The organism is Streptomyces cyaneofuscatus (assembly GCF_000718135.1).
GTDB lineage: Bacteria > Actinomycetota > Actinomycetes > Streptomycetales > Streptomycetaceae > Streptomyces > Streptomyces cyaneofuscatus.
On the sequence record NZ_JOEM01000005.1, the window covers coordinates 55375 to 113045 of the forward strand.

General features: G+C 71.5%; 50 protein-coding genes (2 of these 50 only partly in view). 13 read left to right on the forward strand and 37 right to left on the reverse strand.

Going from position 1 to position 57671, the window contains the following annotated elements; translation table 11 throughout:
- From IF17_RS0109305 to hisD, 10 genes are all read right to left on the reverse strand, one after another.
- Nucleotides 1–2337: the 5' portion of a LuxR family transcriptional regulator gene (locus tag IF17_RS0109305; protein ID WP_209437752.1), read on the reverse strand. Its footprint begins 570 nt before the window's first position; only the first 2337 of its 2907 coding nucleotides appear in the window; its start codon is at nt 2335–2337; its stop codon lies off the left edge, out of view.
- A 167-nt stretch (nt 2338–2504) separates the two neighbouring features.
- Entirely contained in the window at nt 2505–3428 is a 924-nt protein-coding gene (gene bdeA / locus IF17_RS0109310; protein WP_030564072.1) for a bis(hydroxyethyl) terephthalate hydrolase, read from the reverse strand.
- Nucleotides 3429–3632: 204 nt separating this feature from the next.
- Complete coding sequence (gene hisF, locus IF17_RS0109315) at nt 3633–4388, reverse strand: imidazole glycerol phosphate synthase subunit HisF (protein WP_030564074.1); 756 nt, start codon at nt 4386–4388, stop codon at nt 3633–3635.
- Nucleotides 4385–4798 carry a RidA family protein gene (locus tag IF17_RS0109320; RefSeq protein ID WP_018512034.1) on the reverse strand — a complete coding sequence of 138 codons (414 nt, stop codon included), beginning with the start codon at nt 4796–4798 and terminating at the stop codon, nt 4385–4387. Before IF17_RS0109320 ends, hisF begins: the two co-directional genes overlap by 4 nt.
- Nucleotides 4795–5520 (reverse strand): bifunctional 1-(5-phosphoribosyl)-5-((5-phosphoribosylamino)methylideneamino)imidazole-4-carboxamide isomerase/phosphoribosylanthranilate isomerase PriA, encoded by a 726-nt coding sequence (priA, locus tag IF17_RS0109325; RefSeq protein ID WP_030564077.1) that lies wholly within the window; start codon nt 5518–5520, stop codon nt 4795–4797. The genes IF17_RS0109320 and priA overlap by 4 nt, the downstream gene beginning before the upstream one ends.
- Nucleotides 5520–6164, reverse strand: coding sequence for an imidazole glycerol phosphate synthase subunit HisH (gene hisH / locus IF17_RS0109330; protein WP_030564079.1), 645 nt, complete (start codon nt 6162–6164; stop codon nt 5520–5522). The genes priA and hisH overlap by 1 nt, the downstream gene beginning before the upstream one ends.
- A gap of 13 nt (nt 6165–6177) precedes the next feature.
- Nucleotides 6178–6345: a hypothetical protein gene (locus IF17_RS1000000139230; protein ID WP_003969742.1), complete on the reverse strand. Its 168-nt coding sequence runs from the start codon at nt 6343–6345 to the stop codon at nt 6178–6180.
- Complete coding sequence (hisB, locus tag IF17_RS0109340) at nt 6342–6938, reverse strand: imidazoleglycerol-phosphate dehydratase HisB (RefSeq protein ID WP_015607963.1); 597 nt, start codon at nt 6936–6938, stop codon at nt 6342–6344. Before hisB ends, IF17_RS1000000139230 begins: the two co-directional genes overlap by 4 nt.
- Nucleotides 6935–8065, reverse strand: a complete 1131-nt coding sequence (locus IF17_RS0109345) for a histidinol-phosphate transaminase (protein WP_030564082.1) — start codon at nt 8063–8065, stop codon at nt 6935–6937. Before IF17_RS0109345 ends, hisB begins: the two co-directional genes overlap by 4 nt.
- A complete protein-coding gene (hisD, locus tag IF17_RS0109350) occupies nt 8062–9384 on the reverse strand; it encodes a histidinol dehydrogenase (RefSeq protein ID WP_030564084.1) in 1323 nt (440 codons plus the stop codon). The genes IF17_RS0109345 and hisD overlap by 4 nt, the downstream gene beginning before the upstream one ends.
- A gap of 168 nt (nt 9385–9552) precedes the next feature.
- Here hisD and IF17_RS0109355 point away from each other — a divergent pair, with 168 nt between their 5' ends.
- The 4 genes from IF17_RS0109355 (at nt 9553) to ybaK (ending at nt 13701) form a co-directional block, all read left to right on the forward strand.
- Nucleotides 9553–11154 (forward strand): hypothetical protein, encoded by a 1602-nt coding sequence (locus IF17_RS0109355; RefSeq protein WP_030564086.1) that lies wholly within the window; start codon nt 9553–9555, stop codon nt 11152–11154.
- A 221-nt stretch (nt 11155–11375) separates the two neighbouring features.
- Nucleotides 11376–12416, forward strand: coding sequence for a hypothetical protein (locus IF17_RS0109360; protein WP_030564088.1), 1041 nt, complete (start codon nt 11376–11378; stop codon nt 12414–12416).
- A gap of 5 nt (nt 12417–12421) precedes the next feature.
- Nucleotides 12422–13186 (forward strand): LON peptidase substrate-binding domain-containing protein, encoded by a 765-nt coding sequence (locus IF17_RS0109365; protein WP_030564090.1) that lies wholly within the window; start codon nt 12422–12424, stop codon nt 13184–13186.
- 17 nt (nt 13187–13203) lie between these two features.
- Nucleotides 13204–13701, forward strand: coding sequence for a Cys-tRNA(Pro) deacylase (ybaK, locus tag IF17_RS0109370; RefSeq protein WP_030564092.1), 498 nt, complete (start codon nt 13204–13206; stop codon nt 13699–13701).
- 415 nt (nt 13702–14116) lie between these two features.
- Here the strand turns inward: ybaK and IF17_RS0109375 are convergent, their stop codons facing one another.
- The 4 genes from IF17_RS0109375 to IF17_RS0109390 all read right to left on the reverse strand — a co-directional run bounded on the left by IF17_RS0109375 (nt 14117) and on the right by IF17_RS0109390 (nt 18164).
- The gene (locus tag IF17_RS0109375; RefSeq protein WP_030564094.1) at nt 14117–14875 is read right to left on the reverse strand and encodes a hypothetical protein; all 759 of its coding nucleotides are present in this window, start codon (nt 14873–14875) and stop codon (nt 14117–14119) included.
- 84 nt (nt 14876–14959) lie between these two features.
- Complete coding sequence (locus IF17_RS0109380; RefSeq protein ID WP_030564096.1) at nt 14960–15793, reverse strand: ABC transporter permease; 834 nt, start codon at nt 15791–15793, stop codon at nt 14960–14962.
- 97 nt (nt 15794–15890) lie between these two features.
- Nucleotides 15891–16874: an ABC transporter ATP-binding protein gene (locus IF17_RS0109385; RefSeq protein WP_030564098.1), complete on the reverse strand. Its 984-nt coding sequence runs from the start codon at nt 16872–16874 to the stop codon at nt 15891–15893.
- 129 nt (nt 16875–17003) lie between these two features.
- On the reverse strand, nt 17004–18164 hold the full coding sequence (locus tag IF17_RS0109390) for an NYN domain-containing protein (RefSeq protein WP_030564100.1): 1161 nt from the start codon (nt 18162–18164) through the stop codon (nt 17004–17006).
- A gap of 291 nt (nt 18165–18455) precedes the next feature.
- Here IF17_RS0109390 and IF17_RS0109395 point away from each other — a divergent pair, with 291 nt between their 5' ends.
- The gene (locus IF17_RS0109395; RefSeq protein ID WP_030564102.1) at nt 18456–18635 is read left to right on the forward strand and encodes a hypothetical protein; all 180 of its coding nucleotides are present in this window, start codon (nt 18456–18458) and stop codon (nt 18633–18635) included.
- An 88-nt stretch (nt 18636–18723) separates the two neighbouring features.
- On the opposite strand, the gene dnaE is transcribed toward IF17_RS0109395, so the two are convergent.
- Nucleotides 18724–22263: a DNA polymerase III subunit alpha gene (dnaE, locus tag IF17_RS0109400; protein WP_030564105.1), complete on the reverse strand. Its 3540-nt coding sequence runs from the start codon at nt 22261–22263 to the stop codon at nt 18724–18726.
- 203 nt (nt 22264–22466) lie between these two features.
- Here dnaE and IF17_RS0109405 point away from each other — a divergent pair, with 203 nt between their 5' ends.
- The 4 genes from IF17_RS0109405 (at nt 22467) to IF17_RS0109420 (ending at nt 27291) form a co-directional block, all read left to right on the forward strand.
- Nucleotides 22467–23792 (forward strand): DUF2252 domain-containing protein, encoded by a 1326-nt coding sequence (locus IF17_RS0109405; protein ID WP_030564107.1) that lies wholly within the window; start codon nt 22467–22469, stop codon nt 23790–23792.
- A 79-nt stretch (nt 23793–23871) separates the two neighbouring features.
- On the forward strand, nt 23872–24603 hold the full coding sequence (locus IF17_RS0109410; protein WP_030564109.1) for a hypothetical protein: 732 nt from the start codon (nt 23872–23874) through the stop codon (nt 24601–24603).
- A gap of 64 nt (nt 24604–24667) precedes the next feature.
- A complete protein-coding gene (locus IF17_RS0109415; protein WP_030564110.1) occupies nt 24668–25483 on the forward strand; it encodes a DsbA family protein in 816 nt (271 codons plus the stop codon).
- A gap of 131 nt (nt 25484–25614) precedes the next feature.
- Complete coding sequence (locus tag IF17_RS0109420; protein WP_030564112.1) at nt 25615–27291, forward strand: alkaline phosphatase D family protein; 1677 nt, start codon at nt 25615–25617, stop codon at nt 27289–27291.
- A 7-nt stretch (nt 27292–27298) separates the two neighbouring features.
- On the opposite strand, the gene IF17_RS0109425 is transcribed toward IF17_RS0109420, so the two are convergent.
- Complete coding sequence (locus IF17_RS0109425) at nt 27299–27877, reverse strand: dienelactone hydrolase family protein (RefSeq protein ID WP_030564114.1); 579 nt, start codon at nt 27875–27877, stop codon at nt 27299–27301.
- A 37-nt stretch (nt 27878–27914) separates the two neighbouring features.
- Between IF17_RS0109425 and IF17_RS0109430 the strand changes: the two genes are divergently transcribed.
- The gene (locus IF17_RS0109430; protein ID WP_030564116.1) at nt 27915–29066 is read left to right on the forward strand and encodes a mechanosensitive ion channel family protein; all 1152 of its coding nucleotides are present in this window, start codon (nt 27915–27917) and stop codon (nt 29064–29066) included.
- 15 nt (nt 29067–29081) lie between these two features.
- On the opposite strand, the gene IF17_RS0109435 is transcribed toward IF17_RS0109430, so the two are convergent.
- The 5 genes from IF17_RS0109435 to IF17_RS0109455 all read right to left on the reverse strand — a co-directional run bounded on the left by IF17_RS0109435 (nt 29082) and on the right by IF17_RS0109455 (nt 33852).
- On the reverse strand, nt 29082–30668 hold the full coding sequence (locus IF17_RS0109435; RefSeq protein WP_030564118.1) for a Na+/H+ antiporter: 1587 nt from the start codon (nt 30666–30668) through the stop codon (nt 29082–29084).
- Between the two features lie 222 nt (nt 30669–30890).
- Nucleotides 30891–31376, reverse strand: coding sequence for a GNAT family N-acetyltransferase (locus IF17_RS0109440; protein WP_030564120.1), 486 nt, complete (start codon nt 31374–31376; stop codon nt 30891–30893).
- Nucleotides 31373–32314: an RluA family pseudouridine synthase gene (locus IF17_RS0109445; protein ID WP_018512010.1), complete on the reverse strand. Its 942-nt coding sequence runs from the start codon at nt 32312–32314 to the stop codon at nt 31373–31375. Before IF17_RS0109445 ends, IF17_RS0109440 begins: the two co-directional genes overlap by 4 nt.
- A gap of 61 nt (nt 32315–32375) precedes the next feature.
- Entirely contained in the window at nt 32376–32966 is a 591-nt protein-coding gene (lspA, locus tag IF17_RS0109450; RefSeq protein WP_030564121.1) for a signal peptidase II, read from the reverse strand.
- 58 nt (nt 32967–33024) lie between these two features.
- Nucleotides 33025–33852 (reverse strand): TraR/DksA family transcriptional regulator, encoded by an 828-nt coding sequence (locus IF17_RS0109455; protein WP_030564122.1) that lies wholly within the window; start codon nt 33850–33852, stop codon nt 33025–33027.
- 577 nt (nt 33853–34429) lie between these two features.
- On the opposite strand from IF17_RS0109455, the gene ileS reads away from it, so the two are divergent.
- On the forward strand, nt 34430–37573 hold the full coding sequence (gene ileS, locus IF17_RS0109460) for an isoleucine--tRNA ligase (RefSeq protein ID WP_030564123.1): 3144 nt from the start codon (nt 34430–34432) through the stop codon (nt 37571–37573).
- A gap of 383 nt (nt 37574–37956) precedes the next feature.
- Here ileS and IF17_RS0109465 read toward each other — a convergent pair whose 3' ends face one another.
- The 16 genes from IF17_RS0109465 to rsmH form a co-directional block, all read right to left on the reverse strand.
- Nucleotides 37957–39114: a DivIVA domain-containing protein gene (locus tag IF17_RS0109465; RefSeq protein WP_030564124.1), complete on the reverse strand. Its 1158-nt coding sequence runs from the start codon at nt 39112–39114 to the stop codon at nt 37957–37959.
- 49 nt (nt 39115–39163) lie between these two features.
- On the reverse strand, nt 39164–39448 hold the full coding sequence (locus IF17_RS0109470; protein WP_030564125.1) for a YggT family protein: 285 nt from the start codon (nt 39446–39448) through the stop codon (nt 39164–39166).
- A gap of 90 nt (nt 39449–39538) precedes the next feature.
- Nucleotides 39539–40162 carry a cell division protein SepF gene (locus IF17_RS0109475; protein ID WP_030564126.1) on the reverse strand — a complete coding sequence of 208 codons (624 nt, stop codon included), beginning with the start codon at nt 40160–40162 and terminating at the stop codon, nt 39539–39541.
- 126 nt (nt 40163–40288) lie between these two features.
- Entirely contained in the window at nt 40289–41008 is a 720-nt protein-coding gene (locus tag IF17_RS0109480; protein ID WP_030564127.1) for a YggS family pyridoxal phosphate-dependent enzyme, read from the reverse strand.
- Nucleotides 41009–41014: 6 nt separating this feature from the next.
- Nucleotides 41015–41755, reverse strand: coding sequence for a peptidoglycan editing factor PgeF (gene pgeF, locus IF17_RS0109485; protein ID WP_030564128.1), 741 nt, complete (start codon nt 41753–41755; stop codon nt 41015–41017).
- Nucleotides 41752–42975: a cell division protein FtsZ gene (gene ftsZ / locus IF17_RS0109490; protein ID WP_030564130.1), complete on the reverse strand. Its 1224-nt coding sequence runs from the start codon at nt 42973–42975 to the stop codon at nt 41752–41754. Before ftsZ ends, pgeF begins: the two co-directional genes overlap by 4 nt.
- Nucleotides 42976–43251: 276 nt before the next feature.
- A complete protein-coding gene (locus IF17_RS0109495; protein ID WP_030564132.1) occupies nt 43252–44046 on the reverse strand; it encodes a cell division protein FtsQ/DivIB in 795 nt (264 codons plus the stop codon).
- Nucleotides 44047–44095: 49 nt separating this feature from the next.
- Complete coding sequence (gene murG, locus IF17_RS0109500) at nt 44096–45190, reverse strand: undecaprenyldiphospho-muramoylpentapeptide beta-N-acetylglucosaminyltransferase (protein ID WP_030564134.1); 1095 nt, start codon at nt 45188–45190, stop codon at nt 44096–44098.
- 6 nt (nt 45191–45196) lie between these two features.
- Nucleotides 45197–46525 (reverse strand): putative lipid II flippase FtsW, encoded by a 1329-nt coding sequence (gene ftsW / locus IF17_RS0109505; protein ID WP_030564136.1) that lies wholly within the window; start codon nt 46523–46525, stop codon nt 45197–45199.
- A 62-nt stretch (nt 46526–46587) separates the two neighbouring features.
- Nucleotides 46588–48030, reverse strand: a complete 1443-nt coding sequence (murD, locus tag IF17_RS0109510; protein ID WP_209437753.1) for a UDP-N-acetylmuramoyl-L-alanine--D-glutamate ligase — start codon at nt 48028–48030, stop codon at nt 46588–46590.
- Entirely contained in the window at nt 48012–49082 is a 1071-nt protein-coding gene (mraY, locus tag IF17_RS0109515) for a phospho-N-acetylmuramoyl-pentapeptide-transferase (protein ID WP_018511997.1), read from the reverse strand. The genes murD and mraY overlap by 19 nt, the downstream gene beginning before the upstream one ends.
- Nucleotides 49079–50500 (reverse strand): UDP-N-acetylmuramoyl-tripeptide--D-alanyl-D-alanine ligase, encoded by a 1422-nt coding sequence (locus IF17_RS0109520; protein ID WP_030564140.1) that lies wholly within the window; start codon nt 50498–50500, stop codon nt 49079–49081. Before IF17_RS0109520 ends, mraY begins: the two co-directional genes overlap by 4 nt.
- A 4-nt stretch (nt 50501–50504) precedes the next feature.
- Nucleotides 50505–52223 (reverse strand): UDP-N-acetylmuramoyl-L-alanyl-D-glutamate--2,6-diaminopimelate ligase, encoded by a 1719-nt coding sequence (locus tag IF17_RS0109525; protein ID WP_076967487.1) that lies wholly within the window; start codon nt 52221–52223, stop codon nt 50505–50507.
- A gap of 40 nt (nt 52224–52263) precedes the next feature.
- Nucleotides 52264–54246 carry a peptidoglycan D,D-transpeptidase FtsI family protein gene (locus IF17_RS0109530; protein WP_030564145.1) on the reverse strand — a complete coding sequence of 661 codons (1983 nt, stop codon included), beginning with the start codon at nt 54244–54246 and terminating at the stop codon, nt 52264–52266.
- A gap of 4 nt (nt 54247–54250) precedes the next feature.
- Nucleotides 54251–54847: a cell division protein FtsL gene (gene ftsL, locus IF17_RS0109535; RefSeq protein WP_030564147.1), complete on the reverse strand. Its 597-nt coding sequence runs from the start codon at nt 54845–54847 to the stop codon at nt 54251–54253.
- 19 nt (nt 54848–54866) lie between these two features.
- Nucleotides 54867–55832 carry a 16S rRNA (cytosine(1402)-N(4))-methyltransferase RsmH gene (gene rsmH, locus IF17_RS0109540; protein WP_030564149.1) on the reverse strand — a complete coding sequence of 322 codons (966 nt, stop codon included), beginning with the start codon at nt 55830–55832 and terminating at the stop codon, nt 54867–54869.
- 426 nt (nt 55833–56258) lie between these two features.
- On the opposite strand from rsmH, the gene IF17_RS0109545 reads away from it, so the two are divergent.
- Nucleotides 56259–56822, forward strand: coding sequence for a beta-class carbonic anhydrase (locus tag IF17_RS0109545; protein WP_030564151.1), 564 nt, complete (start codon nt 56259–56261; stop codon nt 56820–56822).
- A gap of 210 nt (nt 56823–57032) precedes the next feature.
- On the forward strand, nt 57033–57671 hold the 5' portion of the coding sequence (locus tag IF17_RS0109550; RefSeq protein WP_026241481.1) for an AAA family ATPase. It continues 417 nt past the right edge of the window; only the first 639 of its 1056 coding nucleotides appear in the window; the start codon lies at nt 57033–57035; the stop codon falls past the right edge of the window.

The following is a 57671-nucleotide window of genomic DNA, read 5'->3' on the forward strand; positions in this document are numbered from 1 at the left end:
GGCTCCCCGGCCCGCGAGGACGGCAGCCTCGACATAGCAGGGCACGGCGAGCATCCGAGCGGCGAAGTGGCCCTGCCGGGGCCCGGGGCGCACCAGTGGGCCGAGCCGGGCGGCCGCCTCATCCGAGCGCCCGGCGGCGAGGTCGGCGCGGGCCCGGGCCCAGGTGGCGAGGGTCGCGGGCTGGGCGAGCCCGTGCGGTCCCGCCCCGGCGAGCGCGGCGTCGCAGTGGGCGGCGCAGGCCTCGGCGGGCCCCTCCACGGAGGCGGCGAGGGCCAGGACGGCGTGGAGGTGGACGGAGCTGTTGGCCTGTCCGGTGCGGCGTGCGGCGTGCAGCCCCTCCAGCGCGTGGGCGCGGGCCCCGGCGTGCAGCCCGGCCCGCAGCTCGGCGTAGGCCAGGTGCTCCAGGGCCTGCGGCAGCAGGGCGTCAGGCCCCTCGGTCCGTACGGCGGCGAGCGCCCGGGCCCCGGTCCGGCAGGCGGCGGCGACCTCCCCGAGGACGAGGGCGGCGACCCCGGCGCGGAGGAGGGCGGCGGGGGCGGCGGCATCCACAGGGTCGAGGCACTGTCGGAGCAGCGCGTGCCCCGTCTCCGTACGTCCGGCGAGCACCGCGCACATCCCGGCCCGGTAGGAGGCGAACGCACGGTCGTACGGGGCGGGGTCGATGCGGCCCATGGCCTCCAGGTAGCCGGGCGCGTCCCCCGCCACCCAGGCCGCCTCGGCCGCGCCGAGGAGGGCGTCGAGTCCCCGCCGGGGGTCGTACGGGCCGAGCAGGGCGGCCGCGGCGATGAGGGCCGCGTGGGCGTCGGCGGCGGGGCCGGTGCGCAGGGCGAGCAGGCCGTGGACGTACGGGGCCAGACCGGGCGAGGCGCTCTGCTCCCCCGCCGCCCCGGTACGGGCCAGCAGGGCGCGGGCCCGGTCCGGATCACCCGCGAGGGCCGCCTGCTCGGCCGCCGCCGCGAACCGGGCCGAGCGCAGGGGCGGGCCGGTGGTGAGCGCGGCGGCGCGGCAGAGGGCGGAGGAGCGTTCGCCGTGCGGGTACGGGGCGGTCGCGGCCGCCTCCAGCCGGGCGGCGAGCACGGTGTCCGGGCCGGGAGCGGCGCAGGAGAGCTGGACGAGGGCGGCGAGCGGAAGGGCGTCGCGGTCACCGGAGGGCTCGGCGGGAGTGCCCGGCAGGGCGGGGCGGTCGCCGGAGTGCGCCGGGCGGACGGGCCCTTCGCCGGAGCGCACCGGCGCGCCCGGCGAGGCTGGGTGGCCGCGTGCAGGCGCCGACGCGGCTGCCCGGTCACCGGTCTCCGCCAGCAGGGCGGCCAGCAGCTCATGGGTGGCGCGGCGACGGGCGGGCGGGGCGTCGTGCAGGACCGCGCGGGCGAACAGCGGGTGGCTGAAGTGGACCCGGCTGCCCGCCCGTTGGAGGAACCCCTCGGTGGCGGCCGAGCCGAACAGGGCGCCGTCCAGGAAGTCCCGGGGCAGCCCGGTCCGGGTGCCGGCGCGCAGCAGGAGCAGGGCATCGGCCCCGGCGCCGGCGGGCTCGTGCTCCTGGGCGGCGGCGGCCAGCAGGAGCAACGCCCGGGTGTGCGCGGGAAGCCCGTCGAGGCGGTCCGCGTGCGCGGCCAGCACCCCCTCGGCGCCGGGCAGCGGACAGGGCAGCGGGGTGCGCCCGGCCAGCTGGTCCGGGGTGAGGCGGCGGGTGAGCCCGGTGAGGAGGCGCGGGTTCCCGGCCGCCTCCCGGAGCAGCTCGGCGCGGACGACCGGGTCGAGTCCCCCCGTGACGCCGGGAAGCCGTGGCGGGCGACGGCCGGGGCCGTCCGCCCCACCGGGCACCCCCTCCCCGCCCCCCGCAAGCCGGTCCAGCAGCGCGGCGGCCGCGTCCCCGTCCAGCGGGCCCAGCCGCAGTGCGGGCAGTCCGGCGAAGGCGGGGACGTCGTCGGCCGCGATCAGGACGGCGACCCGGCTGCCGGCGCCCAGCCTGCGGGCCGCGAGGGCGAGGGCGGTGCGGGAGGCCGGGTCCCAGGCGTGGGCGTCGTCGGCGCAGACCAGCAGCGGGCGGGCGGCGCCCCGTTCCCGTAGGCGGGCGAGCAGCGCCTCGGGGGTGCGGGGCAAGGCGTGCGGGCCGCGTTCGTCGGGGGAGGCGGTGGCGTACAGCACCGGGCCCCGGGGCCGGTGGGCGGCGGCCGCCTCGCGCAGCAGCGCACTGCGGCCCAGGCCGGGCGGTGCCGTCACGACGAGGGCGCCGCCGTCGCCCTGCCACAGCCGGGCCAGCAGGCCTTCCAGGATGGCGAGTTCACCGCTGCGGCCGTACAGCCGGAGCGGACTGTGCACGGTCGTCGATGAGGTCACATCGGCACGTTAGGACCGTGCGAGCGAGGGCGGAAGGTGCGCGTCCGGCGGCCCGGCCGGGGCGGTGCGGGCTCCCAGCCGGACGGCTCCGGCACTGTGCGCGGGCACAGGGCCGGAGCCGCCGGAGGACCGGTTCCGCGCCGGTCCGCGCCGGCTGCGCGACGTTCCTACGAAGAGTGCGGGCAGGTGCCCCGGTACTCCGCGATGGTGAGGCTCGGCCGTGGGATCGGGCAGAGGAACTGCTCGTAGCGGGTGTCGTTGTCGATGAAGCGCTTCAGCCACGAAAGGCTGTACTTGGCGATCGTGGTGTCGGACGAGTTGGGCGTGAAGTGCGAGGCACCCCGCAGCTCCAGATAGGCCTTGTCCAGCGAGCCGGGCAGCGACTCGTAGAACGGCTCGGAGTGGGTGCCGACCGGCGCGACCGTGTCGCCGTCCGCCCCCACCACCAGCGTGGGCGTGCGCAGTTCGGGCCAGGTCTTGTCGGTGTTCCAGCCGGTCAGCGGGATCGCCGCCTTCAACGACGTACGGCTCTTGGCCGCTTCCAGCGAGCCTCCGCCGCCCATCGAGTGGCCCATCACGCCGAGCCGGGAGGCGTCGACCCGGGTCCGTACCGAGCTGCGCTGGGTCAGGTAGTCCAGCGCGGACAGGAGCTGGCGGCCCCGGCTGTCGGGCTGGTCGAGGGTGGTGTTGGTGTCGATGGTGAAGACCACGAAGCCCTGCGAGGCCAGGCGCGGGCCGAGCCAGGCGATGGAGGACTGGTAGGCGGTGAAGCCGGGCGAGATGACGACCGCGCCGAACGTGCCGTCGGCGGTGGAGGTCGGGTAGTAGATGGTGCCGCCGCCGAATCCGCTCACGGCGAGCGAGGAGACGGAGGTCTGGGAGGTGGCGTACGAGCCGCGGCTCGCCTCGATGGAGGCGTTGGTGGGGGCCGGGCCGCGCTCGTAGGGGTTGGCGGCGACGGCCTGGGCGCCGGGTGCCAGGGCGGTCAGCAGGAGACCGGCGGTGGCCGCGGCGGAGGCCAGCAGGCCGGTGAGCGTACGGGAGCGGCTCGGGCGTGGGGCCTGTCGGCGTGCGAGGAGGTGCTGCTGCACGGGGGATCCTCTCGGTGGTGGCGGGGGGAACCACACCACGCGGAGGCCCATGAGCCCGTCGTCCGGGGGCTGTCGGGGTGCGCCGCGTGGCTGCCGTCGTCGTTCGGCGGCGGTCGCCACTCTCACGGTGCGTCCCGTGCACACGCATCGGCGGTATCACCGGTCTTCGCGGACCGGCGATACCGCCGAAAGGGATCGAAGGCGTCAGCGGACCGGCTGTCCCGCTTCCCGCAGCGCGTCCTTCACCTGGGAGATCCGCAGGTCGCCGAAGTGGAACACCGACGCGGCGAGCACCGCGTCCGCGCCCGCCTCGATGGCCGGGGCGAAGTCCGCGAGGCGGCCCGCGCCGCCGGAGGCGATGACGGGGACGGTGACGTGCTTGCGCACCGCCTCGATCATCTCGGTGTCGTACCCGTCCTTCGTGCCGTCCGCGTCCATCGAGTTGAGCAGGATCTCGCCCGCGCCCAGCTCGGCGGCGCGGTGCGCCCACTCGACGGCGTCGATGCCGGTGCCCTTGCGGCCGCCGTGGGTGGTGACCTCGAAGGTCCCGGACGGGGTGCGGCGGGCGTCGACGGAGAGCACCAGGACCTGGCGGCCGAAGCGTTCGGCGATCTCGCGGATGAGGTCGGGGCGGGCGATGGCGGCGGTGTTGACGCCGACCTTGTCCGCCCCGGCGCGCAGCAGCTTGTCCACGTCGTCGGGGGTGCGGACGCCGCCGCCGACGGTGAGCGGGATGAAGACCTGCTCGGCGGTGCGGCGGACCACGTCGTACGTGGTCTCGCGGTCGCCGCTGGAGGCGGTGATGTCGAGGAAGGTCAGCTCGTCGGCGCCCTCGGCGTCGTACAGCTTGGCCATCTCGACGGGGTCACCGGCATCCCGCAGGTTCTGGAAGTTGACGCCCTTGACGACGCGGCCGTTGTCGACGTCGAGGCAGGGGATGACCCGTACGGCGAGCGTCACTTGGCGCCTCCTCGGTAGGCCTCGATCTCGACCTCGACGACCAGGCTCGGGTCGACGAACCCGGACACGATGATCATGGAGGCGGCGGGGCGTACGGCGTCGAACAGCTCCTTGTGGGCGCGGCCGATGTCGTCCACGTCCCGGGCGTGGGTGATGTACATCCGGGTGCGGACGACGTCCTCGCGGGTGAGGCCGACCTGCTCCAGCGCCGCGAAGGCGACGTCGAAGGCGGTGATCGTCTGCTCGTACGGGGAGCCGGCGGCGATCTGGCCGTTCACCACGGAGGTGCAGCCGGCCACCAGGACCAGGCCGTTGGGGAGCTCGACCGCGCGGGAGTAGCCGAACTTCTCCTCCCAGGGGGCGCCGGTGGAGATCCGGCGTACGGAGGCCGAAGCCGTGGGCTCCGTCATGCGGCGACCGCCTTGAGCGCCTCTTCCAGCGTGAACTCCTTCGCGTACAGCGCCTTGCCGACGATCGCGCCCTCGACGCCTTCGGGGACGAGGAGGGAGATCGCGCGGAGGTCGGCGAGGGAGGAGACACCGCCGGAGGCGACGACCGGGCGGTCGGTGACGGCGCAGACGTCCCGGAGCAGGCCCAGGTTGGGGCCCTGGAGGGTGCCGTCCTTGGCGATGTCGGTGACGACGTAGCGGGCGCAGCCCTCGGCGTCGAGGCGGGCGAGGGTCTCGTAGAGGTCGCCGCCGTCGCGGGTCCAGCCGCGGCCGCGCAGGGTGGTGCCCCGGACGTCGAGGCCGACGGCGATCTTGTCGCCGTGCTCGGCGATGACCTTGGCGACCCACTCCGGGGTCTCCAGGGCGGCCGTGCCGAGGTTGACGCGGCGGCAGCCGGTGGCGAGGGCGGCCTCCAGCGAGGCGTCGTCGCGGATGCCGCCGGAGAGCTCGACCTTGATGTCCATGGCCCCGGCGACCTCGGCGATCAGGTCCCGGTTGTCACCGGTCCCGAAGGCGGCGTCCAGGTCGACGAGGTGCAGCCACTCGGCGCCGGCGCTCTGCCAGGCGAGGGCGGCCTCCAGCGGGGAGCCGTAGGAGGTCTCGGAGCCGGACTCGCCGTGCACGAGGCGGACGGCCTGGCCGTCGCGGACATCGACGGCGGGGAGCAGTTCAAGCTTCGGCATTACAGCGTCTCGATCCAGTTGGTCAGCAGCTGGGCGCCGGCATCGCCGGACTTCTCGGGGTGGAACTGGGTGGCCCACAGCGCGCCGTTCTCCACGGCGGCCACGAACCGTTCGCCGTGCGTGGCCCAGGTGACCTTGGGGGCACGGATCTTGGCGTTGGTGACTTCGAGGGACCAGTCGTGCGCCGCGTAGGAGTGCACGAAGTAGAAGCGGGCCTCGGGGTCCAGTCCGGCGAAGAGCCGGGAGTCCTCGGGGGCTTCGACGGTGTTCCAGCCCATGTGCGGGACGATGTCGGCCTTCAGGGGCCCGACCGTACCGGGCCATTCGTCCAGGCCCTCGGTCTCCACGCCGTGCTCGATGCCCCGCTCGAAGAGGATCTGCATCCCGACGCAGATGCCCATCACGGGGCGGCCGCCGGCCAGCCTGCGGCCCACGATCCAGTCGCCGCGGGCCCGCTTCAGCCCGTCCATGCAGGCGGAGAACGCGCCGACGCCGGGGACGAGGAGCCCGTCGGCGTTCATCGCGCGGTCGTAGTCGCGGGTGATCTCGACGTCCGCGCCGACGCGGGCGAGGGCCCGCTCGGCGGAGCGGACGTTGCCGAAGCCGTAGTCGAAGACGACGACCTTCTTCTGGTTCTCACTCATGACGTACCTGTCCTCAGTCCCACAGGCCCTGGATCCGCAGGATGCCCGCCACCAGGCACATCACGGAGCCGATCGACAGCAGCACGATGACGCCCTTGGGCATCCCCTGCTTGGCGAAGGAGTAGACGCCGCCGGCCAGGAAGAGGCCGACGACGATCAGGATGGTGTTGAGGCCGGTCACAGGGCGCCCTTCGTGGAGGGCAGGATGCCGGCGGCGCGCGGGTCGTGCTCGCTGGCGTACCGCAGGGCGCGGGCGAGCGCCTTGAACTGGCACTCCACGATGTGGTGGGCGTTGCGCCCGTACGGCACGTGGACGTGCAGGGCGATCTGCGCCTGGGCGACGAAGGACTCCAGGATGTGGCGGGTCATCGTCGTGTCGTACTCGCCGATCATCGGCGCCATCTTCTCGGGCTCGGTGTGCACGAGGTAGGGGCGGCCGGAGAGGTCGACGGTGACCTGGGCGAGGGACTCGTCCAGTGGGACGGTGCAGTTGCCGAAGCGGTAGATGCCGACCTTGTCGCCGAGGGCCTGCTTGAAGGCGGCGCCGAGCGCGAGCGCGGTGTCCTCGATGGTGTGGTGGCTGTCGATGTGCAGGTCGCCCTCGGTCTTGACCGTGAGGTCGAAGAGGCCGTGGCGGCCGAGCTGGTCGAGCATGTGGTCGTAGAAGCCGACCCCGGTGGCGACATCGACCTTTCCGGTGCCGTCGAGGTTGATCTCGACGAGCACGGACGTTTCCTTCGTGGTGCGTTCCACGCGGCCTACGCGGGGGCTCATGCGTCGTGCTCCTTCTTGAGTTCGCGTACCGCATCGAGGAACGCGTCGTTCTCTGCCGGGGTTCCCGCGGTGACCCGCAGCCATCCCGGTACGCCGTTGTCCCGGACCAGGACGCCCCGGTCGAGGATCTGCTGCCAGACGGCGTGGCTGTCGTCGAAGCGGCCGAACTGGACGAAGTTGGCGTCCGACTCGGTGACCTCGTAGCCGGTGGCGCGCAGCTCGGCCACCAGCCGGTCGCGCTCGCTCTTGAGCTGCGCGACGTACCCCAGCAGCGTATCGGTGTGCTCCAGGGCGGCGAGCGCGGTGGCCTGGGTGACGGAGGAGAGGTGGTACGGCAGCCGCACCAGCTGGACCGCGTCGACCACGGCCGGGTCGGAGGCGAGGTAGCCCAGGCGCAGCCCGGCGGCGCCGAACGCCTTGGACATGGTCCGGGAGACGATCAGGTTGCGGCGGCCCTCGATCAGCGGGAGCAGCGAGGGGTGGTGGCTGAACTCGCCGTACGCCTCGTCGACGACGACGATCGAGGGCCCGGCGGCCTGGGCGGCGTCGTAGAGGGCGAGGACGGTGTCGGCGTCGACGGCGGTGCCGGTGGGGTTGTTGGGCGAGGTGATGAAGACGACCTCGGGGCGGTGCTCGGCGATGGCGGCGCGGGCGGCCTCGACGTCGATGGTGAAGTCGTCGTTGCGCGGTCCGGAGATCCAGCCGGTGCCGGTGCCCCGGGAGATCAGGGCGTGCATCGAGTACGACGGTTCGAAGCCGATCGCGGTGCGGCCGGGCCCGCCGAAGGTCTGGAGGAGCTGCTGGAGGACCTCGTTGGAGCCGTTGGCGGCCCAGACGTTGGCCGCCGTGACCGGGTGGCCCGCTGTGCGGCTCAGGTAGCGGGCCAGCTCGGTGCGGAGCTCGACGGCGTCCCGGTCGGGGTAGCGGTTGAGGCCGCGGGCGGCCTCGCGGACCCGCTCGGCGATGCGGTCGACCAGGGCCTCGGGGAGCGGGTAGGGGTTCTCGTTGGTGTTGAGGCGTACGGGGACGTCGAGCTGGGGCGCGCCGTACGGGGACTGGCCGCGCAGCTCGTCGCGGATGGGGAGCTCGTCCCAGGGGTTGAGGGGGGCGGTGCTGTCGTACGTCACTGCTGCGGAACCTTCCAGCCGAACCTTGCCTTGAGCGCTGCGCCGTGGGCGGGGAGGTCCTCCGCCTCGGCGAGGGTCACCACATGGTGGGTGACCTCGGCGAGCGCGTCGCGGGTGTAGTCGACGATGTGGATGCCGCGCAGGAAGGACTGCACGGAGAGGCCCGAGGAGTGGCAGGCGCAGCCGCCGGTGGGCAGGACGTGGTTGGAGCCGGCGCAGTAGTCGCCGAGCGAGACGGGGGCCCAGGGGCCGACGAAGATCGCTCCGGCGTTGCGGACCCGGTCGGCGACGGCGGCGGCGTCGGCGGTCTGGATCTCCAGGTGCTCGGCACCGTACGCGTCGACGACCTTGAGGCCGTCCTCGATCGACGAGACGAGCACGATCGCGGACTGGCGGCCGGCCAGCGCGGGCTCGATGCGGTCCTTGATGTGCTTGGAGGCGGCAACCTGCGGGGCCAGCTCCGCCTCGGTGGCGGCGGCCAGCTCCGCGGAGTCGGTGACCAGGACGGCGGCGGCCATCGGGTCGTGCTCGGCCTGGCTGATCAGGTCGGCGGCCACGTGCACCGGGTCGGCGGTGGCGTCGGCGAGGATCGCGATCTCGGTGGGCCCTGCCTCGGCGTCGATGCCGATGCGGCCCTTGAGGAGGCGCTTGGCGGCGGCGACGTAGATGTTGCCGGGGCCGGTGACCAGGTTGACCGGGAGGCAGTCCTCGGTGCCGTACGCGAACATCGCGACGGCCTGGGCGCCGCCCGCCGCGTACACCTCGTCGACGCCGAGCAGGGCGCAGGCGGCGAGGATCGTGGGGTGCGGGAGGCCGCCGAAGTCCTTCTGCGGCGGAGAGGCCACGGCGATGCCCTCGACGCCCGCCTCCTGGGCCGGGACGACGTTCATCACGACGGAGGAGGGGTAGACCGAGCGGCCGCCGGGGACGTAGAGCCCGACGCGCTCGACGGGGACCCACTTCTCGGTGACGGTGCCGCCGGGGACGACCTGGGTGGTGTGCGTGGTGCGGCGCTGCTCGCGGTGGACGAGGCGGGCGCGGCGGATCGACTCCTCCAGCGCGGCGCGGACGGCCGGGTCCAGCTCGTCCAGGGCCTTCGTCAGCGCCTCGGCGGGCACCCGGACCGATGCGATCCGGACACCGTCGAACTTCTCCCCCCACTCGATCACTGCCGCGGAGCCGCGATGGCGTACGTCCTCGCAGATGGGCCGCACCGTCTCCAGGGCGGCTTCCACGTCGAACTCGGCACGGGGCAGCAGGTCGCGCAGGGCAGCACCCTCGGGGAGGGTGTCGCCGCGCAGATCGATTCGAGAGATCACACCGCAATTCTCGCAGACCGCTCGGGACGCCCGGTCGCCCGTATCACTGGCTGATACATGTCTCGGCCAACTCGGGCCGTGCCCGCTGTCACTGCTGACCGATAGCTTTCACACCGTCACACAGAGGGAAGAACAGCACTACAGGATGTGTGCACGGAGGGAGCGGCCGTGACCGAGCCGCACGAAGGCGATATCCCGGACGGGCTCAGCGCAGCGGAGCTGGGCATGTGGCAGTCCTTCCGGAACGGGACGACCTACGACTTACGTACGTACGACTCCGCCCGCAACGATCCGTTCGGCCCGCACTCCTGGGGGCCCGAGCGGAGTGTCGGCGCGCGGACGGTGGCGCGGCTGCTGCTGAGCGGGCCACCGGCGCGGCCGGGCCGGGTGGCGGCGCTGAAGCTCCGGGGGGTGCGGATCACCGGGAAGCTGGATCTGGCGGGTGGGCGGGTCTCGCCGTACGTGGAGCTGACCGGCTGCCGTTTCGAGCAGGAGGTGGTGCTCCCGGAGTGCCATTTCACGACGTTGCGGATGGTGGGCTGTCTGCTGCCCCGGCTGGAGGCGGCCCGGCTGCACACGGAGGGCGATCTGCATCTGCCGCGCTGCCGGATCGACCGGGGCATCCGGCTCACGGACGCCCAGATCGGCACGGACCTGCTGATCAACCAGCTGAGCGTGGGGCCCGACCGGCACGGCCGGGCCTTCGTCGGGGACGGCATGTCGGTCGCCCAGGATCTCCAGGCCGAGATGATCGAGACGCATGGGGAGCTGAGCCTGCGCGGGACGAAGGTGGGCGGTTCGCTGAGCCTGCGGGGCAGCCATCTGCGGGCGGCGGAGGACCGGCGCGCGCTGAACGCGCCGCAGCTGACGGTGGAGCGCACGCTCTACATGACCGAGGCGTGGGTGAGCGTCGACACCGGGAACCAGGGCACGACTCCCCCGTACGGCGTGGTCTACGCCCCGACCCCGGCGCGCGGGACCCGGTCGCAGATCTTCGAGTGCAAGGGCGGGGTGCGGCTGGACGACGGGCGGTTCGGGGACGCGGTGGACCTGCACAAGGCCCGGTTCTCGATGACCCGGCAGGAGGAGCTGTCGCTGCGCCGGATCGTCACGCCGGAGCTGCGGTTCAACGCGGAGCGGCCGGAGGAGGGCCGGGTCGTGCTGAACGGGGCGAAGGTGGTGACCCTGATCGACCTGTCCACCAGCTGGCCGGGGCCCGGGGGTCTGGCGATGGGCGGTTTCGTCTACGAGAACCTCGTCCCGTACGGCCATTTCCCGCTGTCGCGGCGGCTGGAGTGGGTGCTGGCGGCGACCCCGGAGTACGTCCCCGAGCCGTACGAGCGGCTCGCGACGGTGCTGCGCGGCAGCGGGGAGGACGCGGACGCGCGGGAGGTGCTGCTGGCCAAGCAGCGCCGCCGCCGGGAGACGCTGCCGCCCGCCGCGAAGGCCTGGGGGTTCCTCCAGGACTGGACGGTGGCGTACGGGTACCGGCCGGGGCGGGCGGCGGTGTGGATGGCGGTGCTGTGGGCGGCGGGCACGGCGGCCTTCTCGCAGTACGACCCGTTGACGATCAAGAACGACGAGTCGCCGCTGTGGAATCCGGCGCTCTACGCGCTGGACCTCCTCATCCCCGTGGTCAACCTCGGCCAGGACGGTTACTGGCGGATGGAGGGCGGCTGGCAGTGGGCGGCGGCCGGTCTGGTGCTCGTGGGGTGGATATTGGCCACGACGGTAGCCGCGGGAGCCTCCCGGCTGCTGCGCAGGGGCTGACCGAAACGGCAGCTCGAACCGGGTGAGGGTGGCCGGGACCGGCGGTTCCGAGGGATGCGCGGGGCCGCTGTGACGCCGGTGACGAGGTGCCTGGAGGGTCATGTTCAAGCCACCGCCGGACATTTCCTTTGCCCTTTCTTGACCCGGCCGGATACAACCCATCCACTCGGCACAGAAGCTTCACAGCGCAGCCCTGGCGCGGCCCTCACCAGGGCTTTTCAATGGTCTGCACCATGGCCTTCCTTCGCGCTCTGCTCAGTACCGCGCGCATGATCCGGCACAGCCCTCCGCTGTCCGCCGGACTGCCCGCGGATGACGCCGTGCTGCTCGACGCCCCCGACGAGCAACTCTCCCCGGCGCTGGTGGCCGCTGCCCTCGGCGACCCCGAACCGGCCGCCAAACTGCTCGCCACCACCCGGGACTCCGCCGACTGGGAGAACCGCGACCGCTATCTCGGCCGGCTCGTCACCTTCGCCCGCCACCGGGACGGCTGGCTCACCGACTGGCTGGCCGCCGCCCCGCGCGACCCGGACGCCCTGCTGGTCAAGGCGGAGCTCGCGGTCCGCCGGGCCTGGGAGTCGCCCGCCCGCGCGGAACGGCTCCACGAGGTCGGCCCGCTGATCACCGCCGCCGCCGAGGCGGACCCGCGCGACCCGGTCCCCTGGCGGCTCGCCCTGGACCACGCCCGCGGCACCCACGCCACGCACACCGCCTTCGAGTCGCTGTGGGAACAGGCGATACGGCGCTCCGCGCACCACTACGGCTGCCATGTGGCGGCGCTGCGCTACCTCTCGGCCGCCTGGTACGGCTCGCACCGCGAGTGCTTCGACTTCGCCGAGCGGGCCGCCGAGGACGCCGTACCCCACTCCCTGGTGCAGGCCCTGCCGGTCCGGGCGGCCTTCGCCCTCCTCCTGGACACCCAGGCGCTCGGCCGCACCACCTCCGTACTGGAGGAGCGGATCGACGCGGCGGCCGACGCGGCCATCCGGCTGTCGGCCGCCTACCGCCCCGGCGACCCGTGGCCCGCCGAGGTCCGCAACCTCCTCGCGTACGTGCTCCTCGCCCGGGGGCGCTGGGGCGAGGCGCTGGAGCAGTTCACGCTGATCGGGCAGCACGCGACGTCGTTCCCGTGGTCCTCGGTCTCCGACGACGCCCTGGGCCGGTTCCTCGACGCACGGGACGGCGCACGGCTCCAGGTGGCCTCCGTGACCCCCTTGCGGAACCGGGCCGACCGCGGACGCCCGCGCGGCCATTACGCTTGAGCGTTGTGACCACCGCCCGTCTCCCCCTTTTCCCGCTCAACACGGTGCTGTTCCCCGGCCTCGTGCTGCCGCTCAACGTGTTCGAGGAGCGGTATCGCGCCATGATGCGGGAGCTGCTGAAGAGCGACGAGGACGAACCTCGCCGCTTCGTCGTGGTCGCGATCCGCGACGGCCGCGAGACCGCGGTGACGGGCACCGGCATGCCGGACCCCGTCGCCTCCGCACCCCCCGCCGAGCGCGCGCCCGCCGAGGGCTTCGGCCCCGACCCCATCCAGACCTTCCACCGGGTCGGCTGCATCGCCGACGCGGCGACCATCCATGAGCGCCCGGACGGCAGCTTCGAGGTCCTGGCCACCGGCACCACCCGGGTCAGGCTGCTCTCGATCGACGCGAGCGGCCCGTATCTGAGCGCCGAGGTCGAGGAGGTCACCGAGGAGCCGCCCGCCGAGGACGAGGCCGACGAGGCCGGAGCCCTGGCGGAGGGCGTCCTGCGGGCGTTCCGCGCCTACCAGAAGAGGCTGGCGGGAGCGACCGAACGCTCACTCGCCACCGGCTCCGAGCTGCCCGACGACCCCTCCGTGGTCTCCTACCTGGTCGCGGCGGCCACCGTCCTGGACGTCCCCACCAAGCAGCGGCTCCTCCAGGCCCCGGACACCGCGACGCGCCTGCGCGAGGAGCTGACGCTGCTGCGCCGGGAGACGGCGGTCATCCGCCACCTGCCCTCGCTCCCCGCACCGGACCTGACCCGCGCCCCCACCCACCCCAACTGAACAAGGATTCCGTACCGGTGGCGAAGAAGCCGAAGAAGCAGTCGGGCGGCACCCCCGCCACGGTCGCCCTGACCGCGGCGGGCACCGCCTTCACGCTCCGCCCCTACGACCACGACCCGGCCTCCACCTCCTACGGCGAGGAGGCCGCCGAGGCCCTGGGCGTCTCCCCCGACCGGGTCTTCAAGACCCTGGTCGCGGACGTCGACGGCGAGCTGACGGTCGCGGTCGTCCCGGTGGCCGGCTCCCTGGACCTCAAGGCCCTGGCGTCCGCGGTGGGCGGCAAGCGCGCCACGATGGCGGACCCGGCGGCCGCGGAACGCACCACGGGCTACGTCCGGGGCGGCATTTCCCCCCTGGGCCAGCGCAAACGCCTGCGCACGGTGCTGGACGCGTCGGCCCGGACGCACGCCACGATCTGCGTCTCGGCGGGGCGCCGGGGCCTGCAGGTGGAGCTGGCGGCGACGGATCTGGCGGAGCTGACGGGGGCGGTGTTCGCGGAGATCGGCCGCGGCTAGGCCCACCCGGGGGCGCTGCCCCCGAACCCCCGCGCCTCAAACGCCGGCGGGGCTGAAAAGACGTCCTCAAACGCCGGACGGGCTGGATTTGCCGCCCGGCACAATCCAGCCCCTCCGGCGCTTGAGGAGCGGGGTCCGGGGCGAAACCCCGAAACCAGCCCGTCCGGCACTTGAGGACAAACCAGGGTCCGGGGCGGAACCCCCAAACCAGCCCGTCCGGCGCTTGAGGACAAAGCGGGGCCCGGGGCGGAACCCCCAAACCAGCCCCTCCGGCGCTTCAGGAGCGAGGTCCGGGGCGGAGCCGCCAAACCAGCCCGTCCGGCGCTTGAGGACAAAGCGGGGTCCGGGGCAGCGCCCCGGTTTCGGGAAGGGGCGGGGAGGGGAACAGCCCGCCGCAGGCGCCCCACCCGCGGCGCTACGACGCCCCCGAGCCCCCACCCGGCGCCGGCGGCCCACCAGGCCCGACAGACCCACCGGACCCACCAGGCCCACCGGCCCCACCAGCCCCCGGCTCCCCGTAATACGACGTCCACCCCTCCCCCACCCAAGCCGGCTCAGGCTCCCGCACTCCGAACGCCGCCGTCAGCAGGACATGCACCGCCAGCGCCACGAACGGCCACACCAGCACCGCCACCACCACCGCGTGCAGCTCCAGCGGCGCGTCGAAGACGACCCCCTTGCCGACCACCCGCGCCCGGGCCACCACGTCGGAGGACGGCCCCAGCCAGATCCCCACCCGCCAGGCCAGCAGTGAGCCGAGCACCCCGCCCAGCGCGAGTCCCACCACCACGAGGACACCGCCCCGCCGCAGCCGCCAGGCGACGACGGCCGCCGACAGCACGCCGAACACGGCCGCCAGCAGGACGAACGTTCCGTCCGCCCCGATCGCCTCCTCGCCCTCGCTGTTCTGCAGGAAGACGGCGCTGCCGTCGGAGACCAGAGGGACGCGGGGCGCCAGCCACAGCCACAGCAGCCCGAGCGCGATACCGGCGAGCGCCACGAGCACCAGGACCACGGCGGCCTGACGGAGCTCCGTCGCCGTGTCCGGGTCGTCGGGCGAGCCGTACGCGGGCGCGAGGTGGGAGCCCGAGGGCGGGCTCTGCCACGGATCGTGCGGGTTCGGCTGGTGAGGCGGCGTCAGAGGTGCGGTCACCGTGCCATCGTGCCAGGCCACCCTGTGCGGCGCCTCACCGGCTGCCGCACCCGTCCACACGGCACACCACCGGCGTACCGCACGCCACCGGCGTACGACACGCCCCTACCGCACCGCCGCCCGCCGGTACGCCCACGTGGCGACCGCCAGCGACAGCACCCCCACCACCGCACAGACCGCGAGGAAGAGGCCGATCATGCCCCAGTCCGGCGAGGCGTCGAAGGAGCGGGCCAGCGCCTCGACCCCGTACGTCGAGGGCAGCAGGTCCCGCGCCCACCCCACCGGCTCCGGCAGCCGGTCGGCCGGCAGCACCCCGAGCAGCAGGGCCGCGGACATGCCCAGCTGCCCCAGCAGCGTGGCGAGCTCCTGGCGCGGCGCGAGCAGCCCGAGAGCCGCCCCCAGACCGGCCAGGGCGGCGCCGGAGAGCGGGATGACGGCGACCAGGACCCACAGATGGGTCATCGGGAGCTGGAACAGCACGCTCCCGGTGATCGCCGTGAAGACCGTGCCGGGCACGGTGAACGAGGCGTACGCGGCCGCCGCCCCCAGCACCACCGCGGCGGGCGGCACCGGCAGGGTGGCGTAGTGGTCGAGCCCGCCGCCGGCCCGCAGCTGGCCGAAGTACTGGGCGAGCAGGTTGAGCGCGACGAACGCCACGACCAGCACGCTGGAGCCGGCGACCACGGCACGCGCCTCGGCCCCGCCGTCGACGACGCCCCGCATCAGGACCATGATCCCGACGGACTGGAAGGTCGCCACGAAGAGCAGCGGGATCCGGGCGACCCGGGCCCGGGAGAGCTGGGCGCGGTAGACGGCGGCCAGCGAGGGCAGCAGCCGGGCGCGCGGCGCGAGCGGGGCGGGCACGGTCCGCGCGGCGGAGCCGGTGGGCCGGGGCCGGGTCCGCGACGGTGCGGTCCTGGCCGGAATGATGCTCGTCACCTGAGGCCGCTCCCCTTACACCCGTCCAGTACATCCACCGCGCCCACCACTACGTACGGTGCCTGCGCCCCGTTCAGCGCCCCGCGTCCCCGGATCCTCACGCCTTCACCAGCCCCTTGCTCGCATTGGCCGCGTCCCCGCCGAGCGCCAGGTACACATCTTCCAGGCTGGGTGTGGCCAGGGTGAAATCGTCCAGCGCGGCGAAGGCCGCGCCGCCCGTGACCGCGGCGACCGCGGCCCGGGCCTCGTCGGGGCTGAGCCGCAGCACCCAGCGCCGCCCGGACTCCTGGGCGGACGGGCGCAGCGCGGCGACCTCCGGGACGTCCAGCGGGGCCCGCTCGCGCCACATGAGCTCGACGCGGACCTCGCCGGCGACCTTCTCCTTGAGCCCGGAGGGGGTGTCGCAGGCGATGACCCGGCCGCGCTCCAGGACGGCGACGCGGTCGAGGACGGTCTCGGCCTCGATGACGTTGTGGGTGACCAGCAGCACGGTGGCGCCGCGTTCGGCCCGGCGGCGGTCGACGGCGGCCCAGACGGCCCGCCGGGCCACCGGGTCCATGCCGGTCGTCGGCTCGTCCAGGACCAGCACGGGCCGGTCCCCGACGAGGGTGGCGGCGAAGCAGGCGAGCCTGCGCTGACCGCCGGAGAGCTTCTTCAGGGGCCGCCCGGCCAGCTCGGTGAGGCCGAGCTCCTCCAGTACGGCGTCGCGTTCGGCGCGGGCCTCGCGGACGTGGAGGCCGCGCAGCCGTCCGGTGGTCTCGGCGGCCAGGGAGACCGTCAGCTCGTCCAGGGCGGTGGACTCCTGCCCGAGGTAGCCGATCAGCCGGGAGGCCCGCTCGGGGTGGCGTACGAGGTCGTGGCCGAGGACTTCGACGGAGCCGGAGTCGGGGCGCATCAGCCCGGTGAGCTGGCGGACCAGCGTGGACTTGCCGGCGCCGTTGGGGCCGAGCAGTCCGAAGATCTCGCCGCGCTCGACATCGAGGCTGATCCCGTCGGTGGCGCGCACCTCGGGGGTGGCGGGCGCGCCGCGGCGGCCCCGGACGGCGGGATAGGTCTTGACGAGGTCACGCACCGCGCACACGGTGCCGGTGTCGCTCTGCGCCTGTGCTGTGCCCGTACTCACGAGGTACGAGGGTACGGGGTCACACGCCCCGGTTTGCGCCCGGGGCCACCCCGCGTCGCGGGCCCGGCACGATCCGCGGAAAAGGCCCTACTCCCCGGCGGGCACGTGCTCCGCCGCCGCCCGCACGTCGATCTCGCGCCAGAACCCGGCCCGGATCGCATAGCGGTCGTGCTCGTCGATCTGGTCGTCCTTGTGGGCGAGGAGCCCGAAGCGGGCCGCGTACCGCAGGAGTTCGCCGTCGATGCGGTGCGGGATGCGCGGGTACATGGTGGAGAGCTTCTGGAGGTGGACGGTCTCCGGGAGCCGTTCCATCCAGCGCCGGGCGAAGACCTGGCCGACCTCGAAGGGGTCGCCGCCGACGGTGGTGATGTCCTCCTCCCGGTCGGCCCAGCGCTGTTCGGCGCTGGTGACCTGGGCGAGGGTCGGCAGGGAGGCGGTCTCGGCCGGTTCGCCGAGGGGGCCGCCGCGCTCGACCCAGCCCTTGTCGGAGGACCAGCGCAGGGTGGCGTTGGCGGGGGTCGCGTTCTGGGCGGCCGTCCGGTCGGGGTGGGTGGCGTGGGCGCGGAGGGCGGCGAGGTCCTTGGGGGTGGGGACGGTTTTGTGGCCGGGGGTGGGCTCGGGCTCGGAGGGGCCGGGGTCGGCGGGTGCGGCGGGGGCGGTGGGGGGGGGGGGGGGCCGGGGGGGCCGCGCCCCCCCCGGGGGCCGCCCGGGGGGGGGGGGGGGGGGGGGCAGGACGCGGCGTTCGTCCGCCTCGGCGACGAGGTCCTCGGACTGGTTGTAGTCGCCGTCGGCGGCCTGGACGGCCCACAGGTGGACGGCGACCCCGTGCTCCTTGGCGGACATCAGGCCGGGCAGCAGATCGCCGTCGCCGGTCACCAGGACCACGTCCGAACAGGCCCGGTTCCTCGCCAGCTCGGTCAGCTCGGCGTGCATGGCGGCGTCCACGCCCTTCTGCGCCCAGCGTCCGTCGCTGCGGGTCAGGGCTCCCAGCCGTACGGTCACCCGGGGCATCACCCGGAGCCTGCGGTGCTCGGGCTGGGGCACCCGGTCGGGGGCGCCGTCGAACCAGTAGATCCGCAGCAGCGGCTGCTGCGTATCGGCCTCGGCCCGCTCGCGCAGCCCCTGGATGAGGGCCGCGTGGTCGACGGTGATGCGGGAACGGGCGGGCTCTCCGGCCAGCAGACTCGCGGCTGCGCCCAGCAAGTAGCCGGCGTCCACCAGGACGACGCAACGGTCCACGCGTTCCACCCTCTTCCAGGAATTCGGGAACGGTTCAGCGGCCCGCCCCTCGATGACCGGGTCCGCTTACCCAGGGTTTCCTTCGAGTCTGCCCGACCACACAAGGGTTAACGGCCGGAACTCGATCATCGGCGTGGCGAATCGGGAAAGGGCTGGAAAAGGTCTGGGGCGGAGGGCCGGGACGGCCGTCACTGCGGATACCGCTACGCACGGTAATGATCCAACATGCACGGTTTGCGGCGCTATGTGAGTCTGACGATGGTCCTGGCCCCCCAGGATTCCCCACAGGAGGCATTCACCATGGGCAAGAACAAGAACCGCAAGCAGGGCAGCCAGCACGATCGCGCGTCCGCGTCGGAGCGTAGCGCCGAGCAGGCCAAGTCGACGGCGTACGAGTCGCAGACCCAGCCGCAGACGCAGTCCCAGGGCAGCCCGTCCGACGTGGCGCGCAAGCACCAGCGGCGCTTCGGTCACAACTGACCGCGTCGGCCGCTCGCGGCCATGCACGAGAGGGGCGTCCCGCACGGTGCGGGACGCCCCTCTCGTTCGTACGCCGTTCTGAAAAGCCTCAGCCGGCCAGGCAGGACGGCCCGAGCAGCACCTTCAGATCGCCGAAGAGGGCCGAGTCGGCCTTGACCCTGTGCCGGTCCAGCCGCAGGACGGTCGTCTTGCGGGGGCCCTGGAGCTTGATGCGCACCTCGGTGTCGCCCCGGTGGTGGCTGAGCACCTCGCCGAGACGCGTGACCATCGGCGGGGTGATCTTCACGGTGGGGATGGTGAGGACGACCGGAGCGTTGGTCCCGGCGTTGGAGATGTCGGGGACCTGCATCTCCATGGCGACCAGCCGGGGCACGTCCTCGCGCTTGTCGAGCCGTCCCTTGACGAAGACGACGGTGTCCTCCACGAGCTGGGTGGAGACCAGCTGGTAGGTGGCGGGGAAGAACATGCACTCGATGGACCCGGCCAGGTCCTCCACGGTGGCGATGGCCCAGGCGTTGCCCTGCTTGGTCATCTTTCGCTGGAGGCCGGAGATGATGCCGCCGACGGTGACGATCGAGCCGTCGCTGTAGTCGCCGCCCATCAGCTGGGAGATCGAGGCGTCGGCCTTGTCGGACAGCACGTGCTCCAGGCCGAAGAGCGGGTGGTCGGAGACGTACAGGCCGAGCATCTCCCGCTCCTGGGCGAGCAGGTAGGCCTTCTCCCACTCGACGTCGGAGAACTCCACGTCCAGCCCGAAGCCCGGCTCGTCGCTCTCCTCCTCGCCCATGCCGCCGAAGAGGTCGAACTGTCCCTCGGCCTCCTTGCGCTTGACCTGCACCACGTTGTCGATCATCGGCTCGTGGTGGGCGACGAGCCCCTTGCGGGTGTGGCCCATCTCGTCGAAGGCGCCGGCCTTGATCAGCGATTCGACGGTGCGCTTGTTGCAGACGACCGCCTCGACCTTGTCGAGGAAGTCGGGGAAGGAGCTGTACTTCCCTTTGGCCTTGCGGGAGCGGATGATCGAGTCGACGACGTTCTGGCCGACGTTGCGGATGGCGGTCAGGCCGAAGAGGATCACGTCGTCGCCCTGGGCGGCGAAGTTGGACAGCGACTCGTTGACGTTGGGCGGGAGCACCTTGATGCCCATGCGGCGGCACTCGTTGAGGTAGACCGCGGACTTGTCCTTGTCGTCCTTGACCGAGGTCAGCAGGGCGGCCATGTACTCGGCGGGGTAGTTCGCCTTGAGGTAGGCGGTCCAGTAGGTGACCAGGCCGTACGCCGAGGAGTGCGCCTTGTTGAACGCGTACCCGGCGAACGGCACCAGGACGTCCCACAGCGCCTTGATCGCCGCGTCGGAGAAGCCCTTCTCCTTGGCGCCCTTCTCGAAGAGGACAAAGTTCTTCGCCAGTTCCTCGGGCTTCTTCTTGCCCATCACGCGGCGCAGGATGTCGGCCTCGCCGAGCGAGTACCCGGCGACGATCTGGGCGGCCTTCTGGACCTGCTCCTGGTAGACGATCAGGCCGTAGGTGAGGCCGAGGACCTCCTTGAGGGGCTCCTCCAGCTCCGGGTGGATCGGGGTGATCTCCTGGCGGCCGTTCTTGCGCTCCGCGTAGTTCGTGTGCGAGTTCATGCCCATCGGGCCCGGCCGGTAGAGGGCCGAGACGGCGGAGATGTCCTCGAAGTTGTCGGGCTGCATCTGGCGGAGCAGGGAGCGCATCGGCCCGCCGTCGAACTGGAAGACGCCGAGCGTGTCACCGCGGCAGAGCAGTTCGTACGTCTTGGGGTCGTCCAGCGGCAGGGCGAGCATCTCCAGGTCGATGCCTTTGTTGGACTTCACCATCTTGATGGCGTCGTCCATGATCGTCAGGTTGCGCAGGCCGAGGAAGTCCATCTTCAGCAGGCCGAGCGACTCGCACTGCGGGTAGTCCCACTGCGTGATGGTGACGCCGTCGGTGTGCCGGACCCAGACGGGGGCGTGGTCGACGATCGGCTCGCTGGACATGATGACGCCGGCGGCGTGCACGCCCATCTGCCGGACCAGGCCCTCGACACCCTTTGCGGTGTCGATGACCTTCTTGACGTCCGGCTCGCTCTCGTACATCCCCCGGATCTCGCCCGCCTCGCTGTAGCGCGGGTGCTTGGGGTCGGTGATGCCGTTGAGGTCGATGCCCTTGCCGAGGACGTCGGCGGGCATCGCCTTGGTGAGGCGGTCGCCCATGGCGTACGGGTAGCCCAGCACCCGGGCCGAGTCCTTGATGGCGTTCTTCGCCTTGATCTTGCCGTAGGTGCCGATCATGGCGACCTTGTCGGCGCCGTACTTCTCCGTCACGTACCGGATCACCTCGACGCGCCTGCGCTCGTCGAAGTCGATGTCGACATCGGGCATGGAGACGCGCTCGGGGTTGAGGAACCGCTCGAAGATCAGTCCGTGCTCGATCGGGTCGAGGTCGGTGATGCCCATCGCGTACGACACGATCGAACCGGCCGCCGAACCACGGCCGGGGCCAACGGCGATGCCGTTGTTCTTGGCCCACATGATGAAGTCCGCGACGACCAGGAAGTACCCCGGGAACCCCATCTGGATGATGATGTCCATCTCGTACTCGACCTGCTTCTGCCGGTCGTCGGGCACACCGTTGGGGAAGCGGCGCTGCATGCCCTTGCGCACTTCCTCCTGGAACCAGGTGATCTCCGTGAAGCCGTCCGGGATCTCGAACTTCGGCATGAGGTTCTTCGCCTCGAACATGCCGGTGGTGTCGATCTGCTGGGCGACCAGGAGGGTGTTGGCGCACCCCTGCTGCCAGGCGTCGGAGGAGTCGACGGCGTACATCTCGTCCGTCGTCTTCAGGTAGTAGCCGGTGCCGTCGAAGCGGAAGCGGTCCGGGTCGGAGAGGTTCTTGCCGGTCTGGATGCAGAGCAGGGCGTCGTGGGCGGCGGCCTCGTGCGCGTACGTGTAGTGGGAGTCGTTGGTGACGAGCGGCGGGATGTCCAGCTTCTTGCCGATCTCCAGCAGCCCGTCACGGACCCGGCGCTCGATCTCGATGCCGTGGTCCATCAGCTCCAGGAAGTACCGGCCCTCGCCGAAGATGTCCTTGTAGTCGGAGGCCGCCTGCACCGCCTCGTCGAACTGGCCGAGCCGCAGTCGGGTCTGCACCTCACCCGAGGGGCAGCCGGTGGAGGCGATCAGGCCCTCGGACCACTGGGAGATGGTCTCCTTGTCCATCCGGGGCCACTTCTGGAGCCAGCCCTCGGCGTACGCGTCGGAGGAGAGCCGGAAGAGGTTGTGCAGCCCGGTCTTGTTGGCCGCCCAGATCGTCTTGTGGGTGTAACCACCGGATCCGGACACATCATCGCGCTTCTGGTGCGGCTGTCCCCACTGCACCTTGCGCTTGTGCTTGCGCGACTCCGGGGCGACGTACGCCTCGATGCCGATGATCGGCGTGACCCCCGCCTTGGTCGCCGAGTGGAAGAAGTCGTAGGCCCCGTGCAGGTTGCCGTGGTCGGTCATCGCGATGTGCGACATGCCCATCTCGTTGCACGCCTCGAACATGTCCTTGAGCCGCGCCGCACCGTCCAGCAGCGAGTACTGGGTATGAACGTGCAGGTGCGTGAAGGGCGGCTTGGTCACGGCGTCGGGCCTCCGGGAAGTCGGGCGATGACGGACGGGGGGACAGCGTGGAAGTCTACGACGTGACGGAGTCCGACGACGGGCACTCCCGGCTTCCGCCGAGCGTTGGAGAGAGCGGGACGGGTGTCCGTTTTGTCATGCACTCCGTCACGCGCACCGGATTCCCGGGCAGGTACGCCAACGACAGCAGGAGGCAGCAAGAGATGTCGGAAACGCAGACCGGCGCAGCGCAGCGCGGGGAGCAGATTCTCGCCGTTTTCGACACCGCCTTCGGGGAGCTGCTGGCCGCCGATCCCGCCGCTTTCCGGGTGAAGTTCCGCAAGATGGCGGGCTCGGCCTTCGCCTTCTACCGGGGCACGGCCTGCCTGTTCTACACCGACCTGGAGCGGGAGCAGCGCGGCGGACCGTATCTGGACGAGCGCACGGGCCGGGTCTGGATCCACGGTGATCTCCACGCGGAGAATTTCGGCACCTACATGGACGCCAACGGCCGCCTCGTCTTCAACGTCAACGATTTCGACGAGGCGTACGTGGGCCCCTTCACCTGGGACCTGAAGCGGTTCGCCGCCTCCGTGGCGCTGATCGGGTACGCCAAGGCGCTGTCCGACGAGCAGATCACCGACCTGGTCCGGATCTTCGCCGCCGCCTACCGGGAGCGGATCCACGCGCTGGCGACGGGCGCGAAGAACGACGAGGTGCCGCCCTTCACGCTGGACACCGCCGAGGGTCCGCTGCTGGACGCGCTGCGCGCCGCCCGCTCGCTGACCCGCTTCTCGCTGCTGGACTCGATGACGGTGATCCGGGACTTCGAGCGCCGGTTCGCGGACGGCGGCGGCGCGATCGACCTGGACGCCGCGACGCGGTACAAGGTGCTGGCCGCGTTCGACGGCTATCTGGAGACGCTGCCGGAGTCGAGCCTGACCCGCCCCGACTCCTACCGGGTCAAGGACGTGGTGGGCCGCCGGGGCATCGGCATCGGATCGGCCGGGCTCCCCTCGTACAACATCCTCCTGGAGGGCAACAGCGACGCCCTGGAGAACGACGTGGTGATCTACCTCAAGCAGGCGCAGACCCCGGCGGTCTCCCGGCACATCACGGACGCCGCCGTGCGGGACTACTTCCAGCACGAGGGGCACCGCACGGTGATCTCGCAGCGGGCGCTCCAGGCGCACGCGGACCCGTGGCTGGGCTGGACCGAGCTGGACGGCGCGGGCCAGCTGGTCGCCGAGGTCTCGCCGTACGCGGTCGATCTGGACTGGTCCGAGATCGACGAGGTGGACGAGATCGCGGCGGTCGTCGCGGACCTGGGCCGGGCGACGGCCACCATGCACGCGGCGGCGGACGACGAGAGCGGCCACTCGCTGGTGCCGTTCTCCACGGAGCGGGCGATCGACGCGGCCATCGCGGCCGACGAGGAGGGGTTCGGCGAGCTGCTGGTCGATTTCGCCCACAGCTACGGGGCCCAGGCCCGCGCGGACCACCAGATCTTCGTGGACCTCTTCCGCAACGGCCGGATCCCCGGCCTGTAGGCGTCGGCATCCGGCCGTGCCGTGACTCTCAGCTTCTTTTAAGGTCCGCTTACCTCCGCACATGACACACTTTCCGGCGATGGACATCTCAGGTACGCAGCTCAGGGTGGTGCGCGCGGCGCTTTTCGCCGCGCTCGTCGTCACCCTGTCCACGGCGTCCCATGTGCTGCTCTCCGGGGTCCCGCTGCCGCTGACCGCCGTCGCGCTCCTCGCGGCGGTCGTCTTCGGCGTGGCGTACGCGCTGGCCGGGCGGGAGCGCGGCTTCGGCGCCATCGCGGGGCTGCTCGTCCCGCTGGAGCTGGCGGCCGACACGCTCTTCACCACCGGCCAGCACCTCTGTTACGGGGCGGCCGGCGGGCCCATCGCGGGCCCGCTGCGCTCGGTCGGCTTCGACGTGCTCTGCGGGGGCGGCGAGGTCGGCGCGACCGGGGCGCGGATCGCGGGCGTCGGCACGGTGGGCACCCCGCTCGCCGGGATGACCGGTGCGGGCGACCGCGCGGCGGCCCTGCTGGCGCAGCCGGGTCCGGCCGTGCCGTGGCTGCTGCTCGCCGCCCATGTGGCCGTCGGGCTGCTCGCGGCCGCCTGGCTGCGGCGCGGCGAGGCGGCGCTGGCGGGTCTGGTGCGCACGGCGGCCCTGGTGGCGTTCCGGCCGCTGCTCACCGCGGTCGCCGTGGTGCGCGGCACCGTCCGGTCCGCGCCCCGTCTCCCCCGCGCCGCCGGGCGCGAGCACCCGCTCTCCCCGGCCCGCTTCCCCGTGCACTCCGTGGGACGGAGGGGGCCGCCGCTCACCGCGTACGCCACCGCTGCCTGAGGGCAGGACGGCCGGCGCCGAGCAGCACCCTTCCACTCCCCACGCATCCACGGAGAACACCACCATGAGCAAGCGCAACACCCAGCAGAACAAGGCAGCGGCCCGTGAGCGGCTGCGCGCCGAGCGCGAGGCGCAGGCGAAGAAGGACCGGACCCGCAAGCAGCTCGTCGTCGGCGTCTCGGTCGTCGCGGCCCTCGCCGTCGTCGGCGGTATCAGCTACGGCGTGATGCAGCTGAACAAGCCGGACGCCTGGGAGGCCGCCGCCGACGCGAAGAACGTCAGCGCGCCGAAGAACACCGCGGGCAAGGACGGCACCACCGTGGTGATCGGCAAGTCCGACGCCAAGAAGACCCTGGAGCTGTACGAGGACTCCCGCTGCCCGGTCTGCGCCACGTTCGAGCAGGGCGTCGGCGAGACCGTCGCGAAGGACGTCGACGCCGGCAAGTACAAGGTCAAGTACGTCGGTGCGACCTTCATCGACAACACCGACAACGGTGAGGGGTCCAAGAACGCCCTGAGCGCGCTCGGCGCCGCGCTGAACGTGAGCCCCGAGGCGTTCATGGAGTACAAGGCCGCGCTGTACTCCGCGAAGTTCCACCCGGAGGAGAGCGAGGACAAGTTCGCCAAGGACAGCTACCTCATCGAGGTCGCCGACTCGGTGGACGCTCTCAAGGGGAACAAGGCCTTCCAGAAGGACGTCGAGGACGGTACGTACGACGCCTGGGCGATGAAGATGTCCGAGGCGTTCGACAAGAGCGACGTCAAGGGCACGCCGACGCTGAAGATGGACGGCAAGAAGGTCACGACGGAGGGCAGCGACAACGCCCCGATGACGGCGGCCGAGTTCACGGCGGCGGTGGACAAGGCGCTCAAGGCGTAACGCCTTCAAGCTGCCGGGCCGGGTGCTCCTCCGACCCGCGGGCCACCTCCCGGCGACCGTTTCCCGACGGGCGGGCGAACTTCCTCCGTTCGCCCGCCCGTTCGCTGTACGCGCCAGTAGGGTGATCGGCCGTGACCAGTCGACACATACCCTCGCCGAGCCGCCGCACGGTCGTCCGGGCCGCCGCCGCGACCGCCGCCGCCGTGCCCGTACTCGCCACCTCGACCATCACCTCCGCCACTGCCGGCTCTCAGGTGACGGCGCCCGCCTTCCTGCACGGCGTCGCCTCCGGGGACCCGCTGCCCGACGGGGTCCTGCTGTGGACCCGCGTCACCCCCGAGCCCGGCGCGGAGCCCGGTTCGGGGCGCGGGGCCGACACCCCGGTGCGCTGGGAGGTCGCGGAGGACCGGGAGTTCACCGCGCCGGCCGGGAGCGGTACGACGCTCGCCTCGGCCGCCTCCGACCACACGGTGAAAGCCGACGTCCGCGGACTGCGCCCGGCCACCTCGTACTACTTCCGCTTCTCAACAGGCGGCGGGGCCGGCGAGGGCGCCGAGGTCCGCTCCCCCGTCGGCCGCACCCGCACCGCGCCCGCCACCGGGACGAGCGTGGCGGGGCTCCGCTTCGGCGTGGTGTCCTGCGCCAACTGGGAGGCGGGCTGGTTCTCCGCGTACCGCCATCTCGCCGCCCGCGGCGACCTGGACGCGGTGCTGCACCTGGGCGACTACCTGTACGAGTACGCGACCGGCGGCTACCCGACCCAGGGCGCGGCCCTGCGTGAGCACCGGCCCGCCCACGAGATCCTGAACCTGGCCGACTACCGCCTGAGGCACGGCACCTACAAGACCGACACCGACCTCCAGGCGCTGCACGCCGCCCACCCGGTCATCGCGATCTGGGACGACCACGAGTTCGCCAACGACGCCTGGTCGGGAGGCGCGCAGAACCACACCCCGGGTACGGAGGGGGTGTGGGCTGAGCGGGTGGCGGCGGCCAAGCAGGCGTACTTCGAGTGGATGCCGGTCCGCGCCTCCACCGAGGGGACCGTCCACCGGCGGCTGCGGTTCGGGCGGCTGGCCGATCTGCACCTGCTGGACCTGCGGAGCTTCCGATCAGAGCAGGCGTCCATCGGCAACGGCTCGGTGGACGACCCGGAGCGTACGATCACCGGCCGGGCGCAGCTGGACTGGCTGAAGGCGGGTCTGGCCGGGTCGGACGCGGTGTGGAAGCTGGTGGGGACGTCGGTGATGATCTCGCCGGTCGCCTTCGGGGCTCTCCCCGCCCACCTGCTGGGGCCGCTCACCGGGCTGCTGGGGCTGCCGAAGGAGGGGCTGGCGTTCAGCGTCGACCAGTGGGACGGGTACACCGACGACCGCAAGGAGCTGATCGGGCATCTGCGGGACCGGGGGATCCGCGACACGGTGTTCCTGACCGGCGATGTGCACATGGCCTGGGCCAGTGAGGTGCCGGTGAAGGCGGCGACGTATCCGCTGTCGCCCTCGGCGGCGACGGAGTTCGTCGTCACCTCGGTGACCTCGGACAACCTGGACGACATCCTGCGGGTCGCACCGCAGACCGTGTCGACGGTCGCGTCGGCGGCCGTCCGTACCGCCAACCGCCATGTGAAGTGGGTGGACATGGACTCGCACGGCTACGGCGTCCTGGACGTCACCGCCGAGCGCTCGCAGATGGACTACTACGTGCTGTCCGACAAGACGGCCAAGGACGCCACCTCCGCCTGGGTCCGCTCCTACCGCACGCGCCGGGGCACCCAGAAGGTCGAGCGGGTGGACCACCCGGTCCGCTGAAACGCCCCTACAGCGTGGCCAGGAAGCCGAGCGCGACCTTCCAGGTCTGCTCGGCGGCCGCCTGGTCGTAGTCGTGGAGGTCGGGGTCGGTGAACAGGTGGCCGGCCCCCGGGTAGCGGTAGATCTCCACGTCCGCGCCGGTCCGCTGCATCTGGAGATACCAGCTGTTCAGCCAGTCATGGGACTCGAAGGGGTCCGGGTCCGCGACGTGCAGCTGGACGGGCAGCTCGTCCACCGTCGCGTTCTCCGCGATGTCCGATGTGCCGTGGAAGAGCAGCAGCCCGCGCGCCTTCGCGTCACCGAGCGCCAGGGTCTGCGCGGTCGCCGCGCCGAGGGAGAACCCGGCGTAGACGAGCCCCTGGTCGGAGTAGGGGGCCGCGGCGAGCACCGCCCGCTTCAGCAGCTCCTCCTTGCCGACCTCCTCCTTGAAGGCCATGCCCTCCTCCACCGTGTCGAAGGTGTGCCCCTCGAAAAGATCGGGCACGCGCACCTCGTGGCCGGCGTCCCTCAGACGTGCGGCCGCGGCGTGCACTGCGGGCGTGAGCCCGTAGGTCGAGTGGAAAAGCATGATGTTCATGAGGCCCATGGTGCCAGTTGCGCCTCAATGCTTGGAGGACCGGACGATGGAGAACGTGCTGCGCCCGCTGATCGTCTTCGGCGGATCCGTGGTGATCACCCTGCTGATCGGCTGGCTGGTCGACCGGCTGCTGCGCAGGGCCGACAGCCGCCACCACGAGACCCCGCTGTGGGGTCTGCTGCGGCGCTGCCGGCCACCGCTGCAGGTGGTGATCATCACGGCGCTGCTGCGCGGCAGCTACCGGCAGTCGGGCATCGCCTGGGTGTGGGAGCACCGGGTCGGGATCGGCCAGGGCCTCTCCCTGGTGCTGATCGGCGCCACGGCCTGGCTGGTCGTGCGGGCCGCCGCGACGGTCGTCGAGTCCAGTTACGCGCGGTACGCGACGTCCACCCGCGATCCTGCCCGGGTCCGCCGGGTCCGTACGCAGGTGACGCTGATCCAGCGGGTCGTCATCGCGGTCGTGACGGTGGTCGCGATCGCGGCGATGCTGCTGACGTTCCCGGCGATGCGCGGGGTCGGCACCTCGATGCTGGCCTCGGCCGGTGTGCTCGGCATCGTCGCCGGTGTGGCCGCCCAGTCGACCCTCGGCAACCTCTTCGCCGGGCTCCAGATCGCCTTCGGGGACATGGTCAGGCTCGGCGACACCGTGGTGGTGGACGGCGAGTGGGGAACGATCGAGGAGATCACGCTGACGTTCCTGGCGGTACGGACCTGGGACGAGCGGCGGATCACGATGCCGGTCTCGTACTTCACGAGCAAGCCGTTCGAGAACTGGTCGCGCGGCGGGGTCCAGATGACCGGCACGGTCTTCTTCCACCTGGACCACGCGGCGCCGATCGCCCTGATGCGCAAGAAGCTGCGCGACATCCTCGGTGACATCGCCGCCTGGGACGGCCGGGACTGGTCCCTCGCCGTCACCGACACCACCCCGACCACCATCCAGGTGCGGGCGGTGGTCACGGCGAAGGACGCGGACGACATCTGGACGGTGCGGTGCGCGGTGCGCGAGCAGCTGATCGGCTGGCTGCGCGACCACCACCCGTACGCGCTGCCGCGCATCGCCAGCTCCCCCGCCGCGCTGCCGCCGGGCGAGCAGTGGGCGGAGCTGACGGGCGCGCGGCCCCGGCCCGGCCGCAACGGGTCCGGCCCCTCCCGCGACCTGGACGGTTCCAAGGCACCCCGGACGGGCCGCGGCTGAGAACCGCGCGGGCCCTCAGCGCAGGGAGCGCACGTCCAGGTAGCGCAGCACCCGGTCCACGACCTCGGGATCGGAGCCGGCCTCGTTGCGGGCCGAGAGGACCTCGTGGCGGGCGGCCGACATCATCTCGCGCTGGACCCGGCTGACCGCCTTGAACCGCTCGGCCCGCTTCGCGTACGCCTCGCGCCGCTCCTCGTCCACGATCTCCGGGTTGATCCGGGCCCCGATGTCGTACGCGGCCTTCTGGAGCCGCTCCACGACCTCGTCCGGGAACTCCTCGACCTCCTGGATCTCCTTGAGCCGGAGCTTGGCGGCCTTGGCGGCGCGCAGGGCGAGCTCTCGCTCCAGGGCCTCCTCGGCGTCCGCGTCGGCGCGTACGCCGAGCTTGCGGACCAGCCAGGGCAGGGTGAGCCCCTGGAAGACGAGGGTGACCATGATCACGCAGAAGGCGATGAAGATGATCTCGTCGCGGCCGGGGAAGGGCTGTCCGTCGTCGGTCTCCAGCGGAATGGCGAGCGCCAGCGCGACGGAGGCCACCCCGCGCATCCCGGCCCACCACATGACGACGGTCTCCCGCCAGCTGGTCGGGATCTCCTCGCTGACGTCCCGCCGGGTGTGGAGCTTCTTGGCGAGCCAGGTGGCGGGCAGCAGCCAGGCCAGCCGGACGCCGACGACGACCCCGACGATCACGAGGCCCCAGCCGAGCATCTGGAACTCGCGCCCGCCGGAGGTGCCGAACACGCTGTGCAGCTCCAGGCCGATCAGCCCGAAGGCCACGCCGGTGACCAGGGTGTCGACGATCTCCCAGAAGGTACGTCCGGTGAGCCGGCCGAGCACGTCGTCGGCGTCGGCGGTGTGCTCGGCGAGGTAGAGCGCGATGGTCAGGACGGCGAGCACACCGGAGCCCATCAGCTCCTCGGCGAGGACGTAGGCGACGAAGGGCACCAGCAGGCTCAGGCCGACCTGGAGGGTGGCGTCGCCCAGCAGGCCCATCAGCTTGATGGTGAGCCAGCCGAGCGCGAGGCCGACGGCGATCGCGACCACGGCGGAGAGGATCAGCAGCCCGAAGGCCTCGGGCACCGAGAAGGTGCCGCTCACCGCCGCGGCGATGGCCACGTGGTAGAGCACGATGGCGGTGACGTCGTTGAAGAGCCCCTCGCCCTCCAGGATCGACACCAGCCGGCGCGGCAGGCCGACCGAGCCCGCCACGGCGGTCGCGGCGACCGGGTCGGGCGGGGCGACGAGCGCGCCCAGCGCGACGGCGGCGGCGATCGGCAGGCCGGGCACGACGGAGTTGGCGACCGCGGCGACGGCGGCCGTGGTGACGAAGACCAGGGCGACGGCCAGCAGGAAGATCGGGCGTTTGTTGGCGGCGAACTGGCGCCAGGAGGTGCGCTGCACGGAGGCGTAGAGCAGCGGCGGCAGCAGGGCCGGGAGGATGATCTCGGGCGGGATGTCGACGTTCGGCACGAAGGGCGCGAACGCCATCGCGACCCCGGCCAGCGTCATCAGGACCGGTGCCGGCAGCCCCAGCCGGGCGCCGAGGGGCACCGTGACCACGGCTCCGAGCAGCAGCAGGAGCAACAGGGCCATCTGATCCACGGGAGGCGCCTTCCGGAGCGTACGGTTCCGGGCCTCTCACCGGGCCGACGTCCAGGTCACGGCTGGGCCGGGCCCGCGAGTCCGGCCGGGGTGAGCGGCCGTCAGGAGCCCGGCCGGGGCGACGGCCGGGCAGAGCCTCCACCCTGCCACGCACGGTTCACGGAACGGACGAGACCCCCCGCACTCCCCCCGCGCGGCGGGATCGGGCAGCCACGGTCCCGATCAGGCGGACATGGTCTTCCGGCGCATCGCCCGGTGCGGAATGCCCGCGTCCGGGAACTCGGGGCCGTACGCGACGTATCCGAGCCGCTCGTAGAAGCCGAGGGCGTGGGTCTGGGCGTGCAGGTCCACGGCGGTCAGGCCGAGCCGGACCGCCTCGTCCTCGATGGCGCGCACCAGGGCCGCGCCGACGCCGAGGCCGCGCGCCTGCCGGGTCACCGCGAGCCGGCCGAGCGAGCCGACGGTGAGGTCGCCGCCGGTCTTCCCGGCCGCGTCGGCGCCGTGCAGCAGCCGCCCCGTACCGAGGGCGGTGCCGTCGGCCGCCACGGCCAGGACGTGCACGGCGGTCGGGTCGTAGGCGTCGTACTCGATCTCCTCGGGCACGTTCTGCTCGCCGACGAAGACCTCCTTGCGCACCTGGAAGCAGGCCGCCAGGTCGCTCTCCTCGACGGCCCTGCGGACGGTGTACGGGGGTGGTACGGCGGTCACTGGCTCTCCGCGGCGATGGTGTCGAGGGCGTGCTGGAGGTCGGCCGGGTAGGTGCTGGAGAACTCCACCCAGCTGCCGTCGCTCGGGTGCTCGAAGCCCAGGCGCACCGCGTGCAGCCACTGCCGGGTCAGCCCGAGCCGCTTGGCCAGGGTCGGGTCGGCGCCGTACGTCAGGTCGCCGACGCAGGGGTGGCGGTGGGCGGACATGTGGACCCGGATCTGGTGGGTGCGGCCGGTCTCCAGCTTGATGTCCAGGAGGCTGGCGGCGCGGTACGCCTCGATCAGGTCGTAGTGGGTGACCGACGGCTTGCCCTCGGCGGTGACTGCCCACTTGTAGTCGTGGTTGGGGTGGCGCCCGATGGGGGCGTCGATGGTGCCGCTCATCGGGTCCGGGTGGCCCTGGACGAGCGCGTGGTACTTCTTGTCGACGATCCGGTCGCGGAACTGGGCCTTGAGCAGGGTGTACGCGCGCTCGGACTTGGCGACGACCATCAGGCCGGAGGTGCCGACGTCGAGGCGGTGCACGATGCCCTGGCGCTCGGCGGCGCCGGACGTCGAGATGCGGTACCCGGCGGCGGCGAGGCCGCCGATGACAGTGGTGCCGGTCCAGCCGGGGCTGGGGTGGGCAGCGACACCGACCGGCTTCATGATGACCACGATGTCGTCGTCGTCGTGGACGATCTCCATGCCCTCGACGGGCTCGGCCACGACCTGGACGGGGGCGGGTGCCTGGGGCATCTCGACCTCCAGCCACGCGCCGCCGTGCACGCGCTCGGACTTGCCGGCCACCGAACCGTCCACCTGGACCTTCCCGGCAGCGGCCAGCTCGGCGGCCTTGGTGCGGGAGAAACCGAACATCCTGGAGATGGCGGCGTCGACACGCTCGCCTTCCAGGCCGTCCGGTACGGGCAGGGTGCGGATCTCGGGGTGCGTACTCACCTGTCGAGTATGCCTTGCGCCGGAGACTCCCCGCGCAGCCCGGTCGGTCCCCTGTGGACGGTCAGTCCTTGTGCACGGTCCCGTCGGGGTCCAGCCCCTTGAAGGAGAGGATCACGATGAGGATGCCGCCGCAGACGATGGCGGAGTCGGCGAGATTGAAGACGGCGAAGTGCTTGGGGGCGATGAAGTCGACCACCGCCCCTTCGAACACGCCGGGCGCCCGGAAGATGCGGTCGGTGAGGTTGCCGAGCGCGCCGCCCAGGAGCAGTCCCAGGGCGATGGCCCAGGGCAGGCTGTAGAGCTTGCGGGCCAGCCGGATGACGACCACTATCACGCCGGCGGCGATGATGGTGAAGATCACCGTGAACGCCTCGCCGAACCCGAACGCGGCACCGGGATTGCGCAGCGCCCGGAACTGGAGCCAGTCACCGATGATGTCGATCGGCGGCTGGTGCTCCAGCTTGGCGACCACGATCAGCTTGGAGACCAGGTCCAGCAGATAGGCGACGATCGCGACGCCGACGAGCGCCAGGATCTTGCGCTTGCCCGTACCCGCGTTCACCGCGGCGTCGGCGGCCGTGGAGCCGCCTTCGTCCGTGTGCTCGGCCTCGGGATTGTCCGGCGTACCGATGATGCGCTCCGCCTCTGCCACGTGAGTCCCTCAACCTAGGTGCCTGACTGAGGACGAGGGTACGACACACCTGTGCGGGTCAGCCGCGCCGCTCCTGCTTCTGTTTGTCCTCGACGCAGAGGGTGGCGCGGGGAAATGCCTGCATCCGTGCCTTGCCGATCGGTTTGCCGCACACCTCGCAGAGCCCGTAGGTCCCCGCCTCCAGCCGGGCGAGCGCCCGCTCGGTCTGCTCCAGCGTCTCCTGGGCGTGGGCGGCGAGCGACAGCTCGTGCTCCCGGGTGATGTTCTTGGTGCCCGTGTCGGCCTCGTCGTCGCCCGCGCCGTCCCCGGAGTCCCGCATCAGCCCGGCGAGCGCTGCCCCTGAAGCCTCCAGCTCGCTGCGCAGCCGCATGATCTCGCTGGTCAGCAGCGTGCGTGCCTCGGTGACCTCCTCCGGCGTCCAGGGGTCCTCCCCGGGCCGTACCGCCAGTTCGCCGGGAGCGGTCGCGGCGGCTCCACGGGCCGGCGGCACGGCCGCCTCGTCCGTAGCGGCTGCGGGGCGACTCGCGCTCTTCTTGGCTACCACCGTGTGGGCTCCCGTCTCCTCGGCGGCCTGAGCCGCCCCCGTGGCCGTCTGTGCGGCCGTCTTCGAAGCCTTCTCGGCCGCGCTCTTCTTCGCGGCGCTCTTCTTGGTACTCGCGGTGCTCTTCTTGGCGGCGGCCTTCTTCGGAGCCGCCTTCTTGGCAGGCGCTTTCTTCGCGGCGGTCTTCATTGCGCCCGCTTTCTTCGCGGCAGCCTTCTTCACGGCCGCCTTCTTCGTGGGCGCCTTTCCGGCAGCCGTCCCGTCCTCGGACGTCTCGTCGGCCGGTGGCTTCCCGTCGGCCTTCTGCCCGGCCGCGGTCTCTTCCGCCGTCTTCTTCGCCACCATGGCCGCGGCCCCTTCACATATTGTGATCTTGCACGCGAATCGTGCTGGGACGATAAATCGACCCCAGCCCCGCGGCAACGGGGCACGCCGCCCTTTCGCCCCTCCCCGTACCCGGTCGTGGCGCGCCTGCATCCGTTGTTCCCAGCTCCCCGCCCGGTAATCCAGCCCCCGGCCGCCCCCGCGTCCCCGCGCCCAACTCCGTACGCCCCCGACTGGCCATTCGGGTCACGGCCGGACCCCGGTTAAACCGGTCGGCCGTCAGCCGTCCGGGCCCGTACACTGGGCGCAGCGAAAGGCATGGATGGGACGAGTAGCGCCGTACGCAGCCAGCAGCGACCCGGGGACGGTGGGAGCCCGGGGGCGAGCGCGTCGTGAAGATCACCCCGGAGCCGCCGGAAGAACGCCTCGGACCATGGGTTCCGCCCCACGGACACCGAGGCCACTAGACCCGGCATCGCGACCCCAATGAGGGGGCCACGGGCACGCGCCCGGGGCCAAGGAGGGTGGTACCGCGGGAGCGCCAGACGCTCTCGTCCCTCCGACGGAAGTGGAATACGTCCGCCGGAGGAAGCCGCACATGACATCGCCGCAGTACCGCCAGGTACCAGCCCAGGTCGACCTGCCCGCGCTGGAGCACGCCGTTCTCGACTTCTGGCAAGAGAACAAGGTGTTCGCCAAGAGCCTCGACCAGTCCGAGGGCCGCCCCGAGTGGGTCTTCTACGAGGGCCCGCCCACCGCCAACGGCATGCCCGGCGCCCACCACATCGAGGCCCGCGTCTTCAAGGACGTCTTCCCCCGCTTCCGCACCATGCAGGGCTACCACGTGGGCCGGAAGGCCGGCTGGGACTGTCACGGCCTGCCGGTCGAACTCGCCGTGGAAAAAGAACTGGGCTTCAACGGCAAGAAGGACATCGAGGCGTTCGGCATCGCCGAGTTCAACGCCAAGTGCCGTGAGTCCGTGACCCGGCACACCGACGCCTTCGCCGAGCTCACGACGCGTATGGGGTACTGGGTCGACCTGGACGACGCGTACCGCACGATGGACCCGGAGTACGTGGACTCCGTGTGGTGGTCGCTGAAGGAGATCTTCAACAAGGACCTGCTGGTCCAGGACCACCGCGTCGCCCCCTGGTGCCCGCGCTGCGGCACCGGCCTCTCCGACCACGAGCTGGCGCAGGGTTACGAGACGGTCGTCGACCCGTCCGTCTTCGTCCGCTTCCCCCTCACCAGCGGCCCGCTGGCCGGCGAGGCGGCGCTCCTGGTCTGGACGACCACCCCCTGGACGCTGGTCTCCAACACGGCGGTCGCCGCGCACCCCGGGGTCCGGTACGTCGTCGCGTCGAACGGCGAGGAGAAGCTGGTCGTCGCCGAACCCCTCCTGGAGAAGGCGCTCGGCGAGGGCTGGGAGGCGACGGGCCAGTCGTTCACCGGGGCGGAGATGGAGCGCTGGAGCTACGAGCGCCCGTTCACGCTGGTCGACTTCCCTGCCGAGGCGCACTACGTGGTCAACGCCGAGTACGTGACGACCGAGGACGGTACGGGTCTGGTCCACCAGTCCCCCGCGTTCGGCGCCGACGACCTCCAGGTCTGCCGTGCGTACGGCCTCCCGGTGGTCAACCCGGTCCGCCCCGACGGCACCTTCGAGGAAGACCTGCCGCTGGTCGGCGGCGTCTTCTTCAAGAAGGCCGACGAGGCGCTCACCGCGGACCTGGACGCGCGAGGGAAGCTCTTCCGCCACGTCCCGTACGAGCACAGCTACCCGCACTGCTGGCGCTGCCACACAGCGCTGCTCTATTACGCGCAGCCGTCCTGGTACATCAGGACGACGGCGATCAAGGACCGCCTCCTCCAGGAGAACGAGAAGACCAACTGGTTCCCGGACTCGGTCAAGAACGGCCGCTTCGGCGACTGGCTGAACAACAACGTGGACTGGGCGCTGTCCCGTAACCGCTACTGGGGCACGCCGCTGCCGATCTGGCGCTGCGAGGACAACCACCTGACGTGCGTGGGCTCGCGAGCGGAACTGACGGAACTGACAGGCACCGACCAGTCGTCGCTCGACCCCCACCGCCCGTTCATCGACGAGATCACCTTCACCTGCACGCACGAGAACTGCCAGCTGGAGGCGTACCGGGTCCCGGAGGTCATCGACGCCTGGTACGACTCGGGTTCGATGCCGTTCGCGCAGTGGGGCTACCCGTACAAGAACAAGGAAGTCTTCGAGAGCCGCTACCCGGCGCAGTTCATCTCGGAGGCCATCGACCAGACCCGCGGCTGGTTCTACACGCTGATGGCGGTAGGAACGCTGGTCTTCGACAAATCCTCGTACGAGAACGTGGTCTGCCTGGGCCACATCCTCGCCGAGGACGGCCGCAAGATGTCCAAGCACCTGGGCAACATCCTCCAGCCGATCCCGCTGATGGACCAGCACGGGGCGGACGCGGTGCGGTGGTTCATGGCGGCGGGCGGCTCCCCGTGGGCGGCACGGCGCGTGGGCCACGGCACGATCCAGGAGGTCGTCCGCAAGACGCTCCTCACGTACTGGAACACGGTGGCTTTCCAGGCTCTGTACGCACGCACGTCGGGCTGGGCCCCGTCGGCGGCCGACCCGGCCCCGGCGGACCGCACGGTCCTGGACCGCTGGCTGCTCAGCGAACTCAACGCGCTGGTCGACCAGATGACGCTCGCGATGGAGGGCTACGACACCCAGCGCGCCGGCAAGCTGCTCTCGGCGTTCGTCGACGACCTCTCCAACTGGTACGTACGCCGCTCGCGCCGCCGCTTCTGGCAGGGCGACAAGGCGGCGCTGCGCACACTGCACGAGGTCGTCGAGACGGTGACCCGGCTGATGGCCCCGCTGGTCCCGTTCATCACCGAGCGGGTCTGGCAGGACCTCATCGCGCCGGTGACCCCGGACGCCCCGGAGTCGGTGCACCTGTCCTCGTGGCCGAAGCCGGACCTGACGGCGATCGACCCGACCCTCTCCTCCCAGATGGCGCTGGTGCGCCGCCTGGTGGAGCTGGGCCGGGCGACGCGCGCGGAGTCGGGCGTGAAGACGCGCCAGCCGCTGTCTCGGGCACTGGTGGCGGCGAGCGGCTTCGAGTCGCTCGCTCCGGACCTGCGGGCGCAGATCACGGAGGAGCTGAACGTCACCTCGCTCGCCACGCTTTCGGAGGTCGGCGGCTCGCTGGTCGACACGACGGCGAAGGCGAACTTCCGGGCGCTGGGCAAGCGGTTCGGCAAGGGCGTGCAGGCGGTGGCCAAGGCGGTCGCGAACGCGGACGCGGCGGCGCTCTCCCTGGCCCTGCGCGAGGGCACGGCGTCGGTGGAGGTGGAGGGCGAGCAGATCACCCTCACCCCCGATGAGGTCATCATCACGGAGACCCCGCGCGAGGGCTGGTCGGTCGCCTCGGACGCGGGCGCGACGGTGGCCCTGGACCTGGAGATCACCCCGGAGCTGCGCCGCGCGGGCCTGGCCCGTGACGCGATCCGCCTGATCCAGGAGGCCCGCAAGAACAGCGGCCTGGACGTGGCGGACCGCATCGCCGTCCGCTGGACGACGACGTCCCCCGCAACGGCGGAGGCGCTCACGGAGCACAAGCCGCTGATCGCGGACGAGGTGCTGGCCCTGGACTACGCGGAGGGCGAGGCGGACGACACGTACGGCGCGCCGTTCGAGGACGAGGGCCTGGAGCTGGTGTTCCGCCTGCGCAAGCAGTAGGTCCGTACGCGGAGGGGCCCGGCCGGGAGGTCTCCGGCCGGGCCCTTCGCCGTCCCCCCTCAAGGGCTCCGCCCCCGAACCCCCGCGCCTCAAACGCCGGCGAGGCTGAAAGATGTCCTCAAGCGCCGGACGGGCTGGATCTGCCCTCCCGCACCCGAGAAGCCGGGGTCAGGCCCATCCAGCCCCTCCGGCGCTTGAGGAGCGGGGTCCGGGGCAGCGCCCCGGTTTCGGGAAGGGGCGGGGAGGGGAACAGCCCGCCCCAGGCGCCCCACCCGCACCCGCAACGCGGCGGCCGCCCACGGCAAAGGGCCGGGCCCCGGGGAAAACCCCGGGGCCCGGCCCTTTGACTGCCGACGGCTACGCGCTCAGCGAGCGCGATCCGATCAGTTGTCGTCCTCGTCGATCAGGAACCCACGCATCGGCGACGGCGCCTGCTGCATCGGCTGCGGCGCCTGAGGCCGAACCGGCGCCATCGGCTGCGTCATGGCCGGCGACATCTGCTGCTGGCCACCGTAGGACGGCGCACCGCCCATGGACTGGCCGCCACCCATCTGCTGGCCACCGTGGCCACCGTGGTTGGAGCTGCCCATGGAGTGACCCATCGCACCCGCACCGGCCGGAGCCAGCGAGGGGGACGGCGGCAACGAGGCCGTCGCCGGAGTCCGCGGCGGAGCGAGCGAGTCGTCCGACTGGGTCTCCAGCTGACGCAGCTGGCTCTCCAGGTAGGACTTCAGCCGCGTGCGGTACTCGCGCTCGAAGCCACGCAGGTCCTCGACCTTGCGCTCCAGCGTCGCGCGGGCCGACTCCAGCGAGCCCATCGCCACGCGGTGCTTCTCCTGCGCGTCCCGCTCAAGGGCATCCGCCTTGGCGCGCGCATCGCGCTCCAGTCCCTCGGCACGGCTGCGCGCCTCGCCGACGATCTTGTTGGCCTCGGAACGGGCCTCCGCGATCGCCTGGTCGGCGGTCTGCTGCGCGAGCGAGAGGACACGGGCGGCGCTGTCGCCACCGGGGCCCTGCCCCTGCTGCTGCATCTGCGGCTGCTGCATCTGCTGCATTTGCTGCATCTGCTGCTGCTGGGGGTGCTGCCCCATGGGGCCGCCCATCGGGCCACCCATGGGACCGCCCTGCATCGGGCCCGGACCCTGCGGGCCGCCGTGGCCGCCCTGGGGGCCATGACCGCTGGGACCGGCAGGCAGCTGCGGAGCTCCACCGGGCAGCTGGGGCGGACCCATCTGCGGGGGCTGCTGCTGCTGCGGCGGTCCAGATATGGCGGCGGGGACGGGAGCGCCCGGGCGGTCCTGCTGCTCCGGGGGCTTGCGCATACCCTGCTGCTGCTGTTGCTGCTGCTGCTGCTGGTTCTGCGCGGCGGCACGCGTCGCGGCGGCCAGCTTGGCGCGCAGGTCCTCGTTCTCACGGAGCAGACGGGTCAGCTCCGATTCGACCTCGTCGAGAAAGGCATCGACCTCGTCCTCGTCATAGCCTTCTCGGAGGCGGACGGTCGTGAACTGCTTGTTCCGCACGTCCTCGGGGGTCAACGGCATCTCTTCTTCACCTCTACGTAGTCGTCGGCAGTCGGCAAGACCGTATCGCTCACAACCTGACCACAACGCTGATCAGGATGTAGACGATGATCATCAGAACGAAGAAGGACAGGTCGAGTGCCACGCCCCCGAGACGCAGCGGCGGAATGAACCGCCGCAGAAGCCTGAGCGGTGGATCGGTGACAGTGTAGGTGGCCTCAAGTACGACCACCATCGCCTTGCCGGGTTGCCATGAACGTGCGAACTGGAAGACGTAGTCCATGACCAGCCGGAAGATCAGCACGATGAGGAAACACATCAGCGCGATATAGACCACATCCAGTGCGACGCCCATGTCTCGCGCTTCCCTCTCCCCTGGCTCTCGTAGCTCCGGCCTCTCGGCCGGCACCGGCCTCGCGGCCGGGTTGTTCCCGGTGTCGTGTTCTCAGCTCTGGTTGAAGAATCCGCCCTCTGCGATGCGGGCCTTGTCCTCCGCCGTGACATCGACGTTAGCAGGCGACAACAGGAACACCTTCTGCGTCACGCGTTCAATGCTGCCATGGAGCCCGAAGACGAGTCCTGCGGCAAAGTCGACAAGTCGCTTCGCGTCCGTATCGTCCATCTCCGTGAGGTTCATGATCACCGGAGTGCCCTCACGGAAGTGTTCCCCGATGGTACGGGCCTCGTTGTAGGTCCTGGGGTGCAGCGTGGTGATGCGGTACGGCTCCCGCTCGGACACGACCTTGGGCATGATCACCGGTGCGTTCTTCTCCATGTTCGGGCGTTCAGGTGTGATGGATGCCACGGGTGCGATTCGGGCGGGTCGCCCGCTTTCCGCGGGGAGCTGAACCGGCTCGCGCTGGGCGGGCGGCTGTACCACTCGTACCGGTTCGTCCCTTTCGCGCTCCCGCTCGCGCTCGCGTTCCACCTGGTGCGGGGGCTGATGCCGTCGCCGATCGGGCTCCGGCTCAGGCTCGAATTCGTCATCGGGGTCGAACCCCGGACCGTCGTACCCATCGTCCTCCACGAGGCCGAGGTAGACCGCCATCTTGCGCATCGCGCCGGCCATGCTCCGAGTCCTCCGCTCTGTGGTGGATCGGCATTCGTCACCAAGTGCCCGCGATCCACTGTGGTCCGCCCCGTCGTGCTGGGGAATGACCATATTTTCTGCTGTGGTCCGACTTGCTTCGCGACGTTACCCGAGCCCGGGTCGGACTCCGAGTACCGCCGTACCGACGCGTACATGTGTCGCTCCGGCCGCCACCGCGTCCTCCAGGTCCGCACTCATACCTGCGGAGACCATGGTGGCAGCCGGATGACCGGCGCGCAGGCGGGTGGCGAATTCCATGAGCCGGTCGAACGCGGCCCGTTGCCTGCCGGCAAACGGTCCGGCCAGCGGCGCCACGGTCATCAGACCGTCGAGCCGCAGACCCTCCGCCGCGTCGACCGCGGCCGCCAACTCCTCGATCCCGTCGGGCGCGACGCCGCCGCGCTCTCCGCGCTCCCCGCTCTCCGCGTCCAGGGCGACCTGGATCAGACAGCCGAGCTCGCGCTCCGCACGGACCGCCGCGGCCGAGAGGGCGGTGACCAGCTTGATCCGGTCGACCGACTGCACGACATCGGCATAACTCGTCACAGAACGAACCTTGTTCGTCTGCAATTGTCCGACAAAGTGCCATGTCAGGGAAAGATCCGCACAAGCGGTGGCTTTCGGTGCCGCGTCCTGGTCACGATTCTCCGCGACATGGCGCACACCCAGTTCATGCAGCATCCGCACGTCGCTCGCGGGGTAGGTCTTGGTGACCACGATCAGGGTCACCTCCTCGCGCTTGCGGCCGACCGCGGCGCAGGCGGAGGTGATCCTTTCCTCCACCTGTGCGAGATTCGCCGCGAGTTGAGCCTTACGGTCCGTCATGCCCTATCAGTCCAACCAGACATATCCGGCGAGCCGCCCGGTGGTGCGGTCGCGGCGGTACGAGAAGTGGTCGCCCGATTCACGGGTGCAGACCGGCGAACGGTGCAGGTCGCTCACCCCGAGAGCGGCGAGCTGGGCGTGGACTCCGCCGGTGACGTCGACCGCCGGGGTTCCCCAGCTGGTCTCCGACCAGGTGCCGGGGACCACGTCGGCGACCTCGGCCCGCATCTCCTCGGGCACTTCGTAGCACCGCCCGCAGACGGCAGGCCCGGTGTGTGCGGTGATCCGGGACGGGCGTGCGCCCCGCGCGATCATGGTCTCGACCACCGCCGGGACGACTCCGGCGACCAGCCCCGGCCGCCCGGCGTGCGCCGCCCCGACGACTCCGGCGACCGGATCGACGAGGAGGACGGGGGTGCAGTCGGCGGTGAGGACGGCGAGCGCCAGTCCGCGCCGCGTGGTCACCAGCGCGTCCACGGCCGGAATCTCCGCGTCCGCGCCCCACGGTCCGTCGACCACCGCCACGTCCCGGCCGTGCACCTGGTTCATCCAGACGACCGAGGCCGGGTCGAGGCCGAGCCGGCGGGCCGCACGCTCGCGGTTCGCACCGACGGCGGCGGGGTCGTCACCGACCGCGCCGCCGAGGTTGAGCTCACCGTACGGAGCGGCGCTCACTCCGCCCCACCGGTCGGTGAAGGCGAAATGAGCGCTGCCCGTGACGGGTTCCGCCTGGTGCTGACCTATCACTTCAAGAAGTCCGGTACGTCCAGCTCTTCGGCCTGGGTGTCCTGGTAGGGACGGGCCGGCGGGACGTGCGGCGGAGAGACCTGCGACAGCGGGCCCTCGCTCGAAGCCGACGCGGGGGCGGGCTCGGCCGGGGCCGGGCTCTCCTCGCGCGGAGGTACGGAACCGAGTCCGCCCGACGGGCGCGCGCTCTCGGCGGAGGGCCTGGCCGGGGCGGCCGGCTCCTCCCTCTTGTTCGTGCTGGCGCCGAGGGTGCTCTCGCGCCGGGCCGGCGGCTGTCCGCCGTCGAATCCGGCCGCGATCACGGTGACCCGCACCTCGTCACCCAGGGCGTCGTCGATGACGGCGCCGAAGATGATGTTCGCCTCGGGGTGTGCCGCCTCGCTCACCAGCTGGGCGGCCTCGTTGATCTCGAAGAGACCGAGGTCACTGCCGCCGGAGATGGAGAGCAGGACACCACGGGCACCGTCGATGGACGCCTCCAGGAGCGGCGAGGAGATCGCCATCTCCGCCGCGGCGACCGCGCGGTCGTCGCCGCGCGCCGAGCCGATGCCCATGAGCGCCGATCCGGCCTCGGACATGACCGACTTGACGTCGGCGAAGTCGAGGTTGATCAGGCCCGGCGTGGTGATCAGGTCGGTGATGCCCTGGACACCCGAGAGCAGGACCTGGTCGGCCGACTTGAAGGCGTCGAGCACGCTGACCTGGCGGTCCGAGATGGACAGCAGGCGGTCGTTGGGGATGACGATGAGGGTGTCGACCTCTTCGCGGAGTTCGGCGATGCCGTCCTCCGCCTGGTTCGCGCGTCGCCGGCCCTCGAAGGTGAACGGGCGGGTGACCACACCGATCGTCAGGGCGCCCAGCGAGCGTGCGATGTTGGCGACGACGGGTGCGCCGCCGGTGCCGGTGCCGCCGCCCTCTCCGGCGGTGACGAAGACCATGTCGGCCCCCTTGAGGACCTCCTCGATCTCCTCACGGTGGTCCTCTGCCGCCTTACGACCGACGGCCGGGTTCGCCCCGGCGCCGAGGCCCCGGGTGAGTTCGCGGCCGACGTCGAGCTTGACGTCGGCGTCGCTCATCAACAGGGCTTGTGCGTCCGTGTTGATCGCGATGAACTCGACGCCCTTGAGACCGACCTCGATCATTCGGTTGATGGCATTGACACCACCGCCGCCGACACCGATGACCTTGATGACTGCGAGGTAGTTCTGCGGTGCTGCCACGTCGAAGGCCTCTCGCCTCGAGTTACGTGTCGTCGCTCTGCGGAGGACCCGCGGCGACGACTGATGTCGATGGGGACGGTCCGAACGCCGACCCAAACCCTAACGTTCAACTTTAGGGTTAACAGTGTGTCTGCTTCCTGGACTCTTCCGAACAGGACACTAAGTCGACAAGTGGCGCACGTTCAACGAACACGCCGAACCTCCCGTTTTTCTTTTCACCCTATGTGATCACCCGTAGCGCTGACCAACCAGGGGGCTGGCCAGCACAAATGCACGTCAACTCCCCGATACCGCAGGGGCGCTGGGGGCACTCACGTCGAACTGTCCCGCTTTGGGGTCCGCCTTCATGAGAGCGGCGAGAACACGCGCCTTCACCGGCCCGTCCTCACTACTGCCCCAGATCACCGTCCGGCCACGGGTGAGCCGCAGGGAGATCCCGTCGTACGAGGTGACCCGCACCGCCTTGATCTCCTTCGCGAGCCCCTTCGGCAGCTCGCCCGCGACCTGCACGGCTTCCGCCGACAGACGGTCACTGCCGAACCTGCGCAGACTCGCCGACCGTTCCGGCTTCAGCTCCAGCAGGGGCACACCCTTGGGCGCCCGGTCCACCGTGGCGAAGTGGGTGCCCGTTCCGTCTACTTCGACGAACTTCGCGCCCTTTTCCACCAGAAGAACCGGCTTGCGTTCCGTCACCTTAAGGCTGATGCCGTGCGGCCAGGACCGCACGACATCCACGGAGTCGATACGTGGCAACTTCTGGAGCAACCGGCCCTCCATCGCACCGGTGTCCACGGAGATCAGCGGCGCCCCGATCGGTACGGCGGCAACCGCTTCCACCTCCTCGCGGGTCAGCACCTCGGTGCCGGTGGTGGTCACGCGTTCGACGCGGAGCCAGGAGGAGCCGTACAGCACCCAGATGGCGAACGCGGTGAGCAGGGCCGCCGCGACGCCGATCAGGATCAGGAGCGTACGGCGGCTCAGCCTCCGCTCCTCGGGGCCGATGTGCGGCGGGCGGGCGGGGGTGTCCGCACGCCCCGCTGCGCCGCGCTGGGCGGTCGTCGGTCCGGCCACGCTCGCTCCTTCGCCGGACCCGGGGCGCCCGCCCCGGGTCCGCACCGCCTCACGCCTGGCGGCGGGAGGCAATCGCTTCGTACACCATGCCGACGAGCAGGTCGTCGGCGTCGCGCCGGCCGAACTCGGCCGCGGCACGGGACATTTCGTACAGCCGGTGGGGATCCGACAGCACCGGCAGGACGTTGCCCTGCACCCACTCGGGGGTCAGCGCCGCGTCGTCCACCAGCAGGCCGCCGCCGGCGTTGACCACCGGCTGGGCGTTCAGCCGCTGTTCGCCGTTGCCGATGGGCAGCGGGACGTAGGCGGCGGGGAGCCCGACGGCGGAGAGTTCGGCGACGGTCATCGCGCCCGCGCGGCAGAGCATCATGTCGGCCGCGGCGTACGCGAGGTCCATCCGGTCCACGTACGGTACCGGGATGTAGGGCGGCATCCCGGGCATGTTGTCGATCCGCGGCAATTCGTTCTTCGGGCCGACCACATGGAGGATCTGGATCCCGGAGCGCTGGAGCAGCGGCGCGACCCGCTGGACCACCTCGTTGAGGTGGCGCGCGCCCTGCGAGCCGCCGGAGACCAGCAGCGTGGGCAGGTTGGGGTCGAGGCCGAAGGAGGCGCGGGCCTCCGGACGGACCCGGGCGCGGTCCAGGGTGGCGATGGTGCGGCGCAGCGGGATGCCGATGTAGCGGGCACCGCGCAGCTTGCTGTCCGGGGTGGAGACGGCGACCCCGTGGGCGTACCGGGAGCCGATCTTGTTGGCGAGGCCGGGGCGGGCGTTGGCCTCGTGGACCACGATCGGCACGCCGACGCGCTTGGCGGCGAGGTAGCCGGGCAGCGCGACGTAGCCGCCGAAGCCCACCACGCAGTCCGCCTTGGTGCGCTCCAGGACCTGCTCGGCGGCCTTGATGGTGCCGCGCAGCCGGCCCGGGACGGTGATCAGCTCGGGGGTGGGCTTACGGGGCAGCGGCACGGCAGGGATGAGGGCGAGCTCGTACCCCCGCTCGGGTACGAGCCTGGTCTCCAGGCCGCGTTCCGTGCCGAGGGCAGTGATACCCACGGTCGGGTCCTGCCTGCGCAGGGCGTCTGCGAGGGCAAGCGCGGGCTCGATGTGTCCGGCGGTCCCCCCGCCGGCGAGTACGACATGCACCGAAATTCACCGCTCTCCGGACGGACGCTTCGTGACGCGCCGTCTCATCGTCTTCCATCTCACCCCGGGCCTCCGCATGGCCAGGGCCGCCTTCGCGGCGGGATCGTTCCGCGCGAAGGCGATCATGAGCCCGACCGCGAACATCGTCGGCAGCAGGGCGGACCCTCCGTAGGAGAACAGCGGGAGCGGGACACCGGCGATCGGCAACAGGCCGAGCACCGCACCGATGTTGATCACGGCCTGAGCCATGATCCAGGTGGTCACGCCTCCCGCGGCATACCTGACGAAGGGGTCCTCCGTGCGTCCGGCCACGCGGATACCCGCATAGCCTAGAGCCGCGAACAGGGCGAGCACGGACAGCGTCCCCGCCAGACCCAGTTCCTCACCCGTGATCGCGAAGATGAAGTCGGTGTGCGGTTCCGGGAGTTGACCCCATTTTTCCACACTCGCACCCAGCCCGGAACCGAACCATCCGCCGGAGGCCAGGGCGTAGATTCCGTGCGCGGCCTGCCAGCAGCCGTCGTCGGGATCGGGTTCGCCGATGATGCCCATGCAGGAGAGCCGGGACATCCGGTTGGGGCTGGTCCAGATCAGCAGGAACGCCAGGGCGGCGGCGAATCCGAGCACCCCTGCGAAGAGCCGGGTGGGAGCGCCGGCCAGCCAGAGCAGCCCGAAGAGGATCGCCGTGAGGATGATCGCGGTCCCCATGTCGCCGCCGAGCATGATCAGCCCGAGGAGCATGAAGGCGACCGGGACGAGCGGGACGAGCATGTGCTTCCACTGCGTCAGCAACCGCTTGTCCTGCTTGCGGGCAAGGAGGTCGGCGCCCCACAGAATCAGCGCGAGCTTGCCGAACTCGCTGGGCTGGAGCTGGAACGGGCCGCCGAGGTAGAGCCAGTTCTGGTTCCCGCCGCGGGAAAGCCCTATCCCCGGCACCTGGACCAGGACCATCAGGAAGACCGTGATCATGAGCATCGGGTAGGCCAGTCCGCGGTGGAGCTTCACCGGCATCCTGGACGCGATCAGCATCAGCGCGCCCCCGATGACGGCGGCGACGAACTGCTTGCCGAAGAAGTACGTCGACGACTTGTCGATGTTCAACGCCTGGATCATCGAGGCGGAGTAGACCATCACCAGGCCCAGCACGGTGATCAGCAGGCTGGAGCCGAGGATCACGTAGTAGGCGGTCAGAGGGCGGTCCCAGGCCCGGCGTGCCTGTTCGTAGAGGCGCCGTACGCCGCCGCGCGGGGCCCGGGGGGCCGGGGAGCCGCGTCCCGCGCTCCGGGGTGGCGCCGGCCGGTGGCTGCGTACGGCGGAGCTCTTCTCGGCCGGCATTGTCGCTGTCCCCTCCACTGCTCGTGCCCGGGGGCGCGGCCCCCGGCGCGGAGCCCGGTCGGTCAGGCGCTCGTCTCGGCGCGTGCGCGGACCGCGTCCGCGAACGCCTCGCCCCGCTTGTTGTAGTTGGTGAACATGTCCATCGAGGCGCAGGCCGGGGCCAGCAATACCGTATCGCCCGGCCGCGCGAGCCGGGCGGCGTGCTCCACCGCCTCGGACATCGCCCCAGTGTCGGTCCGGTCGAGGTCGACCACCGGGACTTCCGGGGCGTGTCGCGTCAGGGCTTCGTGGATCAGCGCGCGGTCGGCGCCCATCAGCACGACGCCGCGCAGCCGCTTCGCCGCGCCGGTGACCAGCTCGTCGAAGGTGGCGCCCTTGGCCAGTCCGCCCGCGATCCAGACGATGGAGTCGTAGGCGGCGAGGGAGGCCTCGGTGGCGTGAGTGTTGGTGGCCTTGGAGTCGTCGACGTACGCGACTTCGTCGATGTCCGCGACGTGTTCGATGCGGTGGGCGTCGGGGCGGAAGTTGCGCAGCCCGTCGCGGACGGCGGCCGGTTCCACGCCGAAGGCGCGGGCGAGGGCGGCGGCGGCCAGCGCGTTGGCGATGTTGTGCGGCGCCGGCGGGTTCACGTCGGAGACCTCGGCGAGCTCCTGGGCCTGCTTCTGGCGGTTCTTCACGAAGGCCCGGTCGACGAGGATGCCGTCGACCACGCCGAGCTGGGAGGGGCCGGGGGCGCCGAGGGTGAAGCCGATGGCGCGGCAGCCCTCCTCGACGTCGGCCTCGCGGACGAGGTCCTCGGTGGCGGGGTCGGCCGCGTTGTAGACGCAGGCGACGGTGTTGCCCTCGTAGACGCGGCCCTTGTCGGCGGCGTACGCCTCCATCGAGCCGTGCCAGTCCAGGTGGTCCGGGGCCAGGTTGAGGACGGCGGCGGAGTGGGCGCGCAAGGAGGGCGCCCAGTGCAGCTGGTAGCTGGAGAGTTCGACGGCGAGGACGTCGTACTCCTGCTCGCCGAGCACCGCGTCCAGCAGCGATACGCCGATGTTGCCGACCGCCGCGGTGCGCAGGCCCGCGGCCTCCAGGATCGAGGCCAGCATCCGTACGGTGGTGGTCTTGCCGTTGGTGCCGGTGACGGCGAGCCAGGGCGCGGCCTTGCGGCCGTTGTCGCCGCGCAGCCGCCAGGCGAGTTCGACGTCGCCCCAGATGTCGACGCCCGCCTCGGCGGCAGCCAGGAAGAGCGGCTTGTCCGGCTGCCAGCCGGGGGCGGTAACGATCAGTTCCGTGGACGGCGGCAGGGTGGCGCCGTCGCCGAGGCGCACGGTGATGCTGAGCGCCTCCAGTTCGGCGGCCTGCGCGCGGGCGCGCTCGTCGTCGCCGTCGTTGACGACGGTGACGAGCGCGCCGCGCTCGTGCAGGGCACGGGCCGCGGGGATGCCGCTGACGCCGAGCCCGGCGACGGTGACGTGCTTGCCCTGCCAGTCCACGGTGCTCACTTCTTGGCTGCCCATCCCGCGTAGAAGAGGCCGAGGCCGACGATCACGCACATGCCCTGGATGATCCAGAAGCGGACCACGACCAGGACCTCGGACCAGCCCTTGAGTTCGAAGTGGTGCTGGAGCGGTGCCATCCGGAAGACCCGCTTGCCGGTCATCTTGAACGAGCCGACCTGGATGACCACGGACATGGTGATCATCACGAAGAGGCCACCGAGGATGGCGAGCAGGAACTCGGTGCGGGACAGGATCGCGAGGCCCGCGAGGGCGCCGCCGAGGGCGAGCGATCCGGTGTCACCCATGAAGATCTTGGCGGGCGAGGTGTTCCACCACAGGAAGCCGAAACAGGCGCCCATCAGGGCGGCGGCGACCACGGCGAGGTCGAGTGGGTCGCGTACCTCGAAACAGGCGCTGGGGTTGGTCAGGTTGTCCGCGTTGGCGCAGGACTCCTGGAACTGCCAGAGGCCGATGAAGGTGTAGGCGCCGAAGACCATCACCGAGGCGCCGGTGGCCAGTCCGTCGAGGCCGTCCGTGAGGTTCACGCCGTTGGACATGGCGAGGATCATGAACAGCGCCCAGACGCAGAACAGCACCGGGCCGATCGACCAGCCGAAGTCCTCCACGAAGGAGAGCCGGGTGGAGGCGGGGGTGTTGCCCCGGGAGTCGGCGAACTGGAGCGAGAGCACCGCGAAGGCGATACCGACGATCAGCTGGCCGGCCATCTTCGCCTTGGCCCGCAGACCCAGCGAACGCTGCTTGACGATCTTGATGTAGTCGTCGAGGAAGCCGACGAGGCCCATCCCGGCCATCAGGAACAGCACGAGGATGCCGGAGTACCGCATGTCCTCGCCGGTGATCACCTTCGCCAGGACGTACGCGATGATCGTCGCCAGGATGAAGGCGATGCCGCCCATCGTGGGCGTGCCCTTCTTGCTGCCGTGCGTGCGGGGGCCGTCGTCCCGGATGAACTGCCCGTATCCCTTGCGGGCCAGCAGCTTGATCAGCAGCGGGGTCCCGACCAGGGTCAGGAAGAGCCCGATGGCCCCCGCGAAGAGGATCTGCCTCATCGGCCGGCGACCTCGCCCTCGGTCGAGTTCTCCAGCAGTGCCTGGGCGACCTTCTCCAGGCCGACCGACCGGGACGCCTTCACCAGCACGACGTCTCCCGGGCGCAGTTCACTGCGCAACAGGTCGACGGCCGCCTGTGCGTCGGACACGTGCACCGACTCCTCACCCCACGAACCCTCGTTATATGCGCCCAGTTGCAGCCAGGAGGCTTCTCTCCCCCCGACAGCGACGAGCTTGCTGACGTTGAGCCGGACGGCGAGCCGTCCGACCGCGTCGTGCTCGGCGAGCGACGCGTCACCGAGCTCGGCCATCTGACCGAGCACCGCCCAGGTGCGTCCCCCGTCGGCCGCTCGGGCCTGACCCATGGCAGCCAGCGCACGCAGTGCGGCTCTCATGGATTCGGGGTTCGCGTTGTAGGCGTCGTTGACAACCGTCACACCGTCCCCGCGCTCGGTGACCTCCATGCGCCAGCGGGAGAGGGTGCCCGCCTCCGAGAGCGCCTCGGCGATCTCGGTCACGGACATGCCCAACTCATGGGCGACGGCGGCCGCGGCGAGCGCGTTCGACACGTGGTGCTCACCGTACAGGCGCAAGGTCACGTCGCTGCACCCGGTGGGTGTGTGGAGCTCGAACGCGGGCCGCCCGTCGGGGGTCATGCGGACCTTCTCGCCCCGTACGTCCGCTTCCGGGGCTTCTCCGAAGAGCAGGACGCGGGCCTCGGTGCGCGAAGCCATCGCGCGTACGAGAGGGTCGTCGGCGTTGAGTACGGCGCAGCCGTCCTCGGGGAGCGCCTCGACCAGCTCGCCCTTGGCCTGGGCGATCGCCTCGCGGCTGCCGAACTCCCCGAGGTGGGCGGAGCCGACGTTGAGGACCAGGCCGATGCGGGGCGGGGTGAGCTCGGCGAGGTAGTGGATGTGCCCGATGCCGCGGGCGCCCATCTCCAGGACCAGGTGCTGGGTCTCGGAGGTGGCGCTCAGGGCGGTGAGCGGCAGGCCGATCTCGTTGTTGAGGGAGCCGGGCGTCCAGACGGTCGGGCCGTGGCGCTGGAGGAGCTGCGCGATCAGGTCCTTGGTGGACGTCTTGCCCGCGGAGCCGGTGAGCGCGACGACGGTGGTGCCGAGGCGTTCGACGACGGTACGGGCGAGCGCGCCGAGGGCGCCGACGACGTCGTTCACGACGATCGCCGGAACGCCGACGGGGCGGGCGGCCAGGACGGCTGCCGCGCCCGCCTCGACGGCGCGCTGCGCGTAGTCGTGGCCGTCGACGCGTTCGCCGGCGAACGCGGCGAACAGGCTGCCGGGGGCGACCTCGCGGGAGTCGATGACGACGGGTCCGGTGACGGTGACTGCCGGGTCCGGTATGTCGTGCGGCTGCCCGCCGACGATTTCGGCGATCTCGGCGAGGGAAAGGGTGATCACTTGGTCATCCCTGACTGTTGTTCTCGTGGTGAGGGGCACGGCCGGCGGCGCCGGTGCGCCCCAGGGACCGCTCGATGGCGTCGTGCAGGACCTTGCGGTCGTCGAAGGGGCGTACGACCCCGTGGATGTCCTGGCCCTGCTCGTGGCCCTTGCCCGCGACCAGGACGGTGTCGCCCGGCTCGGCGCGTGCGACGGCGGCGGCGATGGCCGAGGCCCGGTCGGCGTCGACCAGGACGTCACCGCGTTCGTGGACGGGGACCTCGGCGGCGCCGGAGAGCATCGCGGCGAGGATCGCGAGGGGGTCCTCGGAGCGGGGGTTGTCGGAGGTCAGGACGGCGGTGTCGGCGAGGCGGGCCGCGGCGGCGCCCATCGGGCCGCGTTTGGTGGTGTCGCGGTCGCCGCCGCAGCCGAGGACGATGTGCACCCGGCCCTCGGTGACCTTCTGCAGGGAGCGCAGGACGGACTCGACGGCGTCGGTCTTGTGCGCGTAGTCGACGACGGCGAGGTACGGCTGTCCGGCGTCCACCCGCTCCAGCCGGCCCGGGACCCCGGGGACGGCCGCGATGCCGTCGGCGGCGATCTGCGGGTCGACGCCCGCGACGGCCAGCGTGACGATCGCGGCGAGGGTGTTGGCGACGTTGAACGGGCCGGGCAGCGGGGCGCGGGCGGCGATCCGTTCGCCCTTGGGGCCGACGGCGGTGAAGGTGCTGTCCTGGGGGCCGACCTGGACGTCCTCGGCGTGCCAGTCGGCGTCCGGGTGGCCCTCGGTGGAGAAGGTGGTGACCGGGACGCCGGACTCGGCGATGAGCCGGCGGCCGTACTCGTCGTCGAAGTTCACGACGCCGCGGTGGCTGCGCTCGGGGGTGAAGAGCTGGGCCTTGGCCTGGAAGTAGTCCTCCATGCCGGAGTGGAACTCCATGTGCTCCGGGCTGAGGTTGTTGAAGACGGCGACGTCGAAGACGCAGCCGTCGACCCGGCCGAGCACCAGGGCGTGGCTGGAGACCTCCATCGCGACGGCCTCGACGCCGCGTTCGCGCATGACGGCGAACAGGGCCTGGAGGTCGGTGGCTTCGGGGGTGGTGCGCTCGGACTTGATGCGCTCGTCGCCGATCCGCATCTCGACGGTGCCGATCAGCCCGGTGGCGCGGCCCGCGGCGCGCAGTCCGCCCTCGACCAGGTACGCGGTGGTGGTCTTGCCGGAGGTTCCGGTGATGCCGATCTGGAGGAGGCCGATGCCGGGCCGCCCGTAGATGTCGGCGGCCAGCTCGCCCATGACGCCGCGTGGGTCCTCGGCGACCAGCACCGGCAGGCCGGTGGCGGCGGCGCGTTCGGCGCCCGTCGGGTCGGTGAGGACGGCGACGGCACCGAGGCCCGCGGCCTGGGCGGCGAAGTCGGCGCCGTGGAGACGGGCGCCGGGCAGGGCCGCGTACACGTCTCCGGGGCGCACGGCCCGCGAGTCGTGGGTGATGCCGGTGACGTCACCGGCTCCCGTCGCTTCGACGCCGAGCCGGGCGGCCAGCTCGCCGAGGGGGGTGGGCCGGAGCCGGTCCGGTCGGGGCGCTCCCGGGTAGGTCACAGGCGCGTCCTTCTGAGAGGTTTGGGACTGATCAGCGTGGGGCACGGCGGTGAGCGTACCGGGCCGGTGCGGGCTCTCGCGAAGCGAGGCACCGGGTCCCGGGAAGTTCTCGTTCCGGTTCCCGGGATCGGGGGTGATGGTTGTCACTGAGGGTTCCCTTGGAGGAGATGCTCGCGCATCCCCGTGTTCACTCGCCGGGTTTGAAGGACACCGGCAGCCGGGGCGGCTTACTGCCGGACGGTGGGACCTGGAGCGTCTTGAGCGCGAACTCCATGACCTGCTTGTAGATCGGGCCGCAGATCTGGCCGCCGAAGTAGCTTCCCTTGGTGGGGTTCTGGATCGCGCAGTAGACGGTGATCTGCGGATCGTCGGCCGGGGCGAAGCCGGCGAAGGAGGCGGTGTACCCCTTGTAGACGCCGCGGACCGGGTCGACCCGGTTGGCGGTGCCGGTCTTGCCCGCGACCCGGTAGCCGGGGATGGCGGCCTTGGTGCCGGTGCCCTCCTGGTCGTCGACGACGGATTCCAGCATGGTCGCCAGGGTCTTGGCGGTCTTCTCGCTGACCACCCGGTTCTCCTCGGGGGCGTCGGCGGCGGTGAAGCGGCCGTCGGCGCCCTTGGTGCCGCGTACGAGGGTGGGAGCGATCCGGACCCCGCCGTTGGCGATGGTGGAGTAGACCGAGGCGGCCTGTACGGCGTTGAGCGAGAGGCCCTGGCCGAAGGGGATCGTGTACTGCTGCGAGGTCGACCAGTCCTTGGGGTGGGCCAGCAGGCCGGGCGACTCGCCGGGGTAGCCCAGCCCGGTCTTCTTGCCGAGGCCGAACTTCCGCAGGTAGTCGTAGAGCACCTTGTTCGACTCGGCCTGACTCTTGCCGAGCTGACCGGTCGCCAGGATGGTGCCGATGTTGCTGGACTTGGCGAGGACCCCGTTGAGCGTGAGGTACCAGGTGGGGTGGTCGACGTCGTCCTTGAAGAGCCGGTCGCCGCGGTGCAGCCGGTTGGGGACGGTGACATGGGTGCCGGGCGTGGCGGCCTTCTCCTCCAGTACGGCGGCCATCGACATGACCTTGCTGGTGGAGCCGGGCTCGTACACGTCCTGGAGGGCCGCGTTGCCGAGCGACGCCGAGGTGGCCTGGGAGAGGTCGTTGGGGTCGTAGCCCGGCGAATTGGCCATGGCCAGCAGCTCGCCGGTCCGGGTGTTCTGCACGATGACGTAGCCGCGGTCGGCCTTGGACTTGGCGACCTGGTCGCTGATGGCCTTCTGGGCGGCCCACTGGATGTCGCGGTCGATGGTCAGCTCGATGTCGGAGCCGGGCACGGCCGGGTCCTCGCTGCCGCCCGCGGTGGGGACGCGGCGGCCGCCGGACTGGGCGTAGCGGATCTTGCCGTCCTCGCCCGCGAGCTCCTTGTCCAGCTGCGATTCGAGTCCGCCGCCGCCCTTGCCGTCGGCGCTGACGAATCCCAGTATCCCGGCGGCGAGGTCCCCGTTGGGGTAGACCCGCTTGGTGGTGGGCTCCTGGAGGACCCCGGCCAGGACATTGGCGCCCGCGCCGCCGTTCAGCTCGTCCTCGGATGCCTTCTCGGCGAAGACGGCCTTCAAGTCCTTGATCTGCTTCCAGACCTGGGGGGTCTGCCGGTACGCGAGCACGGTGTAACGGCTCTTGGGGGTCGAGAGCTTCTTGACCAGCTCGTCGACGTCCTTGCCGAGGATCGGGGCGAGCAGCGCGGCGGCCTGCTGCGGCGCATCGGGGGCCTTGCTCTCCTCGGGCGTGAAGAGCTTGGGGTCGGCCGTGATGTTGTGCGCGTCGACGCTGGTGGCGAGGGCGACGCCCCTGCGGTCGGTGATCTCGCCGCGCTCGGCGGCGACCGTGTACTCCAGGTAGCGGTTCTTCTCGGCCTTGGCCGCGTACGCGGTGGCGTCGACGGCCTGGACCTGGAGCAGCCGGGCCACGAAGAGCAGCATGATCAGCGTCAGCCCGAGGCTGACCAGCCGGAGCCGGGGGCGCGGGGAGCCGAGGCGGAGCGTGCGGGACGCCCGTCCGCGTGCGGTGGTGCGCCGTGGGGCGGGTCGGGGGCCGCGGGCCGGGGGGCGCGCGCCGGAGCGGCCGTTGGCCCCGTTACGGGGGCGCGCCGGGCCGGGTACGCGGCGGCGCGGCGGTTCCTTGGGCGGCACTGCGTCACCTGCCGGGGGTGGTCGGGGTCGGGGTCGCCGGGGTGTTCTCCGGGGCGGGGGCGGTGTCGGCCTGGGCGCCGGGGGCGCCTTGGGGCTCGGGCTCGGTGGATGCGCCCGGCGAAGGGATCGCGGAGCCGGAGGGGGTGGCGGGATCCGTGCCGTCGGCCTGCGCGCCGCCCTCGGGTGTCGGGTCGGCGGCGCTCGGGGTGGGGCTGGGGCTGGGCGGCGGGGCGATGGCCTTTTTGGGGACTCCGCGGACCGTGCCGTCCGGGTTCAGGAAGGCGGGGCTGCCGCCGGGGACCATGCCGAGTTCCCGGGCGCGGCGCTCCAGGGCGTCGGGCTGGGAGTAGCTGTCGACGTCGCGCTGGAGGGCCTGCTGTTCGTCGGTGAGCTCGGTGGTGTCCCGCTTGAGCTTGCTGAGCCTGAACGATCCTTCGTTGAGCGCGGAGTTCAGCAGCAGCAGGGTGATGAGCCCGCCGCCCAGGAGGAGCACGACCAGCAGGACGAAAGGCGTACGGGCCGCGCTGCTGGGTGATGCGGTCGGCATCAGCCGGGCGAGCCGCCCGGCGCGCCCCTTCAGCGATGCGGCCGGCCTGCTCACCGCGTGCCCCCCGTGGTGCTCATCGCTCGTCCTCCCGGATGCGCTGGGCGCCGCGGAGCCGGGCGGGGGCGGCGCGCCGGTTCTCGGCGATCTCGTCCTCGGTGGGCAGCTCGGCGCCCCGGGTGAGCAGCTTGAGGCGGGGCTGGTAGCGCTCGGGGACGACGGGCAGTCCGGGCGGCGCGGTGTTGGCGGCGCCGGCCGCGAAGACCTGCTTGACCAGCCGGTCCTCCAGCGAGTGGTAGGACAGCACGGCGATCCGGCCGCCGACCGCGAGGCTCGCCACGGCAGCCGGGATGGCCTGCTCCAGGACGCTGAGCTCGCCGTTGACCTCGATGCGCAGGGCCTGGAAGGTCCGCTTGGCCGGGTTGCCGCCGGTCCGCTTGGCGGCCTGGGGCAGGGAGTCGCGGATCAGCTCGACGAGCCGCGCGCTGTTGCTGAACGGCTCCTTCTCGCGCTCGCGCACGACGGCGGAGACGATCCGCTTGGCCTGCTTCTCCTCGCCGTACGCGCGCAGGATCCGCACGAGCTCGCCGGGCGGGTAGGTGTTGAGCACCTCGGCGGCGCCGATGCCGGTGGACTGGTCCATGCGCATGTCGAGCGGGGCGTCCTGGGCGTACGCGAAGCCGCGGTCGGCCTCGTCGAGCTGCATGGAGGAGACGCCGAGGTCGAACAGGATGCCCTGGACCTTGGGGACGCCGAGCCGGGCGAGGACGTCGGGGAGCTCGTCGTAGACGGCGTGGACGAGGGTGGCGCGGTCGCCGAAACGGGCGAGCCGTTCACCGGAGAGCCGCAGGGCCTCCTTGTCCCGGTCCAGCGCGATCAGCCGGGCGGTGGGGAAGGCTTCGAGGAGCGCCTCGCTGTGGCCGCCGAGGCCGAGGGTGCAGTCGACGACCACGGGCTCGGGGTGGGCCGGGTCCTGGAGAGCCGGGGCCAACAGGTCCAGACACCTCTGGAGCATCACCGGGACGTGTCGGGTCTGGCTCAATGCGCCCTCTCAGGCTCTGTACCGCGCGGCCGGTACGTACGTCCTGGTCCCCGCCCGCTCTGAAGGGGAGGTCCGCCGGCGCCGGGGAAGGGGCGTCGGCCGACCGAGAGCGGGAGAGGGCCGGGCCGCACGTACGCCGCACATCACGGGGGAAAACGGAATATGCAGGAGGTGCAGGGTGTGCGCAGTGGTGGTGGTACGGGTTCAGGGTGGTGACTTCGCGTTACTTTAGTCCACCCTGCCATTCGATCGATTCGCGATCAACGAACCGGGCAGCGAGTCGCGCCACCCGTCCGGAAGCGGCGACGCCACCCGAACGGGCGCGTTTCCTGGTGCTTGTGGGTTAGCTCACAACAAGACCCGTTGACGTTCTTTGTCCGCTCTCACATCCCACCCGGACCAGGTGGGAAGGCTAACGTCGTAGCCATGTCGACTTCTGCTCACTCCCCCGCCGACTCCCTGACGTCCACCGCCGCGGCGGTCCGCGAGGGGGGCCAGGTCACCGATCAGCTGGTCGAGGCGAACTCCACGTACGCCAAGGGCTTCCGCGACCCCGGGATGGACGCCAGGCCGGTCCTCCAGGTCGCCATCGTCGCCTGCATGGACGCCCGTCTCGACCTCCACGCCGCGCTGGGTCTCGAACTCGGCGACTGCCACACCATCCGCAACGCGGGCGGTGTCGTCACCGACGACGTGATCCGCTCGCTCACCATCAGCCAGCGGGCGCTCGGCACCCGCAGCATCGTCCTCATCCACCACACGGGCTGCGGCCTGGAATCCATCACCGAGGAGTTCCGGCAGGACCTGGAGCGCGAGGTCGGCCAGCGGCCGGTCTGGGCGGTCGAGGCCTACACGGACGCCGACCAGGACGTACGTCAGTCGATGCAGCGGGTGCGGACCTCGCCGTTCCTCCTGCACACCGACGACATCCGCGGTTTCGTCTTCGACGTGACCACCGGTCTGCTCCGCGAGATCAAGCCCGCCTCCTGACCTTCGCCCGTCCCGGCCCACCCGGCGAAACACGGCAGAGACTGACAAATCACACCCACTTATCCACAGGCAAGTGACACGAAGCGGTAACGGCAACAAGAATGCGTGGGTGACCTCCGCCGGGCCTTCCGGAGGAGCGTCCGTATTTCGGGGTGGGCCGGGTGGATACGTACGCCCCGGCCCATGCGCAAAAGGGCCGAGGAGGGCCGGGTGACGACCTATGACGATCGAGCGAGCCTCACAGATCTGACCACCACAGCGGAGCGGGTGCGCAGGTCGGTGGAGGGTGTGATCGAGGGCAAGCCTGAGGTCGTACGGCTCTCGCTGACCGTGCTGCTCGCCGAGGGGCATCTCCTCATCGAGGATGTGCCCGGGGTCGGCAAGACCATGCTGGCCAAGGCGCTGGCACGGTCCATCGACTGTTCGGTGCGGCGCATCCAGTTCACGCCGGATCTGCTGCCGTCGGACATCACCGGTGTGTCGATCTTCGACCAGCAGCGGCGCGACTTCGAGTTCAAGCCCGGTGCGATCTTCGCGCAGATCGTGATCGGCGACGAGATCAACCGTGCCTCGCCGAAGACGCAGTCGGCGCTGCTGGAGTCGATGGAGGAGCGCCAGGTCACCATCGACGGCAAGACGTACGAGCTGCCCGACCCCTTCATGGTGGTGGCCACCCAGAACCCGGTCGAGATGGAGGGCACCTATCCGCTGCCCGAGGCCCAGCGCGACCGCTTCATGGCCCGGGTCTCCATCGGCTATCCGAGCCCGGAGGCCGAGCTGCAGATGCTCGATGTGCACGGGGGCGTCTCCCCGCTGGACGACCTCCAGCCGGTGGCGCACGCCCACGAC

What these genes read in the sequence shown, in the direction of transcription:
- IF17_RS0109470 (WP_030564125.1), bottom strand. Translation starts at nt 39,448, where the DNA reads ATGGGCGTCGCACTGGATGTGGTCTATATCGCGCTGATGTGTTTCCTC.
- IF17_RS0109465 (WP_030564124.1), bottom strand. Translation starts at nt 39,114, where the DNA reads ATGCCGTTGACCCCCGAGGACGTGCGGAACAAGCAGTTCACGACCGTC.
- hisB (WP_015607963.1), bottom strand. Translation starts at nt 6,938, where the DNA reads ATGAGCCCCCGCGTAGGCCGCGTGGAACGCACCACGAAGGAAACGTCC.
- IF17_RS0109360 (WP_030564088.1), top strand. Translation starts at nt 11,376, where the DNA reads ATGGTCTGCACCATGGCCTTCCTTCGCGCTCTGCTCAGTACCGCGCGC.
- IF17_RS0109320 (WP_018512034.1), bottom strand. Translation starts at nt 4,798, where the DNA reads ATGACGGAGCCCACGGCTTCGGCCTCCGTACGCCGGATCTCCACCGGC.
- priA (WP_030564077.1), bottom strand. Translation starts at nt 5,520, where the DNA reads ATGCCGAAGCTTGAACTGCTCCCCGCCGTCGATGTCCGCGACGGCCAG.
- hisH (WP_030564079.1), bottom strand. Translation starts at nt 6,164, where the DNA reads ATGAGTGAGAACCAGAAGAAGGTCGTCGTCTTCGACTACGGCTTCGGC.
- IF17_RS0109415 (WP_030564110.1), top strand. Translation starts at nt 24,668, where the DNA reads ATGAGCAAGCGCAACACCCAGCAGAACAAGGCAGCGGCCCGTGAGCGG.
- IF17_RS0109395 (WP_030564102.1), top strand. Translation starts at nt 18,456, where the DNA reads ATGGGCAAGAACAAGAACCGCAAGCAGGGCAGCCAGCACGATCGCGCG.
- ileS (WP_030564123.1), top strand. Translation starts at nt 34,430, where the DNA reads ATGACATCGCCGCAGTACCGCCAGGTACCAGCCCAGGTCGACCTGCCC.
- IF17_RS0109480 (WP_030564127.1), bottom strand. Translation starts at nt 41,008, where the DNA reads ATGACGGACCGTAAGGCTCAACTCGCGGCGAATCTCGCACAGGTGGAG.
- IF17_RS0109455 (WP_030564122.1), bottom strand. Translation starts at nt 33,852, where the DNA reads ATGGTGGCGAAGAAGACGGCGGAAGAGACCGCGGCCGGGCAGAAGGCC.
- IF17_RS0109545 (WP_030564151.1), top strand. Translation starts at nt 56,259, where the DNA reads ATGTCGACTTCTGCTCACTCCCCCGCCGACTCCCTGACGTCCACCGCC.
- mraY (WP_018511997.1), bottom strand. Translation starts at nt 49,082, where the DNA reads ATGAGGCAGATCCTCTTCGCGGGGGCCATCGGGCTCTTCCTGACCCTG.
- IF17_RS0109405 (WP_030564107.1), top strand. Translation starts at nt 22,467, where the DNA reads ATGTCGGAAACGCAGACCGGCGCAGCGCAGCGCGGGGAGCAGATTCTC.
- IF17_RS0109475 (WP_030564126.1), bottom strand. Translation starts at nt 40,162, where the DNA reads ATGGCCGGCGCGATGCGCAAGATGGCGGTCTACCTCGGCCTCGTGGAG.
- IF17_RS0109430 (WP_030564116.1), top strand. Translation starts at nt 27,915, where the DNA reads ATGGAGAACGTGCTGCGCCCGCTGATCGTCTTCGGCGGATCCGTGGTG.
- IF17_RS0109410 (WP_030564109.1), top strand. Translation starts at nt 23,872, where the DNA reads ATGGACATCTCAGGTACGCAGCTCAGGGTGGTGCGCGCGGCGCTTTTC.
- murD (WP_209437753.1), bottom strand. Translation starts at nt 48,030, where the DNA reads ATGGGCAGCCAAGAAGTGAGCACCGTGGACTGGCAGGGCAAGCACGTC.
- IF17_RS0109425 (WP_030564114.1), bottom strand. Translation starts at nt 27,877, where the DNA reads ATGGGCCTCATGAACATCATGCTTTTCCACTCGACCTACGGGCTCACG.
- ftsW (WP_030564136.1), bottom strand. Translation starts at nt 46,525, where the DNA reads ATGCCGGCCGAGAAGAGCTCCGCCGTACGCAGCCACCGGCCGGCGCCA.